The sequence below is a fragment of the Bradyrhizobium sp. ISRA436 genome (assembly GCF_029910015.1).
In the GTDB taxonomy this organism is placed as follows: domain Bacteria; phylum Pseudomonadota; class Alphaproteobacteria; order Rhizobiales; family Xanthobacteraceae; genus Bradyrhizobium.
This window is the reverse complement of the sequence record NZ_CP094519.1, coordinates 5861009-5918679: the sequence shown is the minus strand read 5'-3', so window position 1 is coordinate 5918679 and position 57671 is coordinate 5861009. Positions and strand designations below refer to the sequence as shown.

The 57671-nt window shown below is 59.6% G+C and carries 37 protein-coding genes and 20 pseudogenes (2 of these 57 running past the window's edge); 36 read left to right on the top strand and 21 right to left on the bottom strand.

The genetic code is table 11. From position 1 onward, the window contains the following. The 12 genes from MTX23_RS27600 to MTX23_RS27545 form a co-directional block, all read left to right on the top strand. Nucleotides 1-302, top strand: the end of a protein-coding gene (locus MTX23_RS27600) for an ABC transporter substrate-binding protein (RefSeq protein WP_280973299.1). 985 nt of this gene lie to the left of the window's left edge; the window shows 302 of its 1287 coding nt (coding positions 986-1287); the start codon falls outside the window, past its left edge; its stop codon occupies nt 300-302. Further along, entirely contained in the window at nt 302-1072 is a 771-nt protein-coding gene (locus MTX23_RS27595) for an ATP-binding cassette domain-containing protein (protein WP_280973298.1), read from the top strand. The genes MTX23_RS27600 and MTX23_RS27595 overlap by 1 nt, the downstream gene beginning before the upstream one ends. Before the next feature lies 1 nt (nt 1073). Beyond that, nucleotides 1074-1841, top strand: a complete 768-nt coding sequence (locus MTX23_RS27590; protein WP_280973297.1) for an ATP-binding cassette domain-containing protein — start codon at nt 1074-1076, stop codon at nt 1839-1841. Between the two features lie 2 nt (nt 1842-1843). Continuing rightward, nucleotides 1844-2725: a branched-chain amino acid ABC transporter permease gene (locus MTX23_RS27585; RefSeq protein ID WP_280973296.1), complete on the top strand. Its 882-nt coding sequence runs from the start codon at nt 1844-1846 to the stop codon at nt 2723-2725. 3 nt (nt 2726-2728) lie between these two features. After that, nucleotides 2729-4384, top strand: coding sequence for a branched-chain amino acid ABC transporter permease (locus MTX23_RS27580; protein ID WP_280973295.1), 1656 nt, complete (start codon nt 2729-2731; stop codon nt 4382-4384). A 46-nt stretch (nt 4385-4430) separates the two neighbouring features. Beyond that, nucleotides 4431-6767, top strand: coding sequence for a N,N-dimethylformamidase beta subunit family domain-containing protein (locus tag MTX23_RS27575; protein ID WP_280973293.1), 2337 nt, complete (start codon nt 4431-4433; stop codon nt 6765-6767). 36 nt (nt 6768-6803) lie between these two features. After that, nucleotides 6804-7163, top strand: a complete 360-nt coding sequence (locus tag MTX23_RS27570) for a hypothetical protein (RefSeq protein WP_280973292.1) — start codon at nt 6804-6806, stop codon at nt 7161-7163. A gap of 147 nt (nt 7164-7310) precedes the next feature. After that, nucleotides 7311-9632, top strand: a complete 2322-nt coding sequence (locus MTX23_RS27565; protein ID WP_280990746.1) for a N,N-dimethylformamidase beta subunit family domain-containing protein — start codon at nt 7311-7313, stop codon at nt 9630-9632. Between the two features lie 218 nt (nt 9633-9850). After that, the gene (locus MTX23_RS27560) at nt 9851-10327 is read left to right on the top strand and encodes an Lrp/AsnC family transcriptional regulator (RefSeq protein WP_280973290.1); all 477 of its coding nucleotides are present in this window, start codon (nt 9851-9853) and stop codon (nt 10325-10327) included. A gap of 797 nt (nt 10328-11124) precedes the next feature. Beyond that, nucleotides 11125-11793 (top strand): XRE family transcriptional regulator, encoded by a 669-nt coding sequence (locus MTX23_RS27555; protein ID WP_280973289.1) that lies wholly within the window; start codon nt 11125-11127, stop codon nt 11791-11793. 530 nt (nt 11794-12323) lie between these two features. Then, nucleotides 12324-12461, top strand: coding sequence for a hypothetical protein (locus tag MTX23_RS27550; RefSeq protein ID WP_280973288.1), 138 nt, complete (start codon nt 12324-12326; stop codon nt 12459-12461). A 497-nt stretch (nt 12462-12958) separates the two neighbouring features. Then, nucleotides 12959-13795, top strand: coding sequence for a Crp/Fnr family transcriptional regulator (locus tag MTX23_RS27545; RefSeq protein ID WP_280973287.1), 837 nt, complete (start codon nt 12959-12961; stop codon nt 13793-13795). A gap of 304 nt (nt 13796-14099) precedes the next feature. Here the strand turns inward: MTX23_RS27545 and MTX23_RS27540 are convergent, their stop codons facing one another. After that, nucleotides 14100-14414: a hypothetical protein gene (locus tag MTX23_RS27540; RefSeq protein WP_280973286.1), complete on the bottom strand. Its 315-nt coding sequence runs from the start codon at nt 14412-14414 to the stop codon at nt 14100-14102. A gap of 346 nt (nt 14415-14760) precedes the next feature. On the opposite strand from MTX23_RS27540, the gene MTX23_RS27535 reads away from it, so the two are divergent. Continuing rightward, the gene (locus MTX23_RS27535; RefSeq protein WP_280973285.1) at nt 14761-15081 is read left to right on the top strand and encodes a hypothetical protein; all 321 of its coding nucleotides are present in this window, start codon (nt 14761-14763) and stop codon (nt 15079-15081) included. Nucleotides 15082-15343: 262 nt separating this feature from the next. Here the strand turns inward: MTX23_RS27535 and MTX23_RS27530 are convergent, their stop codons facing one another. Continuing rightward, nucleotides 15344-16543 carry an IS256 family transposase gene (locus tag MTX23_RS27530; RefSeq protein ID WP_280973221.1) on the bottom strand — a complete coding sequence of 400 codons (1200 nt, stop codon included), beginning with the start codon at nt 16541-16543 and terminating at the stop codon, nt 15344-15346. Between the two features lie 793 nt (nt 16544-17336). Between MTX23_RS27530 and MTX23_RS27525 the strand changes: the two genes are divergently transcribed. From MTX23_RS27525 to MTX23_RS27510, 4 genes and pseudogenes are all read left to right on the top strand, one after another. Beyond that, nucleotides 17337-17495, top strand: a complete 159-nt coding sequence (locus MTX23_RS27525) for a hypothetical protein (RefSeq protein WP_280973284.1) — start codon at nt 17337-17339, stop codon at nt 17493-17495. 829 nt (nt 17496-18324) lie between these two features. Continuing rightward, nucleotides 18325-18868: pseudogene (locus MTX23_RS27520) on the top strand (transposase); the annotation flags it as partial. Between the two features lie 1212 nt (nt 18869-20080). Further along, nucleotides 20081-21403, top strand: a complete 1323-nt coding sequence (locus MTX23_RS27515) for a reverse transcriptase domain-containing protein (protein ID WP_280973283.1) — start codon at nt 20081-20083, stop codon at nt 21401-21403. Nucleotides 21404-21608: 205 nt separating this feature from the next. Then, nucleotides 21609-22303, top strand: a pseudogene (locus MTX23_RS27510) (transposase); the annotation flags it as partial. A 23-nt stretch (nt 22304-22326) separates the two neighbouring features. Here MTX23_RS27510 and MTX23_RS27505 read toward each other — a convergent pair. The 9 genes and pseudogenes from MTX23_RS27505 to MTX23_RS27465 all read right to left on the bottom strand — a co-directional run. After that, a pseudogene (locus tag MTX23_RS27505) lies at nt 22327-22533 on the bottom strand (transposase); the annotation flags it as partial. 337 nt (nt 22534-22870) lie between these two features. Beyond that, nucleotides 22871-23089 (bottom strand): annotated as a pseudogene (locus MTX23_RS27500) (helix-turn-helix domain-containing protein); the annotation flags it as partial. A gap of 361 nt (nt 23090-23450) precedes the next feature. Beyond that, complete coding sequence (locus MTX23_RS27495; protein WP_280973282.1) at nt 23451-23903, bottom strand: GNAT family N-acetyltransferase; 453 nt, start codon at nt 23901-23903, stop codon at nt 23451-23453. 362 nt (nt 23904-24265) lie between these two features. Further along, complete coding sequence (locus MTX23_RS27490; RefSeq protein WP_280973281.1) at nt 24266-25105, bottom strand: gamma-glutamyl-gamma-aminobutyrate hydrolase family protein; 840 nt, start codon at nt 25103-25105, stop codon at nt 24266-24268. 652 nt (nt 25106-25757) lie between these two features. After that, nucleotides 25758-26597 carry an IS5 family transposase gene (locus MTX23_RS27485; RefSeq protein WP_280973279.1) on the bottom strand — a complete coding sequence of 280 codons (840 nt, stop codon included), beginning with the start codon at nt 26595-26597 and terminating at the stop codon, nt 25758-25760. A 106-nt stretch (nt 26598-26703) separates the two neighbouring features. After that, nucleotides 26704-27843, bottom strand: coding sequence for a methyltransferase domain-containing protein (locus MTX23_RS27480; RefSeq protein WP_280973278.1), 1140 nt, complete (start codon nt 27841-27843; stop codon nt 26704-26706). Nucleotides 27844-28317: 474 nt separating this feature from the next. Further along, nucleotides 28318-28549 (bottom strand): annotated as a pseudogene (locus tag MTX23_RS27475) (hypothetical protein). 104 nt (nt 28550-28653) lie between these two features. Next, nucleotides 28654-28854: pseudogene (locus MTX23_RS27470) on the bottom strand (IS5/IS1182 family transposase); the annotation flags it as partial. Nucleotides 28855-29177: 323 nt separating this feature from the next. Next, nucleotides 29178-29321 (bottom strand): hypothetical protein, encoded by a 144-nt coding sequence (locus tag MTX23_RS27465; RefSeq protein WP_280973277.1) that lies wholly within the window; start codon nt 29319-29321, stop codon nt 29178-29180. Nucleotides 29322-29374: 53 nt separating this feature from the next. Here MTX23_RS27465 and MTX23_RS27460 point away from each other — a divergent pair, with 53 nt between their 5' ends. The 4 genes and pseudogenes from MTX23_RS27460 (at nt 29375) to MTX23_RS27445 (ending at nt 32356) form a co-directional block, all read left to right on the top strand. Next, nucleotides 29375-30550 carry a Xaa-Pro peptidase family protein gene (locus tag MTX23_RS27460; RefSeq protein ID WP_280973256.1) on the top strand — a complete coding sequence of 392 codons (1176 nt, stop codon included), beginning with the start codon at nt 29375-29377 and terminating at the stop codon, nt 30548-30550. A gap of 155 nt (nt 30551-30705) precedes the next feature. Continuing rightward, a pseudogene (locus MTX23_RS27455) lies at nt 30706-30991 on the top strand (transposase); the annotation flags it as partial. A gap of 327 nt (nt 30992-31318) precedes the next feature. Further along, nucleotides 31319-31903 carry a transposase gene (locus MTX23_RS27450; RefSeq protein ID WP_280973276.1) on the top strand — a complete coding sequence of 195 codons (585 nt, stop codon included), beginning with the start codon at nt 31319-31321 and terminating at the stop codon, nt 31901-31903. Nucleotides 31904-32101: 198 nt separating this feature from the next. Beyond that, nucleotides 32102-32356 (top strand): transposase, encoded by a 255-nt coding sequence (locus MTX23_RS27445; RefSeq protein WP_348637521.1) that lies wholly within the window; start codon nt 32102-32104, stop codon nt 32354-32356. 410 nt (nt 32357-32766) lie between these two features. Here MTX23_RS27445 and MTX23_RS27440 read toward each other — a convergent pair whose 3' ends face one another. Beyond that, a complete protein-coding gene (locus tag MTX23_RS27440) occupies nt 32767-33096 on the bottom strand; it encodes a transposase (protein ID WP_280978215.1) in 330 nt (109 codons plus the stop codon). A gap of 376 nt (nt 33097-33472) precedes the next feature. Here MTX23_RS27440 and MTX23_RS27435 point away from each other — a divergent pair. Then, a pseudogene (locus MTX23_RS27435) lies at nt 33473-33594 on the top strand (IS110 family transposase); the annotation flags it as partial. 270 nt (nt 33595-33864) lie between these two features. Here the strand turns inward: MTX23_RS27435 and MTX23_RS27430 are convergent. Then, nucleotides 33865-34155, bottom strand: a complete 291-nt coding sequence (locus MTX23_RS27430) for a winged helix-turn-helix transcriptional regulator (RefSeq protein WP_280973275.1) — start codon at nt 34153-34155, stop codon at nt 33865-33867. A gap of 181 nt (nt 34156-34336) precedes the next feature. On the opposite strand from MTX23_RS27430, the pseudogene MTX23_RS27425 reads away from it, so the two are divergent. After that, a pseudogene (locus tag MTX23_RS27425) lies at nt 34337-34936 on the top strand (transposase); the annotation flags it as partial. A 467-nt stretch (nt 34937-35403) separates the two neighbouring features. Here the strand turns inward: MTX23_RS27425 and MTX23_RS27420 are convergent. Further along, nucleotides 35404-36732: a M14 family metallopeptidase gene (locus MTX23_RS27420; protein ID WP_280973274.1), complete on the bottom strand. Its 1329-nt coding sequence runs from the start codon at nt 36730-36732 to the stop codon at nt 35404-35406. Nucleotides 36733-37847: 1115 nt separating this feature from the next. Here MTX23_RS27420 and MTX23_RS27415 point away from each other — a divergent pair. The 5 genes and pseudogenes from MTX23_RS27415 to istB all read left to right on the top strand — a co-directional run. Then, nucleotides 37848-39017, top strand: a complete 1170-nt coding sequence (locus tag MTX23_RS27415) for a Xaa-Pro peptidase family protein (RefSeq protein ID WP_280973273.1) — start codon at nt 37848-37850, stop codon at nt 39015-39017. Nucleotides 39018-40157: 1140 nt separating this feature from the next. Continuing rightward, nucleotides 40158-41657, top strand: a complete 1500-nt coding sequence (locus MTX23_RS27410) for a porin (protein WP_280973272.1) — start codon at nt 40158-40160, stop codon at nt 41655-41657. Nucleotides 41658-41818: 161 nt separating this feature from the next. Further along, nucleotides 41819-42202 (top strand): annotated as a pseudogene (locus tag MTX23_RS27405) (IS5 family transposase); the annotation flags it as partial. 203 nt (nt 42203-42405) lie between these two features. Continuing rightward, nucleotides 42406-43944, top strand: a complete 1539-nt coding sequence (istA, locus tag MTX23_RS27400; RefSeq protein WP_280978207.1) for an IS21 family transposase — start codon at nt 42406-42408, stop codon at nt 43942-43944. Between the two features lie 12 nt (nt 43945-43956). Beyond that, a pseudogene (gene istB, locus MTX23_RS27395) lies at nt 43957-44595 on the top strand (IS21-like element helper ATPase IstB); the annotation flags it as partial. A gap of 6 nt (nt 44596-44601) precedes the next feature. On the opposite strand, the gene MTX23_RS27390 reads toward istB, so the two are convergent. Continuing rightward, a complete protein-coding gene (locus MTX23_RS27390; protein WP_280973198.1) occupies nt 44602-46704 on the bottom strand; it encodes a recombinase family protein in 2103 nt (700 codons plus the stop codon). A 508-nt stretch (nt 46705-47212) separates the two neighbouring features. Between MTX23_RS27390 and MTX23_RS27385 the strand changes: the two are divergent. After that, nucleotides 47213-47332, top strand: a pseudogene (locus tag MTX23_RS27385) (ATP-binding protein); the annotation flags it as partial. Nucleotides 47333-47541: 209 nt separating this feature from the next. Next, nucleotides 47542-48309 (top strand): annotated as a pseudogene (locus MTX23_RS27380) (IS5 family transposase). A 7-nt stretch (nt 48310-48316) separates the two neighbouring features. Here the strand turns inward: MTX23_RS27380 and MTX23_RS27375 are convergent. Further along, a pseudogene (locus MTX23_RS27375) lies at nt 48317-48697 on the bottom strand (DDE-type integrase/transposase/recombinase); the annotation flags it as partial. Between the two features lie 502 nt (nt 48698-49199). Here MTX23_RS27375 and MTX23_RS27370 point away from each other — a divergent pair. After that, a complete protein-coding gene (locus MTX23_RS27370; protein WP_280973271.1) occupies nt 49200-49580 on the top strand; it encodes a hypothetical protein in 381 nt (126 codons plus the stop codon). Between the two features lie 51 nt (nt 49581-49631). Here MTX23_RS27370 and MTX23_RS27365 read toward each other — a convergent pair. Continuing rightward, a pseudogene (locus tag MTX23_RS27365) lies at nt 49632-49891 on the bottom strand (transposase domain-containing protein); the annotation flags it as partial. Between the two features lie 498 nt (nt 49892-50389). Between MTX23_RS27365 and MTX23_RS27360 the strand changes: the two are divergent. Then, entirely contained in the window at nt 50390-51526 is a 1137-nt protein-coding gene (locus MTX23_RS27360) for a reverse transcriptase domain-containing protein (protein ID WP_280973206.1), read from the top strand. Next, complete coding sequence (locus MTX23_RS27355) at nt 51418-51702, top strand: group II intron maturase-specific domain-containing protein (RefSeq protein ID WP_280978209.1); 285 nt, start codon at nt 51418-51420, stop codon at nt 51700-51702. Before MTX23_RS27360 ends, MTX23_RS27355 begins: the two co-directional genes overlap by 109 nt. 167 nt (nt 51703-51869) lie before the next feature. Here MTX23_RS27355 and MTX23_RS27350 read toward each other — a convergent pair. The 3 genes and pseudogenes from MTX23_RS27350 to MTX23_RS27340 form a co-directional block, all read right to left on the bottom strand. Further along, nucleotides 51870-52455 (bottom strand): annotated as a pseudogene (locus tag MTX23_RS27350) (IS66 family transposase); the annotation flags it as partial. 851 nt (nt 52456-53306) lie between these two features. Continuing rightward, nucleotides 53307-54065 carry a class I SAM-dependent methyltransferase gene (locus MTX23_RS27345; RefSeq protein ID WP_280973270.1) on the bottom strand — a complete coding sequence of 253 codons (759 nt, stop codon included), beginning with the start codon at nt 54063-54065 and terminating at the stop codon, nt 53307-53309. 808 nt (nt 54066-54873) lie between these two features. Next, nucleotides 54874-55971 carry an ISAs1 family transposase gene (locus tag MTX23_RS27340; RefSeq protein WP_280990745.1) on the bottom strand — a complete coding sequence of 366 codons (1098 nt, stop codon included), beginning with the start codon at nt 55969-55971 and terminating at the stop codon, nt 54874-54876. A gap of 86 nt (nt 55972-56057) precedes the next feature. On the opposite strand from MTX23_RS27340, the pseudogene MTX23_RS27335 reads away from it, so the two are divergent. Next, nucleotides 56058-56169, top strand: a pseudogene (locus MTX23_RS27335) (transposase); the annotation flags it as partial. A 28-nt stretch (nt 56170-56197) separates the two neighbouring features. Here the strand turns inward: MTX23_RS27335 and MTX23_RS27330 are convergent. Continuing rightward, nucleotides 56198-57387, bottom strand: a pseudogene (locus MTX23_RS27330) (IS3 family transposase). 67 nt (nt 57388-57454) lie between these two features. Between MTX23_RS27330 and MTX23_RS27325 the strand changes: the two are divergent. Both MTX23_RS27325 and MTX23_RS27320 read left to right on the top strand, forming a co-directional pair. After that, nucleotides 57455-57619 (top strand): annotated as a pseudogene (locus MTX23_RS27325) (IS5/IS1182 family transposase); the annotation flags it as partial. Nucleotides 57620-57635: 16 nt separating this feature from the next. Beyond that, a pseudogene (locus MTX23_RS27320) lies at nt 57636-57671 on the top strand (hypothetical protein); it runs 263 nt beyond the window's last position.

Here is a 57671-nt window from a genome sequence, read left to right as displayed (position 1 = left end):
ACGACCAGACCTACTACCTGAAAAGGGCTTGGGAGGCGGTCGGCGATCCCCGCAAATTCAAGGAGGTCTGTGACTGGATCCGGGCCAACCCTCAGCGCGGGGTCAGTGGCTTCATGAACATGAACAATGCGTATCAGGAGAGTTTTCACTTCCCGAACAATGGCGGTGACACGCTTCAAGTGTCTGACATCGATAAGGGCGTGTCTCAGCTCTACTTCCAGGTTCAGGGCGTGGAGCACAAGCTGATCTTCCCGAACGAAGTTGCCGAATCCAAGCTTCAAAAGGCTCCCTGGTGGTCCTGATGTTGAAGAACACGTACGAGAGCCGATCTTGGGGCAACAAACCCTTTCAGCCGCTGTTCTCGTGCAGCGGCATCCATCTCGACCTCGGCGGACGGGAAATCCTTCGCAACATCAATGTTCACGTCGGGGTCGGGGAGGTACTCGGCGTCATTGGTCCCAATGGCGCCGGTAAGACGAGCCTGTTCGAAGTGTTATCCGGGCGAATGGCACCTAAGGCGGGTCAAGTGACCTTCAAGGGTCAGGATGTCACCTCGCTGCCATTGCACCGAAGAGCCAGGCTCGGGATCGGCCGGACCTACCAGACGCCGGTTATTCCGGAAGAGTTGACGGTCGGCGAAACCTTCAAGGCCGCGCGACAAGCCTTTCAGCCCTATCTGACGAAGTTCGATGCGGAATATGGCGCTGAGCTCGTCAATTTGAAAGTGGACGAGGATGTCCCGACAGCTCAGCTCGAAACACTCAACCGCAGAAAGCTTCTGCTCGCCTGCCTTCTGATGCGCCGGCCCTCGTTGTTGCTGATGGACGAGCCCGCAGCCGGTCTGATCAATTCTGAGGTGGAGGAAATCGATTTCCTCCTCCGGCTGCTGTCAAAGGAAATGAACATCGCGATCATCATCGTTGAGCACCGAATTGAGCTTTTGGGAACGATTGCGGATCGCGTCATGGTGATGGATGCAGGAGAGGTAATCTCCGAAGGCTCGATGGCGAAGGTGCTCACCGATCCCAAGGTCCACGCAGCCTACTTTGAAAACGTAGACGAGGCAGCCTGACATGAACGTCATGCAGCAGGACTTGGGCCGAACGGCACATACGCAGGTGCAGCGACGCGAGGTGCTCAACGTCTGCGGCCTATCGGCCGGATACGGCCCCATGAGGGTCATTCACGACCTTGATCTGATTGTCAGTTCCGGAGAACGCATCGGCATCGTGGGCCTGAACGGCCACGGAAAATCGACCCTGTTCTACGCCATTGCCGGACTGACGGGATGGCAACGGGGTTCCATCAAGCTCAATGGAATCGAAGTCGGCCGCACGCGCAGCCAAGGCCCTGGACGATACACGCACCAGATTGTGCGCGCAGGTCTCGCTCTCATCCCGCAAGGCGATGAGATCTTTCATGGTCTGACTGTCGAAGAGCATCTTGATTCCGGGGCCTTCACCTTGCGCTCCTGGCGCGAGCGGAAGGAACGCAAGGAGCGCATCCTGCAGATTTTTCCACCTCTGAAGAAGCTGATGGCTGTTCCCGTTGGTCGACTGTCGGGTGGTGAGCGACGAATGGTGTCGATCGGCCGCGGCTTGATGGGGGAGGCGTCGCTCTTTCTGGTCGACGAACCATCCCTCGGGCTCGCGCCAAAAATCGGCAAGAACGTCATCGACGCGCTCATGGCGCTCGATCTCGGCGGGTCCGCGATGGTGATCGCGGAGCAGAATGTCTCCCTGCTTGAGGGGCGTGTTGATCGGATCATCGGGATGCATGTGGGCAAACTCAAGGGCGAGGCATCTGCCGCGCTGATGCTGCACGACCACGGAAGGGCGTGACGATGGATGTCTGGTTTGTTGTCAGCAATACGATTCTATTAGCGTGCATTTACGGCACGCTTGCCATCGGCGTATCCATCACATGGTCAAGCCTGGGGCTGCTCAATCTTGCCTATGGGTTCATCTTCGCATTTGCAGGCTATGGTGCCTGGCTATTTGCCCAGCATGTCTCGACCTGGGGACCGGCCGTTCTTGCAAGCGGTGTTCTGGCCGGGGCTTTAGGCGGACTGCTTGTCTGCGCGCTCGCCTTCATTCCCATCCATGACAAGCCGAACTTTACCATCCGCGGGTTGATTGCGACGCTTGCGATCAACCTGATCGGAACACAGTCGCTGCTGTGGTGGTTCGGACCGCGCTCCAAGAGCTTGCCCGAGATCTTTGGAACCTGGAAGCTCTCTCTTTCCGGAATGACCTTGACGGCCGATAAAGTGGGCAACGTCATCACGTCGGTCGTGATGCTTCTGCTCGTGCTCAGGTGGATGCGGTCAAGCCGCCGCGGACTCGAGATCCGCGCAATGATGATGAATCCTCATGCCGCCTCCATCGTCGGCATCGGCGTGCGGCGAACATCATTCTACGTGATGGCGATCACGGGAGCCCTGGCAGGGTTGGCAGCAGTCCTTCTGTCGCAGACCTATTACATTTCTCCCTTTGGCGGTCTTACGCCGATGATCAAGGCCGTGAGCATTGCGCTGTGCGGCGGGCTTGGAAGCGTCCAAGGCGCAGTCATTGCCGCGGTCGTGCTCGGACTGAATGAAGCGCTCACAACAGTTTCGATCGGCGGCCGCTACGTCCTGATCACGCAGTTCTTGATGATCATCCTGATCCTGCTGGTACGCCCGAGAGGGATCGCGGGAATTCTCGACCGGGCCAGGGAGGCTTAAAGCATGACTGAGGGCAGCCAAGCTCAAAGAACGTGGCGAAACCCGTTGTTCGCCTGGGATAGCGGGCAGGAAGTAGAACAGCTTCCGACCGCGTCCTACGTCAGTCACCAGGAGATCTGGGAGACAACGCGCTCCTCAAGGACCAAGCTCTTTCAGGTCGGACGGCTGCGGTACTACCACAAATGGGCAGGCCACGGCCAACGCACCTGGCGCCGCCGCCGCTACTGGCCGACGCGCCGCCGCATGCTGCGTATTCGGGGAGAGTACAACGACAAAAGCCTTCGACGCGAAAAGACCATTGTCGACAAGCGTCCGATCTGGTGGGTGATGGGACTGATCGCGTTGGCCTTGGTCCCCTTGGTCGCCCCCGAGAGCCTGGAAAACACGCTGCTCACGGCTGGCGTGACCTTCGGAATCTATGCCGCTATCAATCTGTGTTGGATGCTGGTTATCGGCACCGCGAGCATCTTCTCGCTGGCCACCTATGCCATCGTCGGTACGGCCGCATTCATTACGGCATATGCGTCGACCACCCTTGGCCTGCCCTGGTGGCTGTTGCCGCCGCTTGGAGCGATCGTCGGGTTCATCTTCGGGGGCATCATTGCGCTGCCGGCAACGAGGCTCGATGGCTTCTACTACGCCTTGTTGACGCTCGGGCTCAATGAACTCTGCCGCGTGTATTTCGTGACGTCCAGAGAGTTCGGCTCGGCCACCGGCGGGCTCTATGGTGCCGCAACATACATCCCCCAGGACTGGTCTTCGACCGGACAGCTGCAGCTCGCCTACTATGCTTGTTTTGCGCTGATGTTGCTTGCGCTGCTGCTCTATCGTTTCATCAATGGGCGACGGCTCGGGCGCATATTGCGAATAGCGCCGGAAAAACGTGAGGCGTTTGCCGAAGCTACCGGCGTCAATTTCCGTCAGGCGCGCGTGCGCGTGTTCCTGATCTCCTCCGTCGGGCTGGGATTTATCGGCGGCTTCTATTCGGCAAATTACGGCGGCGTGGCGTTCTCCATCTTCAGTTTTGACACGGTGTTGCTGGGCCTCGCCATGCTCGTGATCGGGGGAATCGGACGGTCCGAAGGCGCTGTGGTCGGGACATTGATTGTCGTGTTCTTCGACAAAGTCCTGATTACGCTCGGACCGATACGCCTGATCATCATCGGGCTGATCATGCTGTTCGTTGTGCTCTATCTTCGCAACGGCCTGTTCGGCATCAAGCAGCAGTTCCGGACCTGGAGAAACAAGAAGAAGAGCGAGCGTCGCTCCGCCCGCGCCGAGAAGGGTGGCGAAATGCTGCCCGAGGAAGCGACCGAAGCCGATAATCCGGATGACGTCTATCGCCGCCGCTACGACAAAATGCAGCGCGAGTTCTTAAAAGAGCTGGTGACCCCTGAGGTGATTGAGGAGCATCGGCGCGCGCCGCAGGGCCAGCACAGCGAGTCATTGGAGCGGCTTCTGATCTACTTCAGGAATCAGCCGCAACCGGACAAATACGCGATCACCGCGCTTCAGTCGATCAACGGCTACCGAATTGTCGCGCTCTCAGGTCACCGGGGCGTCGCCCCTCGCGTGGTCGAGGACAAGATCTACAGGTCGCCTGTGGAAGCCTATCACGGGGTGTTTCTGCGCCGGGTGCAGGATCTTCTCGAGTCCTAAAGCCGCAAATTGAGACGCGGCACTGCTGAAAGTGGGGAGTCACGAGATGGCACAAGTTAAGCTCTTTGGCTATTCGGACAAGATTTCGGTCAAGCCGGGAGATGTCATCCAGTTCCATGTCAATGCCGACGGGACAGAGGTCGCCGAGGCGCAACTGGTGCGCCTGATCCATGGTGATGAGCATCCGGCAGGGCCAGGATTCGTCGAACAGGAGATCGACTGTTCCGTTAACGGAGCTTGGCGCGTCGAAAAACAATACACGCAAGTCGGCTCCTTCCTCGAGGTCGGGGACATCGAGCGCCGGCTGGCGCTCGAGGGTAGCTTCACTGTGTTTGCATTTGTCCACCCGTTGTGGCCGCAGGTGGGCACCCGGCAGTGCCTGGTGGGGCGCTGGGACAACGACAAGAATTGCGGGTTTGGCCTTGGCATCAAGCAAAATGGGCTCTTGGAGTTCTGGGTCGGGCAGGGCGACGAGGTCGATTACCTGGAAGCCGAAGTGCCGCTTAAGGCCAACATGTGGTACTTTGTGGCCGCGAGCCTGGATGCGAAAACCGGTCGCGCGACGCTGTACCAGGAAGGCGTGGTCAACCGGTACAACAGCGTGCTCGGCAAGGTCGCGCCGCTCGACCTCAATTCGCACGTCTCTGAAGTCTTTCGGTTTCGCCCGAAGCATTTGGCCGACACGCCGTTCTTGATGGCAGGATCGCGGGACTGGCACGAAAAGCGTGGGCACTTCGTCTCGCAGCTTTATTGCGGCAAGATCGATCGACCTGGATTGTTCGATCGCGTGCTGGGGCGCGATGAGCTCGACCTGATCAGGAGCGGGGACAGGCCGCCGGCCAAAGGCATGGTGGCGTATTGGGACACGACCCACGGATACACCGATCAAGGAATCGGCGATACGGTAACTGACGTCGGTCCGTTCAAGCTGCATGCGAAAGGCTACAATCGGCCTGTTCGTGCGCAGACAGGGTGGAATTGGAGCGGGCGCAATGATTGTTTCCGCTTGGCGCCAGATGAATACGGAGGGGTCGAATTCCACTCCGATGCCCTCATCGACTGCAATTGGAAGGTAACAAAAGCTCTGAAGCTGCCCGATGATCTGCGCAGCGGCGCGTACGCCATGCGTTTGCGCGCAGGGCCCGGCACGGGCCTCGGTGAGGAATATATCCCATTCTTCGTTCGCCCGAAGGTGCCGACCGGCCGCATCGCCTTCCTCGTGCCAACGGCAAGTTACCTAGCGTACGCCAACGAGCATCTCAGCTTCGATGCTCCCATCGTTCAGGGCATGACGGGGATGACGCCCATTCTGACGGACATCGACGTTGAAATGTACAAGAACCCTGAATTCGGGCACGGCTGTTACGATTCCTGGGCCGATGGTCAGGGTGTCTGTTACAGCTCCTATCGTCGTCCGGTCGTCAATATGCGGCCGAAATACCGCATCTCGAGCATGGATATCACCTGGCAATACCCTGCCGACCTGTCGGTGATCGCTTGGCTCGAACACCACAATTACGACTACGACGTCTTGACCGATGAGGACCTCGATCTCGAGGGGGTTGCTGCGCTCAAGCCATATCGCTGCGTGATCAGCGGCACGCATCCGGAATACTATTCCGAGCGGATGATGGACGCGACGGAAGACTACATCGAGGGAGGCGGTCGCTACATCTACCTCGGCGCCAACGGATACTATTGCAATGTGGCCATTCGACAGGATGAGCCTTGGGTGCTCGAATGCCGCAAGTTCGGCGACACCTGGAAGGCATGGGAGGCGCGGCCTGGCGAGCACTACATGGCCACCACGGGGCAAAAGGGTGGCCCCTGGAAATGTCTGGGCAGGCCGCCTCAGAAGATCATGGGCGTTGGCTTTGTCTCCGAGGGGTTTGGCAGGAGCGAGCCTTTTTACCGCATGCCGGACAGCTATGATCCGCAGCTCGCCTGGATTACCGAGGGAATCGACGGAGAGATCATCGGCGACTTTGGCCTCGCCTATGATGGGGCTGCCGGCGTGGAGCTCGACCGTTACGATCTGACACTCGGAACGCCGCCGAACGCGAAGGTGATTGCATCATCTGGCGGTCACACCGACAACTATATTACGCATGTGCAGGTCCAACTGCACCAGCATCCGGGCATCACGGGCAGTTACGATTACCGCGTGCGTGCGGACATGACCTATTTCGCCACGCCGAATGACGGCGCCGTATTCTCTTGCAGCTCGATTGCTTTCGGCCAGGCGCTGCCGGCAAACGGTTTCGATAACAATGTCTCTCGGCTGCTGGCAAACGTCGTGAATGCGTTCGCCAAACCTGGGCCGCTACCGGATGCCGCGCGCCCGGAAACGACGCCGCCGGAAGCAGAGCCTGTTGCTTCCTAGGCCTCGCCGGAAACATCCAAAAAAGGGGTCACAAACGTGCCGAACGCAGTGCAAGTCGAGGACAGGGACGAACTCTTCAAGGAGATGTTCGAGGCAAAGCAGCGCGAGTTCCTGCGAACGCTCGTCACCGCCGAGGTGATGGAGGAGCACCGGCTCGCTCCTTGCGGCCAACACAGCGAGCCGCTGGATCGATTGCTGCTCTATTTCAATCGCCGGCCCCTGGCCGAGCGGTATGCCATCCTGACCGTCGAGCCGTTCAGGGCCTATCGGGTGGTGGCTCTTTCTGGACAACGCGGTGCGCCTCCGAAGGCGGTGGATCAGAAGACGTACGCCTCTCACACGGACGCACAGCACGCGATCTTTCTGCGTAACGTGCAAGCCTTGCTCGAGTCCTGATCCAACTGTGTCGCTTCGACTTTGCGTCACTTAGACGTTCCCTCACTTGGACTTTCCGTCACTTGGACTTTCCGTCACTTGGACTTTGTGTCGCTTTGACGATCCTGTTCCCCCGAACTGAAGCCGGAAAAATTCTGGAGTTCATAAATGACAACAGCTAAGCTCTTCGGCTATTCGGACAAGCTTTCAGCCAAGCCTGGCGATCTCCTTCAGTTTTATGTGAATGCGGAAGGCACCGATCGTGCCGAAGCGAAATTGGTGCGGCTGATCCATGGCGATCAGCATCCTTCTGGACCAGGGTTCATGGAGGAAGAGATCAACTGTGAAGCAAACGGCACTTGGCGAGTCGAAAAGCAGTACACCCAGCTCGGCTCGTTCCTGGAGGTAACCGACCCCGCGCGCCACTTGGCGCTGGAAGGCAGTCTGACCGCCTTTGCCTTTATCTGCCCGACGCGGCCGCAAGCCGGATGGCGACAATCCCTGATCGGTCGCTGGGATGACAAGGAGGGATGTGGATTTTCCCTCGGCATCTCGGAGAACGGTCGGCTCGAGTTCATGGTGGGACAAGGTGCAAAGATCGATCGTCTCGAAGCCAGTGTCCCTCTGCAGGCGAACACGTGGTATTTCGTGGCGGCCGCCTTCGATGGAGCGACAGGTCAGGCGCGCCTGTTCCAGGACGGCGTGCTCAATCGCTACAACAGCCTGCTCAGCAGAGTGGCGCTTGTCGAACACCGCGCTCATACGTCTCGCAGCCTTCAGGCGCGGCAGAAGAATCTTTCCGGCACGCCATTTCTGATCGGCGGCGCGTGGGATTGGCAGGACGGCTGCGGTCAGTTCGTATCGCAGCTCTATTGCGGCAAGATTGACCGACCCGGACTGTTTGATGGCGCGCTTTCGCCCGAGGAACTGGGTCAGATCAGATCCGGCCACAAGCCGTCCTCGCAAGGTATGGTGGCCTATTGGGATACAGCTACCGGTTATAGCGAGACAGGTATCGGCGACACCGTCACTGACATAGGTCCTTTTCGGCTGCACGCCGAGGGACGCAATCGGCCGGTGCGGGGGCAGACCGGCTGGAATTGGAGCGGCCGCAACGATTGCTTCCGCCTTGCGCCACAGGAATATGGCGGCATCGAATTCCACGCCGACGCCCTGACCGACTGCAATTGGAATGTGACCAAGGCGGTCAGGCTGCCTGAGACTTTGCGAAGCGGCGCTTATGCGATCCGCCTGCGCGCAGGTGAAGGAACCGGCTTGGGCGAAGAATATATCCCGTTCTTCGTCCGTCCGAAGGCGCCGAAAAGCCGGATCGCGTTCCTGTTTCCAACCGCAAGCTATATCGCCTACGCCAATGAGCGTCAGAGCTTCGAGGCACCAATCACCCAACCCGTCACCGGCATGCCGGCCGTGTTGTCCGAGGTCGACGTCGAACTCGCGGAGCGCTCCGACCTAAGCCTGTCCGCCTGCGATCACCATGCCGACGGGCAGGGCGTTTGCTATAGCTCCTATCATCGCCCGATCATCAACCTGCGCCCGAAATACCGCTCATCCAGCACAAACCTTGCCTGGCAATTCCCGGCCGACCTGTCGGTCATCGCCTGGCTCGAGCACCAGAACTACGAGTACGACGTTCTGACCGACGAAGACCTGGAACGTGAAGGGGTCGCGGCGCTCGAACCGTACACCTGTGTCATCAGCGGCACGCATCCGGAGTACTATTCCGAACGGATGCTGGACGCGACTGAGGATTACATCGCAAACGGTGGCCGCTACATTTATCTCGGCGGCAATGGCTTTCACTGGAGCGTGGCGTTCCGCGACAATGAGCCATGGGTGATGGAATGCCGCAAATTCGGTCCGGCCTGGAAAACCTGGGATGCGCGCCCCGGCGAATACTATATGGCCACCAATGGTCAAAAAGGAGGGGCGTGGCGGGCACAAGGCAGGCCGGCGCAAAAGGTCGTGGGCGTTGGCTTCATCTCGGAAGGGTACGGAAAGAGCCAGTTTTATCGCAGAATGCCGGACAGCTATCACCGGACAGTCTCCTGGCTCACCAAGGGAATCGATGGCGAGATCATCGGAGATTTTGGTCTCGCCTATGGCGGCGCTGCTGGCGTGGGGCTAGACCGCTGCGATCCGGCGCTCGGAACGCCACCGCATACAAAGCTGATCGCCTCTTCAGGTGGCCACACTGATAATTACCTGGTCAACCCCGAGGTCATTCACTATGCCTTCGAGGGCCTGTCAGGATCATACGATTATCGGGTCCGCGCCGACATGGCCTATTTCACGGCGCCGCACCATGGTGCGGTCTTCTCCGCCGGATCCGTCGCCTTTGGACAAGCGCTGCCGGTCGACAATTTCGACAATAACGTGTCTCGGCTGCTGGCAAATGTCGTGGACGCATTCGTGAGGCCGGGAGCGCTGCCCGGATCGTGGTGGATCAGCGAGGAGAAGCAATGGCGATGAAGCAATCTCGCCAAGTGTTGCTGGGGGCTCGCAACCTCGTCGTCGGCGGCCGGACAAATGGCCCCGGCAACAAATGCTCGTAACGCCGGAGTCCTAGCTGTGAAGCTGTAACATTCGAGCACGATAGTAGAGAGGAGGTTTTCGAGATCACAGGCCCACTTGGCAGACCCACTCCGTGCGCCTGGACCAGGCGATCGCACTCCGTTGACGGCAGCGCCATGGAACTCGACATACTCGATGCTCGTCTTCTTGATCTCGTGCAACACAACAATCGTCTGAGCAGTGAAGCGCTCGGCGAAAGGGTCGGTTTGTCTGCATCCGGAGTTCAGCGTCGACTGAAGCGCCTGCGATCGAAACGCGTGATAGAAGCGGACGTTTCAATCATTTCTCCGAAAGCCATCGGACGGAACGTAACCATGTTGGCCCTCGTTTCGTTCGAGCGCTCTCGGGCCGACATCCTTGATCGCTTCAAACGCTCAATCTGCAAGATGACTGAGGTGATGAGCGGATTCTACGTGACCGGTCAGGCCGAAATCGTCCTGCTGGTGACGGCTCATAGTATGGAAGAGTACGAGCAATTTACCCGGCGCCTCGTAAATGAAACGCCAGACATCAAGCGTATAGACACGATGGTCGTTTTGGACCGATTCAAGGCCGGCTTCACTTTACCAATGGCGTCTATCGCGTGCAGGTGATCGAACTTGACGTCACTGGATTGGATGGTGCCTCCTTCAGTGCACGCGACTGGTATCATCTGAGCCAGCGACTATCGTCCGCATCGACTAACCCGAATTTGTATCGTACGCCGTCATGCTCACGTTCTTGCTCTGGCCATGGGGTCGGCCGTGGACCGCGAACGGGCCGCAAAGGAGTGCGGGCTTAATTCTGACGATCTTGAGGCGGCGATGGCTGGCGGGCACGCGTGCGCCAGGACAGATTCTGCGCGAGAATACGTAAAGACACTGGGCATGATGAGGCGTATCGATCCTATCGCGGAAGAATCCATGAGGGATTGCGAGCGAGTTCGTATGCCCACCGCTCCTCTTGCGTCGATGACGCAAGGGCGGTTTCCTGCGCAGTGCAACTTTTTGAATTTAGACGAATGAGCAGTCCGTACAAAGCCTTCACGCCGCTGGCCAACGCGTCGGGACAGCTCGCAATTTCTGCTCCAGTGTACTGAAAAGGCATGCTTGCCAATCGGCATTCCGTTTCTTGCGAAGGAAGCACGAGATGAGATTCTCTTGTGACTGGCGGGTCAGCTCGAGCAGATGAACCCTTCGCGTGATCCTTACGTGTCGCCAGTCGCGAGCAGCCGACTGCATGCGGGACTCGCAACGAGGTCGTCCCGATGGAGACGTCGGGGCCGCTACCCCAAGTCGAGCGGATTGGCGAGGAGAAGCATTGGCAAAAAGGCGACGGCGTGCTGTCGGTAGGTGCAAAAATGCTCAAGACGTCATATCCTGACAGGTGAATTCCTACAGGAGACGTCGAATTGAGCAAGGTCAAGCGGGCCGACCACAAGCGCCGGGGCAATGTCAAGAAGGGGCGGGCTCCGGAGCAGGCTCCAGCTCCCGCCGAAACTGCGGTTGCGAAGCCGCCGATCGACGAGAGGACGGGCGCTGCCATTCGCCGTGCCAGGGTCGAGCGAGGACTTACGCTCAGCGATGTTGCGTCAGCCGCAAGCATTTCGGTCCCGATGCTCAGTCGCTTTGAAACTGGACAGTCCACCGCCAGCCTTGTGCTGCTTGAGCGTATCTGTGCGGTGCTGGGCACTGACCTTCCGACCTTGTTTAGCGAGATCGAGCAAGCGAGAGGCGAGGCTCAACTGATCAAGGCCTCTGACCAAATGGAGGTGGTGCGCTCAGGGACCAAGCACGGGCACACCTATCGCTTGCTCTCATATCACAAGGGTCCGCGGAAGCTCTTCGAACCTTTCCTCATCAACATGGATAAGGAGAGCGAGAGCTATCCGCGGTTTCAGCATCCCGGCACTGAATTCATCTACATGCTGAGCGGCCGCATGGAGTATCGCTTTGGCGACAGAACGTTTCTCGTTGAGCCGGGGGATGCCTTCACATTCTCGGGCGGCGTTCTTCACGGTCCGGAAAAGCTGCTGGATGACCGCATTCAGTTCATCACGATCATCATATATGCGGAATAATCGTTGGTGATCAGATCAAATTCGGCAAACCGACGTTTGTTCAATCGTGGAAGTGGACCCTACTGAGAACATCTGATTCGTCGTAGGGAGCCTCCTTCTTCGCGGGCTGCCAGTTGGCGGGGTTTTCTGCTCGAGACCAGCCTTCTCAAAACCCACCGCCGGTGCCGATCACGATCGGGCCACGCATGGCGTGACCACAGGCATACATGACGCCGTCGACCTGCGCACGATATGATGGATCCGCGCGCCTTGGTTGATCGGCCGTGCATTGACCGCCACGCAACGCGATCGCCGACGTTACGAATGATTTGTCTCCCGTTTCCGAAAGTCGCCATATCCTCACTTATTTATAGGATTGAGAGGGGAGCAGCTTTGAGAGGTCGACGAGATTGCGATCGAGGTCGCACTCGCCATCTATCATCGATCGCGTTTGGTCGACACCTCGCTCGAGCTCTGTGCCAAGATCACAGTTTCCGCGCGCTGCAAGACCGCATCGACCCGCTTGGTGTCCGGCATGTCAGCATCAAGGTGTGCAGCGGCGGCATTGTCGGGATGGGCGGGCGCGTCGAGAACGGCTGGACATGCTGGTGCTGCTTGCCAATCTCGAAAAGTACCCGGAAAGCACCCTGATCGACCTGTGGAACGAGGACAAGGCGGCCGGTCATTGACACCGCGTAATGTCCCCAGCCGATCGCGTCTGCATGGGGTGGCCGCAACGGCCCTGTAATTTGGCGGCCAGCTGTACCGCCGGGGCACAGTCCTTTTGCGAATTTCGCTGACACTTAACATAGGGGAGGATGCGGTGTGTGCGATGATAGATTTTACTCATTGAGGAGACGAGGGGCTGGTCTCGCTGAGCGGGCGGATCGTGGTGACTAGGCACAGATATCTCGGCCGCACCAGCGACCTAGCGCCCAGCAACGCGGTCACGCGGGCGCGGGCTGTGCCGCATCACGCAGGGTGTCATGGTTTAGTTCGAAGAGAATTTCCGGGCAATTGAAAGCGTCGCCGGACGAATGGGTTGCAATCCATCGAAAAGGGGTTCTTGAAAGCGGGATTCGAGCGTCGGCACGAGGTTGATTGCAGTTAATCAAAATCAAATCATCATTACAGTTGTGGGGGTCGGGCCCGCAGAAATTTCAGATGCTAGGGGACGGACCGCACTATGACCGACCACGTGCCTGCTGTACTGGAAGCGCTTGACAGTTCCGGAAATGTAGCTCTCAAGCCAGTGCCCGGCGCACATCAAATGCTTCGCCGGCCTGCTACGGTGTGTCCTGATAGGCAGTCTTTCGTCAAAAACGCGATTCTTGCGAAAATTTCTCTGCAAGATCTCGCGGCGATAGGGCAGCTCCTTGAGCCGATCGTCCTGAGAGAACGTATGATTCTGCAAGAACCGAAAAGGCCTATCGAACACGTCTATTTCATCGAATCGGGCCTCGTCTCGCTAAGGATTGTCGCGGCGGGAAGCATGCTTGAAACGGCGGTAATAGGATATCGGGGTGTCGTCGGCACTTCGTTCTTATGGGGAGGGTATCCCTCCACCCATCAATCTGTGGTGCTATTTCCCGGAAGCGCGCATAGGATCCGGGTCGAGGATTTGCATCGGGTGATGAAGGAGCGGCCGGGGATCCGAGAGCGTCTCTTTGAGTACCTTCAGGCGCTGACATTTCAGTGCGTCCAGACAGGATTGTGCGGAGTTCGGCACGATCGCGAGCAGCGGCTCGCGAGCTGGCTGTGTCTAGCGAGTGACGCTGTTGACGCACGCGTGCTGCCAGTTACCCATGACTATCTTTCCTCTGTTTTGGGATTGCGCCGCGCCGGGGTTACGGAGACGCTACTTCGATTCGAAGAACAAGGCGTGATTCGCAAGATGCGCGGCGTCTTGCAGATCGACGAGCGAGAATCCCTCGAGCAAAAGGCATGCTGTTGTTACAAGCTAGTCTCAAGCGCTTATGCCTCGTCTCAGTCCGCATTCTCAACATCCGAGCCGATGAGCTAGCAAAATCCCCAAGGTGCTCTGCGTCAATGATTTCAGTGTAGGGTTCCGCCACGGTTGCGGGCTCAATGTGAGCTCAAAGCAGTTTGGAAGATCTTTGTAATGGGAGCGCTACTTGGCCTCATGTGAGGAGCGATCTTGCGTCTAAGCGGCGAAACCGCGACGTTCTTGGACAATCTAGCTGCTGAGATCTCCTGTGGCTCGATAGAGCAGCAGACTAAAACGCAATATGGAGTGAGCTTGGAGATGCTGCCAGTGTACTAGCGTGCGACCCCACACGAGGTCTTGTTCTGTTTCAACCGCGGCCTCATCGTCCAGCGTTTTCAGCGGACTCACGTACAACGTCGCGCGGCGCTTCGGCATTCCCATTGCCCCCGACCCAGAATCGAGGCTCGTCCTGAAACTTCGAAAGTCCAACTTGGCCGTCCAACCTGAGCGAATTGCGAGGGCTGTCCGCCGCCACGGTGGCCGAAGCGACGCCGGAGCCGTTGAGGCGCCCGTGGGGAGATGGCGCTGCCTCGTCCGAGCGATAGCGGATGTGACGGCCGACGACGATGGACTCGGGCAGTCGACGGCGACCGGCCTCGCCGTCGTTCGTGAAGAGAACTTTGAACTCGAACACCCTTTCGGTTGTTCGTTGGCGCCAAACGCATCGCATGCGCGCCCTTCGTGACGGCGTTGGGGCGGACTTGATAGCCGCGATATCGAACCCGCCGCGCAGCTTCAACCCCGCGGAACGTGCGCTTGCGCGCGCGTGACGCGTTGGGCCGAATTCGCGACGTTTCGGTGCAGGTGGAACCGAGGCGTTGCAGGGATCGGGACTGAGTCGGCGCCTCATCGCGAGCCGCGCTCGCTCCGGCACCGAAGCACTCCGATCTCCCCAATTCCAGCTCCGCCCGGCAGCCTGACTATCAATAACGATTGGCGAAAGTGTTGTTTCAGCTCGATCAAGCGGTCATCGCGTGTTAATGCTGGACAGCGACGTCCAAATCAACGCGTTTTTTGGAAAACTGACATGTCCGGTGCTAGCCGGCACAAACGCTCTTGCCGTTGAAACCCACGGGCTCCGCACTGAATTCGCGTCAGGTGCCGCAGCTATTCGGAACCGGCCGGTCGCGGTGCAAACACCGATCACCGGCAAGAACCTCGCGCAGGCCAGGGAAGTCAACGCCCGCGACGCAGCGCGAGAAATCGATAAGGCTCACGTAGCTTTTGCGGACGGCGACTGGTGCCCGCGCCAAACTGCGACTTGGGGATACGTGCCGAAATCGCCTTTGATCCTGACCTGACCGGTAAATCGATGCTGATTCCGTGTAAGCACACCAATCGTGTTCCTTCGCAGTGCATCTCGCACGAACAATCACGCCGCGCGCCCGTTGGCCGGTCCTGAAGTGGCTATCCAATACGTTGATCCATCCCTTTGGATGCCCGGCAAGAAGGGCCTTTCAGTCGCACGAAATCTGGTAGGGCCAGTTAAACTGAGGGATCGTGTCCCTGAGCGTGGTGTAACTGGCGGTGGGACACCGCGTTCGCCGGCAAGAGCCGGACTGGTCAGCTGGCGATAGCCGGGAGACTGACGGTTGGATCATCGCTCAACGGCGCGATGGTTTCCAGCGTCATGTAACGGGCGCGCTGGACGGCCCATTCATCATTCTGTTCGAGCAGGATCGCGCCGATGAGGCGGACGATGGCGTCCTCATTGGGGAAGATGCCGACGACCTCGGTCCGGCGCTTGATCTCGCCGTTGAGGCGCTCGATCGGGTTGGTCGAGTGCAGCTTGGTGCGGTGCTGCGGCGGGAACGTCATGTAGGCCAGCACATCGGTCTCGGCCTCGTCGAGGAAGCCGGCGAGCTTGGGTAGCTTGGGGCGGAGCTGATCGGCGACCTTTCGCCATTGCGCTCGTGCGGCTTCGGCATCGTCCTGGGCAAACGCAGTGGCGATGAAGGCGGAGACGACACGCCGTCCGCTTTTGCCGGCATGGGCCAGCGCGTTGCGCATGAAGTGCACGCGGCAACGCTGCCAACTGGCGTTGAGCACCTTGGCGACGGTCGCCTTGATGCCCTCGTGGGCGTCGGAGACGACCAGCTTGACGCCGCGCAGGCCGCGGCGGGCGAGCTTGCGCAGGAACGCCGTCCAGAATGTCTCGGCCTCCGAGGGACCAATGTCCATACCGAGAACTTCGCGCCGGCCATCGCTGTTGACGCCGACCGCGACGATCACCGCGACCGACACGATGCGCCCCTGCTGGCGCACCTTCACGTAGGTGGCGTCGATCCACAGATACGGCCAATCGCCCTCGATCGGGCGAGCGAGGAACGCCTTCACCTTGTCGTCGATCTCCGCGCACAGCCGCGAGACCTGGCTCTTGGAGATGCCGCTCATGCCCATCGCCTGCACCAGGTCGTCGACCGAGCGGGTGGAGACGCCCTGCACATAGGCTTCCTGCACCACGGCGGTGAGCGCCTTCTCGGCCATCCGGCGCGGCTCCAGAAAGCCGGGGAAGTAGGAACCCTTGCGCAGCTTGGGGATACGCAGCTCGACCGTGCCGGCGCGGGTCTCCCAGGTCCGGTCGCGGTAGCCGTTGCGCTGCGCCAGGCGCTCGGAGCTCTTCTCGCCATAGGCGGCCCCAGTCTGGCCTTCCACTTCCAGCTCCATCAGGCGCTGGGCGGCAAAGCCGATCATCTCGCGCAGCAGATCGGCATCAGGGGTCTTCTCCACGAGCGTGCGGAGGTTCATCATCTCATCGGTCATCGGTGGTTCCTCGAATCAGGTTGGTATCAGCAACCCGACCCTACCGGCGAACTGCCGGTGACCACCGCAAAGCCGCCCGCCCGCTACGGCGCCATGGGAGGGCGCGCGTGCGGACGGCTTTGCTCTACCGAGCTACACCACCAATGGGGACACGACCAAACTGAGGTACTGAGGTGATCGTCGAGGTTGGAGAGGCGTCTGCCTCGTAACGTAAGTAGTCTCCTTCTTTTGTGCGGTCGCTCGGATTTGAGCCGGACTTTTCCGAAGTCGCTTTAGATTTTGAATGCTCGCGGAATGAGCTCGTCAAATGATCTAAACGTCGACATTGATACAGCGCGCCCGCAACAATTTGTTTTGGCTGCTATGAGTCGCATTGTAGCCGAAGACACGCGGCGCGCTTCAATGCAGGATCACGTGGCTTCCCAAGTGAGCACGACCGCCCTTGAGACCCGCAATTGACTTACTCAGTAATTCCGGCCTGCTCAATCCTCACCTCTTCCAGAGCAGTTGATCCGCTGGAAATCTACCTGACAAAAGCCGTGGTGCTTTGCGTCGCTGTGAAGAGCCAAATTCAGACCCTCGAACGAACCCAGCCCATGCTTCCTAGCGTGAGGTGGCGAAATGCGTGTCCACGGCACGACCGGCGAGGCGCCGATCGCTCGCTTTGCGCGTGACGAGGCACACCAGTTGAAGCCGCTCGGCGGACAGCCGTCGTTCGGATCATTGCGCGAACTGGCCCGCTCGGCGGCAACGATCGTGCCGTCGAGATCGACACGAGCAGCTATGTGGCTGCGTGGCGGTGACGGTTGTGGCCGGCGAGGTGCGCATCCGCCATGGCATGCGCGAGGGCTGGCCGCGGATCGGGCATCATCGGGTGCAGATGAATCCCGCACGGCTGATGGCACTGGTGGACAGGATGGACTGGGTTCGCCAGGAGACCGGCAAGAAGTAGATGGTGCAAGTCCATTACGATGAAGGAGTAGGTGCAGCGAGGCTAGCTGCCATTCTAGCGGGTGAGAGTCCCGCCAACAGAGGAGTCCAGTCGCTGTGTTATATCCTGCAGCGGGAAGGGCGACCAACCCGCTGGAAGCCCGGATGTAAAAGCCCCGCTGGCTGGGCAACCGGTCAGATGCGTGCAGGGGGCGAGCAAACTGACAGACCGTAGCAGATGTGTGAACCAGTAAGCCACGAAAGTCATCGCCCGCGTGAAACGGATTGCTGGAGTTTTGGGAGTGCCGAGCCGCTCTACTCTCGGCGAAGGCCGTGTCGACATCGCTGCGCTGGAATTGACGGTGATCGAGCTCCCCGGGGTCGTAGAGGACGGTGTGCCCGGACAATGGATAGCGAAAGCCCGGAACCACTCGCGGGCCGCCCAGGCGCTCCCGCACGGCGAAGGCATCGCGTATAAGCCGCCATGCGCGCGCGACCAGCCATTTCGTTGTGATACGTCATGACAAGCGTCTGCACTATCCACCCCTTCCGTCTTCTTGGTGGCAACGTCCGATGTCGCCGTGGCCGCGCTCGTCACCGAACATCCCGCCAATCGTTCGGCCGCGCATCCTAGCGCAGCAAACCGCTCGCTCCATCGCGCCGTCGGCCCGATCAATGCGGCTGCTCACATCCGATAAATATCCCGCCCACGCGCGGCGACCACAGGCGGGCCTTCTCCGCAGGCGCACCGGCTGCACTATCACCATAACGCCCACAACTCCGCAGCTTCGTTCAATCCGGCTTCTATGAGGTCGCACGCCTGGCGCACGAGACCGGCGCGCTGCGAACGCGCGATCGAGGTCGCTTGCATCGGCAAGGGCAAAGCCTCGGCGCCTTATGAGTTCGGCATCAAGGCCTCAATCGTCACCACCAACGGCCGCGGCCCGGGCGGCCAGTTCGTGCTGCACGCCAAGGCGCTGCCGGGCAACCCCTATGACGGCCACACGCTCGGCGAGGTCATCGACGCCACCGAGACGCTCACCGGCTGCCCGATCGAGCGCGCCTATGTCGACAAGGGCTATCGTGGCCACAACGCCACAGCCCCGCGACGCGTCTCCATCTCCGGCCAGAAGCGTGGCGTCTTCGGAATCATCAAACGCGAGCTCAGGCGCCGCTCTGCAATCGAGTCTGTGATTGGTCAACATGAAGAGCGACGGACATCTCCGCCGCTGCTATCTCAAGGGGTGCGAGGGCGATGCCGCCAACGTCATTCTCTCCGCCGTCGGCCACAATCTCCGCCTCGTCCTCGCCTGGCTGAGGCTCCTGTTGCGCCTAATCTGGAACGTCTTGTCGCAACTCCTCACCGCCCCGACCGGGCTCAAATGGGCTTCTTAACGGACGACTAAGTAAGCCGTTTTCGTCGATCTCGAGCCGGGAATGAGCGTCGGCAAGGTGGTTTCGTCGGCAAAAACCGCTCGGCCTTCTTAACCTCGCTGAGGATGTAGTTGGCCACGATCTCGAGCTCGAAGCCAAGCTTGGCCTCGCGCACCCCTGTCAACGCTTCGCTCGTGGCCTCACGGCCACGCACGCATGACTCGGGAGCGATGTGGTTTGGTCGGGTAGGATCGAGGCGCGGACCGGGCTTCGAATGATGCCGACGTTTCCTCGATCCCCCCTATCATTCCATACGGCGGGTTTTCCCCGATACGGCTGGAAGGCTGGCTTTTCAGATGGCGCCTTCCTGACTTCCACGCCAGCTTAAGTCTGCTCCCGACATTCGCGGCGCGTTGGCCAGTTTGCATCCACCCTTCGTGCACCTCGTGATCCAACGGTTATCCCGTACTGAGCCGGGACGTGGATTCGATCGTGCACGGCCATGAAGTGGGATCACCACAACCCCAGGGGTCCTCGCTCTTGCCCGAGTTATGCTGTCTCGAAACCGTCATGTTCTCGATCATGCCTCGGCGGAGAGCGCTCATCTGGGCCATCGAAAAACTTCCTGTCTGAAGGGTTGCGCTCTGAAAACTCTCGGTCCTCTCAGACAGGAGGCGGCCGTTACTACCTCTCCTCAAATGCCGCGCCAGGCTTCGTTGTGTGCCGGGCATGCTCAAATAGCTCGGAAGTGAAAGTCTTCCACCCAGCCTGATGGAGGTGAAGGGTTATTGAAACGCAAGGGCTGCCGTCTCGCGAGGCGGGTTCTGAAGGAAGTGTGGATCAAAGGTGCGAGCCGATGAACAAAAACCGGATATGAGGCGCAAGCGTCGGGTGAGCAGGCGACACATCGCGAAGTCCAGATCCATCAAGGATGCGAAGCGTAGATCCGGCGGTTGTGCACCGAAGGCCATTGAGCTTACCCCGGGAGATCTGCCCGGTGCCGCTTTCGGGCGACTGAGACGACCGCGAGGTCGTCTGACCGCCGCGCAGAAGTCAGCTGAGGGCGTATTAGGTCAGGCTGTCGGCAAAGCTATTGAGGCGCTCCAAGGCCGAAAGGTGGAGAAACAGATGGGCGGAGCCGGAAACGATGGCTGAAGGCCGACGATTGAGAGAGGCAAGTAGGACTGGTATCTCGTGAATTGAAAGCGGCAGAACAACCAGCAAGAGCTGGCCTTGGAACCGAAGGACCGGGATGAAGCCCCGGCGCGCAGTGACGAGGAGACCGAACCATTCATGGCGAAATCAGCCACCGAAAACTCGGCTTTCACGGAACAACTAATGGAGGAGGTGTGCGACCGAGAGAACCTCGAACGAGCGTGCAAGCGTGTTAAAAGGAACAAAGAAAGCCCTGGCGTTGATGGGATGACCATCGACGACGCGAAGGCGTTCCTGCGTCAGCACTGGCCAAACATTCAGTCTCGACTGCTCGACGGAAACTATCGGCCGCAGCCGGTTAAGCGGGTCGAAATCCCGAAGCCGGGACGGCGGAGTCAGGAAACTCGGCGTCCCCTGTGTCGTCGACCGCCTGATTCAACAAGCCGTGCTGCAAGTTCTTCAAGAGCGATGGGATCCGACATTTTCGGAGCACAGTTTCGGATTTCGGCCGGGGTGGTCTGTCCACCAGGCTGTAGCCCAGGCACAGCGTTACGCTACAACGTAGTGGCTGATCTCGATTTGGAAGGATTTTTCGACCGAGTTAACCACGACATCCTGATGTCACGCGTCGCCGCACGGATACCCGATAAACGCATGCTCAAGCTTATCCGGGCATTCCTGAATGCCGGTGTATTGGAAGATGGTTTGGTCCGACCGGTGGACGAAGAGACCCCGCAAGGCGATCCGCTCTCGCCCTTCCTCAGCAATATCGTGCTCGACGATCTCGACAAGGAATTGGCTCGACGTGGTCACCGTTACGCGGATGACTGCAACATCTATGTTCGCAGTCACCACGCCGGCGAGAGGGTGAGGGCCTCGATAAGCCAGTTCATGACCGACAAGCTCCGCAAGAAAGTCAACGAGGCCAAAAGCGCGGCGGCGCGACCCGAGCAACGTAAATTTCTTGGAGTCAGCATTGCGAATGACGGGAGCGAGCGACGCATTGCGCCGAAAGCTCTCGACAAGTTCAAAGATCGAATCCGAGAAATCACATGCTGGACGCGAGGGATCAGTTTGCAGCAGATGATCGCCGACCTCAAGCCATACCTCATCGGATGGCGCGGGTACTTCGGCTTCTGTCAGACCCCGCGCGTGCTAACGAACTTGGAAGCCTGGATCCGCCGGAGAATGCGTTTGTATCTCGGGCGGCAATGGCGGAACGGGCATAACCGATTCACGGAGCTTCGCGGCCTCGGCATCGCGAAGGTCGCCGCATCGGTCGCTGCCGATTCACCGACGGGACTCTGGCGCATGTCCGGACACCCGGCGGTTCAACACGCCCTACAAATCATGTGTTCGACTCTCTTGATCTCCCGAATCTTCATGCCTGTGCCGGCTTAACTCGATCGAACCGCCGTGGTACGGACCCGTATGCCCCGGTGGTGTGGGAGGGTGGCGTCGCGAGACGTCCCCCTATCCCGATCAATCTTTAATACGAAATCGCAAGCTTTCGCGGCTTCAACTCTCGAAAGCTTGCAATCTACCCTGGCGGCGTCAAAAACCGATTCCTGCTCAACGCCTTGGGGACTTCTTCACGGACGACCACTTATGGGCCTATGCCCGAGATGACCGAACCTTTCGCTGCAGCCGTCCCCCGATGGTGGTTTATCGCTTAGAAGACATCCGCTCCGGCGAATGTGCTGTCCGGCATCTCAGTGGCCATCGCGGCATCCTGGATGTGGATGGCGACGCCGCCTATGACAAGCTCGCGCGATCCGATCGCGGCAATGATGGCATCACATTGGAGTGGCAACGGCGACGGTCCCGAGCGGATGGCAAAGCTCTGGCAGGTCGAGAAAACTGTGCGCGGCCAAAAGCCCCGACGCACGCGTTGTTGCGCCAGAAAACCTCGGCGGGGGTGTCGCAGATCTATTCGATCTCTGGCAGAAGACCTTTGCGGCGGAATCATCTCCGGCAAATCAAAACTGTCCGAAGCAATCCGTTATGCCGTCTCCCGCGCTGCCATCTTCGAATGCTTCCCGACTGACGATCGCCATAGAGCTCGACTCCAACATCGTCGAACGCGCCATCAGGCCACAAACAATTACGAGAAAGACCAACCTCTTCGCCAGTAGCGACGGCGGCGGACAAACCTGGGCGACCATCGCAACACTGCTGCAGATGGCGAAGATGAACAACGTCGATCCGTTCGCCTGGCTCGCCGTAACGCTTCAGCGTATCGCCAACGGCTGGCCGAGCAGCGAAATCGACACGCTTATGCCATGGAACCACGCGGCCTGATGGCCTCCGCTTGCCGCTTAAATGAGATGAAGCTGCATGGCCTCGCTGTTGCAGAGGGGCAGAACCAGTGCCGCGCCGGTTCCGAGCTCCGGGCACACGGCACCGAACAGGTAGGTCGATTGCGTGCGCTGGTCGTGAGCCGCCCGCGGCCGCGCTCCCTTTCTAGCCCAGCGATAGGTGAGCTTGTTCTTCTGCCCCACCCGCATCTCATCCTGAAACCACACCTCTACCGGGGTGTCCGGCAGCAAGGCTGCTGCGGATTTCCTCCACGCGAGCGTGGAAGTTTTTTAGATGCCTCGATCGCCTCGGGATCCTGCTTGTACGCTCTCGGCCGGGCGCTGACGTGTGAGAAGCCGAGGTCCTTGAGGGCTCGATAGACCGTATCGTCTGACACCGAGATGCCGAACTCCTCATGCAGCCGCATGATCAGGTCACAGGCCCGTCAGCGCACCACGCCCGCACCACGCCATGGATGGGCGGGGTCGGCCCTTCGTCCACGATCCGCGCCAGAAACGCCCGGTGCTCCGTGTTGAGCTTCGCCGGCGCGCCTGGCGCGGGAACATTGATCAGACCATCGGGCCCTTGCTTGTTGAATCGGATCACCCAGTCACGAAGCGTCTGCCGGTCCATCCCGCCAACCTTGGCGGCCTCCGCCCGCGATGCGCCATCGAGCACCGCAGCGATCGCCAGAAGGCGCCGGACCTGATCGCTGTCCTTCGACCGCCGCGCGAGCCGGCGAAGCTCAACCGCTGAAAAATCCGTTCGAACCGCAATCGGCTGGCCCATGGCAACTCCCTCCAGTTGCCATGTTGAATCATCGATCCTCTGATTTGGGAATGCCCGTCGTGAGTCAGCACCTCAGCGGGTTGGTATTATATCCTGTTCGGCAAAGCCGGCAGTGAGTTCCGCCTTCGGACGCGCCACAGGTGCGATCTACGGCACTGCCGATAGTGGTGCCGTGGAGTTCACTTGGGCTGGCAACGACGAAATGGAGGAAGCTTCCGGCAATGGGTGGGCCGAGCTTCAAGAGGATGGGACTCTTGAAGGCCAGATTTGCTTCGATGGCGGCGATGAGGCGGACTTCATCGCCAAGCCGTGGCATACTTCTGCGAGAGCCTGCTAAGTTGCACGGGGCTGATAGAATTGATCAAGAAGAGGCCTTTGAAGACGAAGACCTATGAAAGTACTCTAAACTCTTGGTCATAAAAACCCGGAATGTTCCAGGGGGTTCGCTAGGTATTCGGCCGAAGACCTTCCACCCATTTCGAGCGTAGAAGTCTGGAAAGTTGATAGTGTAGAGGAAGGCCGATCGGCAGCCACGCCGTCGACCTTCGTTTTCAAATTCTTTCAAAATCGTTGTTCCAAGGCCCCTTCCGCGAAATTTCCTGGGCAAAAAGAACGAGTCTAGGAACAACAACCCCACGGATGAAACTCCCATCGCGCCGCCTAGAACACGCTGGGTTTCAGGATCCTTTAAGATCACAGCAATGGGATGAGTATCGCCGATGCCGGTGATAACGTCAATGAAATCGTCGCTACCCTCCTCGATTGCTTTTACGATGGAGGAAGCGATTACATCAGTTACGACGATGTCCGGCATTTTCTCTTCCCTTTGCGTGCAGACTATAGTAGCGCAGAAATCGACATCAGATGAGTTTCCGAATCGGAGATAAACGCAACCAGATTACACTCGAATTGCTCAGTAGCGCACACGAACCGATACAAGCGGTCAGTTAGCAATATTGCAGCGTGTACGTGTCTTATTTGTCCGGCGCCTATTTGTTGCTCGCAGTGACAGCATCACTTTGGAGGCAAAGCGGACATCTGCTTCGTGCATCACGTGGCCGCGTTTTACGGCCCCCACGACTTGGGCATCACTTTCAGCGAAGCCAAATATGATGGATCCATGGTTGAAAGTTTGCTCAGGTGCATAGTCCAGCAAAGTAGACCCATCATTAGAAATCAACGAGCGGTTAGCAGTGCGCGGATCCTAGTTGCCGCGTGGGCACGAACCGCATCTCCGAAGGCACGGAAAATGCGGGCGGAGGGCTCGTCGGATTTCACCCAATACTCGGGATGCCATTGGACGCCGACGGCAAAACTTCTTGTATTGCGTACCGACACCGCCTCCACAGTTCCATCGTCGGCGACTGCTTCGACGTCGAGCTGTGCCGCCAACCGGTCGACTGCCTGACGATGGAGGGAATTTACGTTGATCTTGCCCGCGCCAAGCACTCCGAACAGGCAGCTTTCAGGCTTGATGGTCACTGACTGGCGTATCGCAAACGCCTCATCTCGGCTACCGCTCGGTGGCGCCCGATGGTCGAGCGTGCCCGGTCGCTCGTGGATCTCTGTCGCTAGCGTGCCGCCCAATGCGACGTTCATTTCCTGGAGGCCGCGACAGATGGCGAGCAGCGGAATCCCCTTGTCGATGGCCTTGCGGATCAAAGGCAACGTTGTTGAATCCCGTGCTGGATCATACGGGCCATCTGCTTCGCTTGCATCGCCGCCATAGAGAGAGGGATGGACGTTCGACCCCGAGCCCGTAATCATCACGCCATCCACAGCGGCGCAGACTTGGTCGAGGTCAAGCCTGTCACCAAAGGAAGGGACCAGCAAAGGAAATACGCCAGCCCCGACAATCGCCGCTTCAAGGTACTGTTGGGGAGCCGCGTGCCATAGATAGTTGCGCAATTCGCGAACATCCGCCGAGACAGCAACTAGTGGCTGACCTCGTCGCGAACCGCGGATGTCTTGCACGATTGAAAATGCGGTGCCCTTTGCGTCCCCGCCCTGTCCCATACGGCGAGCCTCTTCCCTCTCTGCGAAAGCGGTTTCTAAACTTCATCGCCCTTCGTTGCCGGCTGCCACCATTGCGAAGTGGTCCGCAACATCGTTCTCGTACTGTTGGCTTCCCATAGATCTCTCTCTCTCTCTCTCTCTCTCTCGTTCCTTGTTTTCCTCTTCATGCCGTAGTTGGCGTCAAACTCGTCGCTTCGAGTGAAGCGCTGGCCAGCGCAGCCGGCTGCCTCGCGAATTCCTGTGGTCGGAACGCGCGCATGACAAGTGACGACCCGTCCTTCGGCCACTGGTGTCGCGTGGTGTCAGAAGTCGCGAAGACCGGATTGAACGTGGCGAGAGGATTCTCCATAGTCATGCGGACTGTCTGAGCAGCAGTCGGTGCGGTCTGCACGCGCAGGATCGTCGCCATCGAGAATGCCGCTCCGGCGGCCAGCCCTACTTTGATGAGGTCGCATCTAGATGTCATGGTTCTTCCTCTTACATGTAGCTTGCGAAGTGACTACAAATTCGTTGTTCCGATCGAGTCCGCAGGGATGACGGCGCGATCGAATTGAGCCTGAGCTCCTGCAGAACAGGTCGGAAGGATCCTTTCCTTCTCGAATTGTACGAAGAGATCCTCGATCAGAATGCCTCTGAGAGTCTGACTCAAAATTCATGACTTGACGTTGGCCAATCTAGCGATGCGGCGCACCAGTTGTCGAGTTGACGCGATAAGGAGCCATGCTTCAGCCGAGGCTACGGAGGCCTCCCAATCTTTGGCGAGACGTCGGCAGCGGTTGAGCCATGCCAATGTGCGTTCGATGACCCAGCGTCGGGCAACAATAACGAAGCCTTTTGCGTCATCTGGGCGTTTGACAATTTCAATCGTGGGCCCGTCGATTTTCCGGAGCGCGTTTTCAAGCTTTTCGCCGGCGTAGCCGCCGTCAGCAAACAAGTGTGTAATAGTCGGATAGCTCGCACACGCCAAAGTGATGACGGCCAGCGCGCCGTCCCTATCCTGAACATTGGCCGGGTGCACGATGGCGCTCAGCAAATTTCCTTGTGTATCGGTGACGATGTGGCGCTTGCGACCTTTGATCTTCTTGCCCGCATCAAAGCCGCGTGGCCCTCCGCTCTCGGCCGTCTTGACCGATTGATTGTCGATGATCGCCGCCGTTGGTTGCGGCTCCCGCCCAGCAAGCCTACGCGCGATTTCAACCAGGGCTTCATTGATCAAATCCAACACCCCACTGTCGCACAGGCCGTAAAAATAGTACTGGACCGTCGTGAAGGGAGGAAAATCCTTCGGCAAAAGCGCCCCTTGGCATCCCATCGTCGCAATGTACTGGATCGCATCCCATACCGATCGCATGCAGGTCTTGCGTGGTCGCCCGACCTTGCTCGGCTCTGGTATCAACAGCTCGATCAAGGCCCATTCAGCATCCGTGCAATCGCTTGCATAACGGAGCGATCGTCTGTCATGCTGACAGCGGGTGATTTCGGTCCAGGTCATCTGCTTCTCCGATGGCTTCGAACACTTTCGAAGAATCACAACCTGCTGAAATCACCCAACTTTAATTTCCGGTCGGCTTCTGAGACTGCTCATCACTACTCCTCCACTAGCTGTCATAGGTCGATTTAGTACCCAAAGCGACCAGCGCGCGACGCGAAATTTGTGCCACATATCGGCGTTCTTCCTGTCGGATAGATATGGGTCCAAGCGTTTCCGCTATGTGTCGCTCAAGGCAACGCGCGATATCGCATGCCGAGCCTGCGATCTTGATCAGGTCATACATGTCGTACATGTGCGTGATTGCATTGCGCTTGGCTTCCCCTGGTGAGCTTCCGTGCAGAGTGAACGGATCGCTGATTTCAAATACCCTGACGTCGCGAAACCCTGCGCATGTAAGGAGATCGAACATTTCGTGGCGCGAGAAATGCGCATGCGGGTGCCCCGTCCGCGAGTAAGGATGCACAACGCTGTCAAACCAGTTGGCGCATCTTCCACCGATCTCAAAATCATGCAATACAAGGCAGCGTCCCGCTCTCAGCGTACGGTGCGCTTCGCGAACTGCCAGACGTCTTGCGTCGCTATCGAGATGATGGCTACCATAAGCAATAAGAACGCCGTCTAGTACATTGTCACGGAACAAGCTTCGCGTTGCTGACTGGCGCACGCATGGCAGCGCTTGGGCGTGGCAGGCGTCGATCATGAATTTCGAGATGTCGGCTGTATAAATCGTCGGAGTGTGATGTCCAAGCGTTTTACAAAACCGTGCAAAGGTCCCATCGCCGCCAAGCACATCCAGGATCCTGAAATCCTGACCAGGAGATTCGAGGGAAGGTGAGAAGCACTTCAGAAGTGTGCCCATGCCCACTTTTCGGTTGTCCGTACTCTTCTGTGCGGAATTGTAGGCAATGCCGCGGCCGCCTACTTTCTCATCCTCGAACTCCCACGAGCTCATATTCATTTTCGCAAAATGCCGCTCAGCGTCGGAACATCTCTCGCGACTAAGAAGACTATATAACTCGGGATGATCATGACGCAGGTAGTCGAGATATTCCTCAAAGCTGTATCCATTCATGTATAGCTCGGTTCGCATCTCTGAATTCTCCGTAAGCCCATAAGCATGTTTGTCTTGCTCTCGCCAGTCAGCGTTTGAAATATGTAAAGTGCCATCACCACGTGTGAGCGACGCGACTTCCAAGGCGTGTCCACGAAGCCTCCTTCCCCCTTCCGATTCTTCATAATGCTTCATCGGATCGTACCCAAACTGAGCAATCGGCATCGCCGACAGAAGCGCTGGGGAAGGCGCACTCCGCTGGCGCACCGCGCCATCTGTACATTAGCGCCGACCTTTCTCACTGAGTTGGATTAGCCAATAGAATAATAGGATGGAGACCAAGACGCTGAGCCGCGTGGACGTACGGCCGGCCTCTCCAAACAGAACGATGGCATTTCTCGACATTGACTGATGATTCCGACGTTCCGCGCAGTGCTGCGGCCTGAGGTCGAAGCGGCATCCGCAACGGACCAGCTTATGGTCGAACAAAGGTATCGACGAGTACCTTGCGACGATACTACTATCTTGGATAGGTGTACGGGCGAGCTGTCGGCTAACACTATAGCGCAGCCGCCAGAATTCCGGTTCGCCCGTCAGGAGAAAGACAATAAAACTGGGAGACCAGGTGGGGCGTCCTTATGCGGCCTTCGCCTAGGCTGTTGGAAGAACTCAGCCGCGTTCGCAAACGAACGCCGAATCGTCGCCATTGTAGATGTGTAAGTGGGCCGACGAGCCTGCCCGCAGCGCCGATCGTAGCCCATCCGCGAGCACAGGCAGGATCATTGTCGTTTGTGCCCCTCCCATGAGAACTCTGCGCAGGCCGCTCGCGCGCCGTAGCAGACGTCGAGGAGCCCTTCAGGGCACCGAAGGCAATTTCACCGTCACGCCGAGGCCGACCCAGCGCTCCATCCCGGCGAAGCCCTTATAGCGACAGCGGTCGAGGCCATGTCGGCGTTTGACGACGCGCCTCAAAAGCCGCCCCGTTCGGATCGAACAAAATACCTACAGTAACATTGTCCGCAGCATCGCCGGCGCGATCGACGGCCACCAGTCCGGAGAATAGAGCAAGCTAAACTTGCGCACCAGCGCTGACAGCGCTTCGTTCACGGTCGTCCGGATCGCGCGCAGCGGATGATCACGGCGCACCCGCGCCTTCAGGTCAACGTAGCTGAACAGCTCGCCTGTTCGATTGTCGCCGCCGCGCACCGCCATCTCCGAATCTCGCTGGAGCCAATGAATCACGGGCCAGTCCGCGGCGAGCGCCTTTTTCAACAGCCTGCTCTGGATGAGCATGATTTTCCTGGCTGCGCCCAGACGCTGGATTTAAGGGGCGCCCAAAGCGGGAGGCAGGGTAGAGAACGACGGTTGAGCAAGCTCTCATGCGCGGGTTGGCTAGCGCATGACCGTGGCTTCGTCTTTGGGGCTGCCTCGGCCTAAACTCTGTTAGACGGTACGTCCCTCCCAGAAAGGGTGAGTTGAGTCCGCCATCTGAATGCAGAACTGTACCGGTTCATCGAATCGGAAAGCCATCACTCCGGACTGTTCAAGAAATGCAAGCCGCGATCGCCGATATGCCCGGCTTCGGAATGGGCGATGCAATAATCGCCATTGCCTTCGAGCAGGACGGCTGGAGTGGGAGAGGCTAGGCTCCAGCGATTTTCGTCGTCGGCCATCTTGGGCAACCAAAACCACGTAATCTGTGACCATCAGCAAAAGGACCAAGACAATGACCATCATCAAAGGGCCGCAAGCTTTCCCGAGAAGCGAATATTTGCGCAGGCTCGCGGCGGTAAAGTCGGCAATGGCGCGACTCGAAATCGAGACTCTCTTCGTAGTCTACCCGGCGAATCTCACTTACCTGACGGGCTACATCGGGGGCGGGTGGCCGACTACGGTCCCGCACGGACTTGTTGTTTCAGTTCACAGGGAGGAGCCGATCTTCATCCTACGCAAGATGGATGTGCCCGGAGCCCTTCATCAGGCATTCCTTCAGCACGGCAACGTAATTGGCTATCCGGAAGACTTGGTCGCCAAACCTGGTGCGGATGGCTACGACGCTGTGATCGACTTTGTCAATGAACTCGGCGCTGCAAATCGCGGCTTGGGGCTCGAACAGAATGTTCTTCCGACGCAGACAATAGAAAAGTTTAAGGCGCGCCTGCCGAATGCGAAGGTCATCGACTGCTCTAGTCTAGTGGCCTGGGTTCGGATAATTAAGTCAGAGCTCGAAATTTCTGTCATGCGGGAAGCCGCCGCGATCACCGATGCGGCAATTGCGCGGGCAGCGGAGGTGATCCGCCCGGGTGTGCGAGAAGCTGATGCGGCCGCCGAGATAATTGGAACGTTGATCCGCGGTGTCAACGGCAAGGGGGGGTCGGGCATTCAAAACTTTTTCTTGTGCGCCTCGCCGCGGGCCTCGACTCCGCATTTTGCATGGACCGACGACGTTTTTGGCCCCGGCTCCCAGATCAATCTCGAACTTGGCGGCAAACGTCATGGCTATTGTGCCGCAATCATGCGCACCTTCTCGATCGGCAAGCCATCGGATCGTTTGCGTCGTATACATGAGGCGGAGGTGGCCGGCCTCGAAGCCGCGCTTGGCAAAGTCCGGCCCGGCGCAACCTGCAGCGACGTCGCTAATGCGTTCTATCGCACCATCGAGAAGCAGGGCTTTAGTAAGGAGTCGCGCTGTGGCTATTCCCTCGGTATTAATTGGGTTGAGCAGACCGCGAGTCTCAGAGATGGCGATACGACAGAGCTGAAGCCGAATATGACTTTCCACCTGATGCTGGGCAACTGGGTCGATGAGGATTTCGGCTACGTACTCGGGGAATCATTCCGTGTGACTGAGGGCGGCTTCGAAGTGCTTACAAGTACACCCCGTAAGCTCTTCGAACTCTAGCTGAGCCTTGCCGAGAATGTACGTACGGCAGAAGCCCTCCAGCCGAGCTCGGCGAGTCATCCGTGCACCCGTTTCGAAAGCGCCAAGTTTGGTGTGTGAACCTCCTCCGAATTGATGGACACCTGTAGTAGGCTCGAAGAGCCAGGAGGTGTCGGATGGAAGAGTGTCAACGTCGGTCGTTTACGGACGACTACAAGCGGCAAGTGGTTGACCTGGTAGCGTCAAGCGCGCGCTCGATCGGATCTGTGGCCAAGGAGCTTGGCCTGCGCGATTCCGTGCTGCGGCGGTGGGTGGAGCAGCGAGGGGCTCGGCTGGAGCCGACGGCGGCGACGCGGCGCCCCACAACGCAGGCGACGCTGCGGTCGGCGGACCACGCGGCAGAGATCGCGCGTTTGCAGCGAGAGAACGAGCGGCTGTCGCATGGAGCGCGACATTCTAAAAAACCGTCCAGCACGGTGGCGCGCCTGTGCGGCGTAGAAGCGGCCGTTCGATTATTGGTGGCACAATCCCCGTTAAAAAACATGGTCCATGGGTGCATGCGAACTTGAGAATGGTGACGTCGCCCTGGCGACGATCCCGATTAGGAAGATCGCAATTGGCATAGCCTAGACCCTCCTGCTCATCATTGAAATGGAGGATTGCCATGCCCAAGAAGAGGACGGCCGGCGACCGTCCGGAACTGAAGCCGGTCAACGTCGGGGCCGCCGCCATCGACATCGGATCAACGATGCACATGGCTGCGGTGAACCCGCTTGCACGGACGTGCCTGTGCGCTCTTTCGGCACATTCACGCGAGACCAGCATGAGCTGGCGGACTGGTTCAAAACGGGCGGCGTGACGAGTGTCGCGATGGAATCCACCGGGGTCTATTGGATCCCGGTCTACGAGATCCTGGAGCAGCGCGGGTTTGAGGTGATTCTGGTCAATGCGCGGTACGCCAAGAACGTGCCCGGGCGCAAGACCGATGTCAGCGATGCCGCATGGTTGCGCCAGCTTCACTCCCATGGCCTGTTACGCGGCAGCTTCCGACCTGATGCCGAGATCGCAACCCTGCGCGCGTATCTGCGCCAACGGGAGCGGCTGGTGGAATATGCCGCCGTCCATATCCAGCATATGCAGAAGGCCCTGATGGAGATGAATCTGCAGCTCCATCATGTGGTCTCGGATATCACCGGCGCAACCGGCATGCGGATTATCCGAGCGATCGTTGCAGGCGAGCGGAATCCTGACGTCTTGGCAACCTATCGCGACGTGCGATGCCATTCATCCCTCGATACGATCCGTGCGGCCCTGGTGGGCAACGGACCGGCACGAACATGTCTTCGCGCTGACCCAATCGCTGTAACTCTATGACGTCTTACCAGGCGAAGATGCTGGACTGCGACCCCAAGCTCGAGGTCATGCTCGCGGCACTCAACAATAAAAGCGCAAAGCCGGTCGGAAAGCTGTCCAAGCCACGCATCAGGATCAAGCAGGTCAACGCGCCCCACCTTCGATGTCAGGACCGCGCTGTACGGCGCGCTCGGCGTCGATCTGACCGAGATCCATAGCTTGGGTCCATCACTGGCATTGAAGCTTGTCGGTGAGTGTGGCACCGATCTGCGGGCATGGCCGAGCGCCAAGCGCTTCACCTCCTGGCTGTGCCTTGCACCAGGCAAGGTGTTGTCCTCGCGCACACACGGAGATCGTCCAGTCGCGCAGCCGCACCGTTGCGGTTGGCAGCAACAACCGTCGGGCGGAGCCATACGGCGCTCGGTGCATTCTATCGCCGACTGTCCTCACGTGCGGGTAAGTCAAAGGCGGTGACCGCGACCGCCCGCAAGACCGCAGTTGAGCCTCCATTGGACAAATGGTTCGCTACCCCGACGTCGAATTATGCTGCGTGAACAATGCCCACAGTGTTCACGCTCCCGCAATTATCGCTCCTTGCACAACATGAATCTGGCCACAACATAACACGAATAGCTGAAACTGTCGGAGTGGGAGCCGCAATACTTCTGCCATCTGTGGACGCCCCCGTGAGCGCAAGAGGAATCTTTCGTAAGGCACTGCGCGTAGTCGGGTGCTGACATCTGTCCGGCCTCTGATGCGACCGGTCATGCGTCGCGGGCTCGTATGGGAGTTCGCGGATCGGGGCCAAATCACAGAAGCGTGCTCGAACTCGGGCACTGTGGGAGGAGCTGGCTTTCCCGATCCCGTGTCATCGACTGTTGCGCCTACCTTCCCTTGACCTTCCTATACCCTCGACGACCTCTGGCCGGTCGACTATGTCGACGCGACCAGGTCTTGGTAGACCCCGCCTTTCGCCAAACGGCTTGCCGGAGAGCATCCGCGCCAGCCACGATCCTTGGGGAGTGCCCGCGGCGGCGAGCGTGCCGCACGACGGCGCAAGCGATGATGATGAGCAAGCGCCGCAAGGTTCGCTCACCCATCGTCGACGTTGCGCCAGGTTTTTGCTTTCCGCGGGTCGAGTTCTGTTTCGGCGTGAGCCCGAGCCAGGCAGCGAAGTCGCGGCCCTTTTTAAAGGTCGTGGCCGCAGAGGCCAGGCGATGAATGCAGTCGCTGTTATCGAACCCACGCCGGGAATGGTTGCCAGCCGCCGCGCGGCTTTGTCTTCCCGGGCACGGCGTGCGATCTCGACGTCAAGATGTTTGATCCTGTGATGCAGCGAGCGCAGCACATCAATCAGCACCTCGAGCGCTACTCGGGCGGCTTCTGGCAAATCGCTTCTCGGATCCGCCGCCAGCTCCATGAGCTTGACCATGCGAGAGGGCCCCCGAGGAACCGTGTTCAGCGAGGTGGGCACGCAGAGCGTTGATCACCTGGGTGCGCGCTGTCGCACCAGATGGTCGCGCGCCCGAAATACAACCGCGGCAGCCTGCCGCTCCTGCTCTTGACGGCAACAAAGCGGAGATCGGCAAGCTCGGTCACACAGTTCGCCTCATTCCGCCAGCTTATGTGAAGCGCCTTTTGTGAAACGGCAGAAGAACGACGCCGCTGATGCCGAGGCGATCTGTGAGGCCGCCCAACGGCCGACGATGCGCGCGCGACCAATGATGCGCGCTGGCACAGGCTTCCATGGCGACCAGGCACGCAGGCTGCTTGGCGAAGAACTCCAGCACCTTGTGACGCCGCAGGCGTTTGCTGAAAACAATGGCGCTTGCAGCATCCGCCCCATGCGCCTGAAATACGTTCTTCGCCAAATCCAGTCCGATCGTGCTCACTTCCATGGCGGACGCGCTCCTTCTCTGCGGTGGCTGTTCAACACCCCACGATCTTGGCACATCGATGCCGTCGAGGGGGCGTCCACGCCATCACAACAACATCAGCGTGACGTTCCTCCGCCGCAGCTCGCGATGCACGAGCGCCCAATCCGGCTGCGGAAGCTCGTCGCTGGGCAAATCGGACGGTGGCGGAAACAGGAGGTTCTCGAGCCGGACATCGTCATCGAGCTCCGGCGGCAACGGCCAGGTCAGGCCGGCCCGGCGCGTTCGGTTGAGGTACTTGTTGACCGTGCCCTGGGCCAGGCCGAGGTTGCGGGCAATCGCGCGTTGCGACGTGCCGACGCTGTGGTGCAGGCGCAAAACTTCGCGAATGTGGCGCATGGACAGTCTCTCTGTCGGCATCTCGATCCTCCGCGGTTGGGCAAAAGACCAAGCCACCTGGGTTGCAGACTGTCAGTGGTGCGCCTCGCTGTCTCCGATCACGATCCGCTGGAAACGGTGACCACAATGCTCTGGAATGAGTGATCACGATGGCCTGGAATTGCTGATCACCATCGTCTGGAACGCGCAGTATGGCACTGGCGAGGTCGAAACCCTGCTGCGCAAGGCAGGCAAAGGCTATGTCCTGGGTGTTGCGTCCAATCGTGTGTTCCGCTCCTGGGGCAAACAGCAGGCTGTCGCCGGCACCGCCGCCGCGATCGCGCAGAGCCTTCCCAAAAAGGCTTGGCGCCGCCTGTCGTCCGGCGGAGGGACCAAAGGTCCGCGCTGGCACGACTGGGCCTATCTCGAGCCGCTCGATCTCGATGCCAGTGAATACAACGACGACCTTGTCGGGAATGGACGCAAGGTCTTCTGATCCGCCGCAACATCGCCGACGGCAGCTTGGCCTTTTTCTCCACATGGTGCCCAAAGGGCACGTCCATGCAGAAGCTGGTATCGGTGGAAGGCCATCGCTGGGCCATCGAGGACGGCTTCGAAACCGACAAGAACGAGCTCGGCCTTGATCACAACGAAACCCGCTCCTGGCATGGCTGGCATCGCCATGTCTCACTCGTCATGCTTGCCTTCGCCATGATCGCCGTCATCCATCCGTCATCGGGCCAACACCGGGCCGTTGCTCAAAAAAACGCGGCAGCGGCCGCGACCGATGCATCGGTCCTAATCCGCTGGTCGATCCAGGAAATCCGGCGCATCGCCATGAAGCTCGCCCATCGGCGCATCCCGCACGCCCGCGTCCTCGCATGGCGTTCTAGCGCAGGGCTCATCAGGCAACCGCGCGCAAAGCCCATCTCAGGAAAAAATTACAACTGTAATGCTAGGCCGAAAGGTGGGGGCAAAACGGTCTTACGATTGAGGCGCGCGATGGCACCAATATCGGCTGTGCTCATGTGCCGCGAGATCGTCGAAGTCGGGGTGCCGCGTAGCAGCAGCGCGTTGGCAATCGCCGGCTTGAGATGGCTTCAAGGACTACGATGTCGATGGAATGGCCGACAGCATGGCCCCCCTAGGCGCACCCGTGTAGAGCACGAGGTTGGGGGCCCGATCGGGGGCGTTGAAAACGAACTCACACGTGGGAACCCTGACCCATGTCGATGCATTCGCCCTCAAGCCACTCAACGTTATTGGCCTTCAATAGGTCAGAGCTTCGATCATCTGCCGCTGAACTTGGCGACTCCGGTATAGTACCATCTCCTTCCAATCAGCTGCATCTGGATAGAAGTGTTGCCTCAAACGTCGTCGGATCGCACGACCAATGTCTGTTTCGATCTCCGTTTGGCGATAGGCATAAAGCCAGTGGTCAGCACGCAACGCGGCTCTGGCCGTTTCGGAAGGATAGGTTCCGAACTCTAAGCATACGTAGACGTGCCGATCACCGAGAAGCCGCTGCCAGTAGTCATCCTGCGTGCCATGAAGCGCAACAGCCGAAGATGTGCCAAGGTCCGGTGATGTGACCGAAGGGCCAAAAATGTCACGTGCACGCTGATACCCTGACATACCGGAGGCCTGCTCGCATTGCAGCTCACCATAGCCATAAGGTCCGAGGCCTGTATGAAAGTCAACGATCAAGACAAACCGACGCGCCTCAATGTCGTAGTCCAATACGATTCGTTCGAGCGTTTGGCGTGCTACGGTAGGGCTGAAGCCTCCGAAGAACATCCCGGTGGGGTGTCGATACTGCCCGCTGGTCCGAGCCTTTCGGAGAGCAGTTTCGCCGCGCGCTTTACGAAACGTCTCTATTGCCGCCTCAGCGGAAATGAAAAGTGGGCCTTCCAGCTCACGTGGCACGAGATGATCAGCGAGTAGATCGTAGGTTTCGTTATAGGGCAAGGGGGCCGCGAAATCTACAAAGTTTCGATTGAGGTCGCAGCCCTCTTGCGTGACGCGCCGATCCCATGCGAACCCATAGGGGTTGAGAGCATGGATCAGCAACATTGCTTCATCGGATTTGAGCATCTCGTAACCACGCCCAACAAGCCAGTCGAGCTGTGCCGCGGATCCGCAATACCCCTCCACGCCATGCGTGCCAGATACCATAATCCCCATTTTTGGGGCGCGTCGGTCGCCAAACCAGGCAACGTCGGTCGAAAGTTCTTCTCCACGAGGCCCACGCGCTGGCGATGGATAGACAGCGGCCTCGCCAACTTTGCTCTCGTCAACGCAGGCTCGAAATCTTTGACGAGCTTCGAAATAGTCCGATGAGAATCGGCTAGTTGTTTCATCGACAATTGCATTGTTCATCGGCATTCCAATGAAGCCTTCGAAATTTAGCTGCGAGTTACGTTGGGTCACGGGCCAGACACCTCCGATGAAGGCTCGATCGTCAAAATCCAGCACAACCATTTTACGCCGAGCTCTCGCGGTCCTCCAAAACTGAATCCGCGCCGCTATCGGCAGCATGGCGTCGAGCGGCCAGCTCGCTTTCGACGTTGAGCAAATTACAGTATAGAGCGGCTTCAAGCTTAATTACTTCAATCTAGTGCCGTTGTGGCAGAAATTCTGCGCTGGAAGGTCTGCTTGTTCGCAAGCGCTTAAGATTTCATCTGATCCACACGTCTTTTCAGGCACGACATTGCCGTCCCGCTCCGTCTCCATGTTCTGGGATTGTGACGGGCCTCACGAGTTGTCTCCAGCGTGGCCCAGGCCGTGCGCGGACAAGCTTGCAGGATCGCGCAGATCCCAATCCGGGAAGGCATTCGCTGATTTCTCTGAAGAGACGAGCGAACGCCGTTGTCGGCGGCCAACGCCATCCAAAATCGGTGCGTCTCTAGGCGTCGGAACTGAGCACTCCCCCAGCGACAGCCGCCATGCTGGCCACGCCATCCGAAATGAGAGCCGCCGCATCGTGCGCTGCCGGCGAAGACGAGCCAACTGTTAGTGTCTGCAAGTCGCATAGGCGGCCGGAAATCGCGCTGTTCGATCCACTCCTCGCCAGTGGTCAACGCTTCACCTTGCCCGCATCGTCTCAGAGTTCGACTTGATCGAATGCAGACGCCGCGCCGTCCCAATAATGGCAGAATTTCTGCGTGAATGGGATTTATGTTGAGGAAATTCGACTCTAAGTCGGGTTTATGGATTGCTCATGGCACGGAGAAAGAAGTCTCACGATCATCTAGCGGAGTCCTCAACTTCGAACAGGGGCTATCGCACGGCGAGCCGAGGCCGGGCCTATAAGGCCTTTTTGTCCGTGCGAGGGCATCGCAAATCGAGTCAGGATGCTGCTACGTGTCGCCGGGCCGCTCCCGCCGGCTCATGGAATCCGTCTCTGGGGTGATGCCGTCAAGGCCGGGGAGGAGTTCTCGGTGGAACTTGGTCTTCCCGTAATGCATCTATGGCGCCGACAGCTTCACGAAACGTGGCGACTGGGCGACGTCTACCACGCGCCGTCGAGTCGGGAGCAAGCGTTGCGGAACGTTCAGAGTTCGATCCGCGATCGGGAAAAGAGGGAGCTTCCGGCCAGAGTTGCAAATCACCAAGGCTGATCTAGCCAACGTTGCCGGGGCCGCGTAACGCGTGAATCTGAGCGACGCGCCGGCGGACTTTCGATACAAAATAAAATCCAATGGAGCTAGACGATGACAATCAGCAAAGGACCGCAAGCCTTCCCGCGAACCGAATACATGCGAAGGCTAGCCGCTGTGAAGTCAGAAATGGCGCAGCGTAACATCGAGGCGCTTGTCGTAAACAACTCGTCGAACATCACGTATCTCACGGGTTACACCGCCCGGTCCGGCTATGTCCCGCAAGGCCTTGTGGTTTCGATTCACAACGAAGAGCCAACGTTTATCCTGCGCCAGATGGATGCGCCAGCCGCTATTCATCAGTCATTCCTGGAGCGCGACAACGTGATCGGTTATTCAGAGGACCTCGTCGGTAACTCTGAGATGGATGGCTTCGATGCGGTGATCGATTTCCTCCATGAAGATGGTCTTGCAAACCGCGACTTGGGGCTCGAACTGGGTTATCTTTCGGCGCAGACTACAGAGAAGTTCAAAGCACGGATGCCGAAAGCAAGGATCGCGGATTGCACCAAAGCTGTGGCCGTGATTCGGTTCGTCAAATCGGATCTCGAGATATCCCTCATGCGGGAGGCCGCCGCCATCGCTGATGCGGGAATCATTCGGGCGGCAGAAGTCATACGTCCTGGTATTCGCGAAGCTGATGTGATGGCCGAGGTCGCGGCGACGCTGGCTCGCGGCGCGAATGGCAAACCCGGAACGGACTTTGCCTCGATGTTCTTCTGTTCCTCACCACGCACGGGTACGTGCCACATTCGGTGGAGCGAGGACATCATTCGCGATGGTTCGCAGATCAACCTTGAACTTGGTGGCGTCCGCTATGGCTACGTTGCCGCGCTCATGCGCACCTTCTCGGTTGGCCCGGCCTCCAACCGTCTGCGTCGCCTACACGAAGCTGAACTTTCCGGTCTGGAAGTCGCGTTGAATACCGTCCGACCGGGGGCCACCTGTAGCGACGTCGCGAACGCCTTCTACCGCACGATTGAAAACCTGGGCTTCAAGAAGGAGTCGCGCTGTGGCTACCCCATTGGCATTGATTGGACGGAACCGACCGCAAGTCTCAAGTGTGGTGACATGACAGAACTGAGGCCGAACATGACCTTCCATCTGATGCTAGGCAATTGGATCGACGAGGATTTTGGCTATGTTATCAGCGAGACATTCCGCGTTACCGACTCTGGCGCTGAAGTCTTGACTCTTGCGCCACGGAAGCTTTTCGAGCTTTAGCGGGACTGTCGAGGAGTTCCGGCGAGCAGAGCAACCTGCAAGCTCGCGGATTGCATCTTAGTAGCCCGTAATGGCGTTCTGAACCTTCAAAGCACCACCGAAACAGTGTGAGCCGAACCCGGGCTTGCGATCGCTTGTCGAGTCGCTCTTGTACCGCACAGCAACTCCGCACCACAGATGCTAGTGCCCAGTGCGGATCCCAATATTCCAATTGTGGGATTGGTAGCACTGAAACCATAGGTTGCGATCCACTGCTGGCCGGCGCCAACAGATAAAGTGCGGATCCTGTGGATCCCATGTTGGCATGAATCTGATGCCGCCCAGTCGCCCCAACGCTGAACGACTTGTCGGGAGAAATAGTGAAGCCCGCGGCCAAGCGGAAAGCTGTCGCGTATCTCATGAATGCCCACGGGATGAGCAAACTGCCAAAGCCGTCGACCGTTGCCGTGATGTGCTCGGTCCTGTAGATTCAGAGTACGCGCGAGATGTGGCGTCCCGGAAAGGAATATTGCGACTACGAATGCTATCGGCGCTGTCATAGACATCGTCTTCACGTAGCGTTTCCTGCTCCACCTGGGATGCCCGAGAGCGAAGTGTCCATCACCATCGCTAGACGTTCGCGCGTCTAATCATCGAGCGCGTCACGCTCTATCGCCTTACTTCACCAGGTTGATCGCCGCTGGCTGTATCGACATTTTGGTCTTCAGATTGCGGACCCAACTACAAAACTGCAGGCACGAGAGCGCGCGGGAACGGCAACTGATGAGACTGCGGACCTGATTCTCGATGGGTCGACGAATGGCTGCGACGGGATCTCGCGACAAGTATCGCGCGGATGCTCTGATAGCATAGAAGGAAGCCTGACGTTCGATGGTTCGCTGGTACGAATCGTGCCGATATGACGCCATCGGAACACACCTCTCGAGCGCAAGCGCAGGCTTGTCCTTTTCGTACAAACGTTGTGCGCCGATTGTGAACGAAATCTGTCAACGTGACCTTGCGAGTAACGGAATGGTCCGCACCGCGGCGTCCATCCCAGAGACCGCATGAGAAGGGTACAGGGGGGGGGGAGGGCGAAGGTGACTCTCTCTACTAAAGACTGAGCGACCACTTTTGAGGTGAATTAAGGAGGGGACTACTATGAAGGTGGCGAAGAGCCTTTTGCTCGGTTCGGCCGCGGGGCTAATCGCCCTGGGCGGAGCACGGGCTGCCGATCTTCCAATAAAGGCCAAGGCTGTAGAATATGTGAGGATATGCTCCCTGTATGGGGCCCGATTCTACTACGTCCCGGGCACCGACACTTGCATCAAGCTGGGTGGCTATTTGCGCGGCTGGCTAGAGGTGAACAACACTGGTACGAGTACCAACCCCGACTTTGGTGCGGCTGGCGCAGCGAACCGTTTCAGCAATTCCTATACATGGCGTTCTCGTCAACACCTGAGCCTTGATACGCGCACCGCAACCGAATACGGCATGGTTCGTACCTACTTTGAGGGAGTGTTTCAATGGACATCGGGCAAGTATAGCGGACTAGGAAATGGCTCGACCGCTTACGCCGGCGACACTGCCGCTGGGGGTACATTCGGTCTCTGGTACGCTTTCATCCAGTTCGCTGGCTTCACGATCGGTAAGGCGGGCTCGCAGTTCTCTACGCCCTGGGGCGAGTATCCCGCGAATTTCGCTGAACTCCCGGGCAGCGGGAGCTGGGACCCAGTGAACCAGTTCACCTATACTGCTGACTTCGGTCAAGGCATCACGGCATCTTTCTCGGTCCAGGATCAAGTCGTACATGACACATCCAACATCTGGAACGTGAGCGCAGCGACGGCTGCAGGTTTCGCGACCGGTGCATACGGTGGCAACGACATCGCAGGTACGATAGCTCCTGACCTGATCGCGATGGCTCGCGTTGACCAAGCATGGGGTCTTTTCCAGGCGTCGGTCGCCGCGCATGACAACCATGCTGCCTACTATGGCGCGACCGAGCTCAGCGGTCATCCGGACGACAAATGGGGCTGGGCTTCTCAGCTGGCACTATCAATCAAAAATATCCCGACCGGTCCTGGTGACTCGATAAACATGTCGGGCGTGTATGCGAATGGTGCAAGCCGTTATACCTTCAACGATTATATGGCGACTACCTACGCGAGGTACGGTGGTGCGAACTTGGCAGGTACTTACCAGAGCGTCGGACTCGCTGGTCTTTCTGATTCCTTGTTCGTTGCAGGCGCTGGCCAGCAGCTGACCACGACGTTCGGCTTCAACGGCGGCTTCAACCACAACTGGGATCCGCACTGGGTTAGCAGCATCTTCGGTGGGATTGGCGCTGTACGCTATAACAACACAGCCAAAGGCTACATCTGTAATGCGCTCGTCTCGGGCCTAGCGCTTTCGAGCGGGACTGTCGGCTGTAACCCGGATTTTAATTATGCGGTTGTCGGTACGAGAACCAACTGGACCCCGGTTATGAATCTAACCTTCACGGCCGAACTCGCTTACAGCATGCTGGATCAAAAGTACGCGAGCGGAAGCACGGTGGTGCTGCCATTGCAATCGGGTATCGGGAAGCCGACTGCTGTGTATGAGCTGAAGGACCAAAGCAGCCTAGTAGTTCGGCTCATGGCTCAACGCAACTTCTGAGTCTTTGTCAAATTGCAGAGGCAGAAAGGTGACTTTGTACGGAAGTTTGCCCTCCAAGAAGGCCTCCGGCATGTCCGCCGGAGGCCTTCTTGGGTGAGAACTCATTAATTTTTCTGCTCCGACAATACGATACTGATTCTCTTAGGAGAAGGATTGGGATCGTGAGCAGGAATTTGTTTTGGCTGAGCGACGAGCAGTGGCAGTGTATCGAACCTCACTTGCCACAGATGTGCGCGGTGTCGAGCGGGAGGACGATCGCCGCGTTATCAGCGGCATTATACACGTGCTGAAAAGCGGCTGCCGCTGGTCCGACTGCCCCGAAGTCTACGGGCCGCCAACAACGATTTGCAACCGCTTCGCTCGGTGTGCGCGGCGCGGCATATGGGAAAGCCTGTTCCGGGCGCTCGCCGGCAACGGTCGATCGATAGACACGCAGATGATCGACTCCACGCATGTCAAAGCGCATCGCTCGGCAGCGGGCGGAAAGGGGGGAGCAGAAGCAGGCTATTGGCCGCTCGCGCGAGGAGAGGCGCAACACGAAGATATGCTGATTCCGCTCGATGTCGCCCACCATTCCGGAATGATCTCGCCCACCGTTCCGATTTGATGTCGCCCACCATTCCGAGATGATCTCGCCCACCATTCCGGGATGATGTCGCCCGGGGTGACGAGGCCTCTTCTGGCTCCGATACGGTCCCGCCTTTCGGCTTTGCGAAGGGGGACCTGGATGCCGACGGAGAGGTTTGCGATGCGCCATGTGCGCGATGTGATCAGATTGAAGTCGGCCGGGATGCCGACCCGCGAGATTGCGCGGCGGGTGGGGACAGCCCCTTCGACGGTGCGGTTGACGATCCACCGGTTCGAGGCGGCGGGGCTGACCTGGCCATTGCCCGACGACATCACCGACGCTGCGCTGGAAGCCCGGCTGTTCGCCAGCGCGGGAGCCGGTCCCGGCACCCGGCGGGGCCATCGCCGGCAGGCCGAGCCGGACTGGGCGGCGGTACACCGCGAACTCCGGCGCAAGCATGTGACGCTGTCGATCCTGTGGGACGAGTACATCGCGGGCGAACCCGACGGGTATCGTTATTCGCGGTTCTGCGAGCTCTACCGCGCCTGGGAAGGCCGCCTGTCGGTGACGATGCGCCAGTCGCATACGGCCGGCGACAAGCTGTTCGTCGACTATGCCGGCGACGGCGTGCCGGTGGTAATCGACCGGTTCACCGGCGAGCGACGCGCCGCGCAGATCTTCGTCGCGGTGCTCGGCGCATCGAGCTTCACCTACGCGCAGGCGACCTGGACGCAGGGGCTCACCGACTGGATCAGCGGCCACGTCGGCGCCTTCGAGGCGATCGGCGGCGTGCCGGCGCTCTTGGTGCCGGACAACACCAAGGTCGCGGTGATCAAAGCCTGCCTCTACGATCCGCAGATCAACCGCAGCTACGCCGACATGGCGGCGCATTACGGCACCGCCATTCTGCCGGCCAGGCCACGGCGGCCACGCGACAAGGCGAAGGTCGAGCAGGCGGTCCTCATGGTCGAGCGCTGGCTGCTTGGACGGCTGCGCCACCGGACCTTCCACAGCCTCGCCGAGGTCAACGCGGCGATCGCCGAGTTAATGACCCGGCTCAACGAGGAGCGACCGATCCGGCGGCTCGGCGTGACCCGCCGCAAGCTATTGGAGGAGATCGACCGGCCGGCACTCAAGGCCTTGCCGGAAAGCCCTTACGTGTTTGCCGAGTGGCGGATCTGCCGGGTCAGCATCGACTATCACGTCGAGGTCGAGGCGCATTACTACAGCGTCCCGCATCGCTTCGTCCGCGCCGAAGTTGAGGTACGCGTCACCGCCCGCACCGTCGAGATTTTCCACAAGGGTGAGCGGATCGCCGCGCATCAGCGCATGAGCGGCAACCACAAGCACACGACCGTGCCGGAGCACATGGCCTCCAGTCATCGGCGCTACGCCGGCTGGACCATCGAGCGCATCCGCAAGGAGGCCGCCATCATCGGACCGGCCACCGCGGCGCTGTGCGATCTGATCCTCGATGAGCGTTCGCATCCGGAACAGGGCTTCCGCGCTTGCCTCGGCATCATCCGGCTCGCCCGATCCTACGGGCAACAGCGGCTCGATGCCGCCGCCATGCGGGCGATCGATATCGGCGCGCGCACTTACGGTTCGGTCAAATCGATCCTCGCCAACAACCTTGATCGGCGTCCTTCACCCAAGCGCTCCGCGGACGACGCGCCGATCCTTCATCCCAACATCCGCGGGCCGCGCTACTACAACTAGGGAGATCACGCCTTGCTCACCCATCCGACCCTCGATCAGCTTCACGCGCTCGGCCTTCATGGCATGGCCAAGGCCTTTGCCGACATCGAAGCCGGCGGCGATGCCGCAAGCCTCGGCCATGCCGAATGGCTCGCGCTGCTGCTCGAACGCGAAGCCTCGCTGCGACGCGACAAGCGGCTATCGAAGCGGCTGCAATACGCCAAGCTGCGCCAGCAGGCTTGCGTCGAGGACATCGACTATCGCACCCCGCGCGGCCTCGACCGCAGCCTCCTGACGATGCTGGTCGAAGGCCAATGGATCGACGACCACGCCAACCTGCTGATCTGCGGGCCCTCCGGCGTCGGCAAGAGCTGGCTCGCCTCGGCGCTCGGCAACAAGGCCTGCCGCGACAATCGCTCCGTGCTCTACCAGCGTGTCCCGCGGCTGTTCACCGATCTCGCTTTGGCGCGCGGCGACGGCCGCCACCCGCGGCTCCTGCGGGCGCTCGGCCGCATCGATCTGCTCATCCTCGACGACTGGGGCCTCGAGCCGCTCGACGCCGCAGCCCGCCACGACCTCCTCGAGATCCTCGAGGACCGCTACGGCCGCCGCTCCACCACCGTCACCAGCCAGCTCCCCGTCGATCAATGGCACGCGCTGATCGGCGAGCCGATGACTTCATGATGCCTCCTTCTTCGAACGATTGGTGCGTCGTATCCGATTGCGAAGCTGTCGGATTTGGTCGTCTGAGAGCTCGATCTGCCACGGCTGGCCTTTGGCCAACTGATGACCTGCCAGCAATCCTCGCGCGAGATAATCGAACACTGTCTGCGGGGTCACTCCAAGCTCAGCCGCGGCGCCCTGAATTGAGAAACTCCCATCGGGCCAGCGCATCGGATTCTTGTCCACGCCGTTAATTTTAACGGTGGGAATGCCCCAGCGGGTACGCAACAGCCAGACATTCTCGCCTTTGAAGGCGCAGCCTCGGGCCGCGACGAAGCCTTCCTGATTGAGTATTGCCGCGATCTCGGCATCCATTTTGTGTTCAGCATTCAACTCGATGATCCGTTTCCGCAACCGATCAATGTCGATGTAATCGCGGTAGGTCTGAACGCGCCGTTGCACGTGATGCTCGCTGGTTGCACCGGTCTGCCAGACGATCTTGAGCCACACCTGACCTCGGGTCCGCTTCTGATCAAGAACGACTTCGCGGATCACAAATCGCAGAATGCGCTTGCGATCGGCTACCGAAGTGGTGGCCGCGTTCCAAATCCGCGGCAGGTTCTCGCCGAGTGCTTGTAGCCCTGCGCGTTCCGCCGGGCCAATCAGAAGCGGCTCGTGCCCGCGCCAACGCGCATGCTCCTGCTCGATCGCCTCGACGACACGCAGCCTCTCTTCCCAAGCCCGCTCAAGTGAGCGTGCCACAAGGCGGTTCTCGGGCTCTACGGCGTCATACTGGCGTCGAGCGCGCTCGGCCTCGTAGCGGGCGCGCTCCACGCGAAGCGCCCACTGGCGCTCGAGCTGACGGCTCTCCTGCTCCAGTTGGCCCGCGGCTGCGAGCGCGATCTCAATCTGATCCGGCACCAGGGCATCGAGGACCATCCGCTCAACCAGCGCGTCAACGGCCAAGGCCCGGACTTCCTGGCACATTGCACTGCCTTGCTGGTCCCGATCCGAGCGGCAGCAATAGACCGGATAGTCGGCATTCGGGCCCGTGTAGCGCATGCTCATGCGCCGTCCACAACGACCGCAGACCGCGATTCCTTGTAGCAGGGCTGCCCCCTTGCGCGGTACGCCAGAGTGTCCTCCCTCATAGCGGCAGACGTTATCTGCCAATCGCCCCTGGTTGGCCATGAACTCCTCCCAGCTGATATATCCTGGGTGAGCGGCGTGGAGGCAAACCGCCCAATCCGCGATCGCTACCTTGACCGTTCCCGTCAGCGATCCCGGCCGGCATCGGCTCGGATCCTTTTGCCGGCGGCCATAAACATACGCCCCAGCATAGGCCGGATTCTGAAGGATATTAAGGACGCGTGCACTATCTGGCGCACGCCAGACGATCTCGTGTGGAGATGGTCCAAGCAGCGGCCGAACCGGCAAGGACAATCCATTCCTGTCCAAGTAACGCATTACACCGCGCGCGCTTTGCAGTTCCCGGAATTTGGCAAACACCAGATGAAGACGGGCCCGCACCTCCTCATCGGGATTGAGAACAATTGTGCCCGCGCGGTCGTAGGCGAGCCCCGCCGGCAGCGGCAGCCGCAGTTCGCCCCGCTCCGCCTTCTGGCGTTCCCCTTGGTGAAGGCGCATCCGAAGCTGATGCAGCTCCGCCTCGCTCATGATGCCGGACAAGCCCAACAGCAGGCGGTCATGGTAGGCCCGCGGATCGTAAAGCCGCTCGCCATCCGCAATGAGCACGCCGAACACCGAACACAGTTCGAGAAGCTGATGCCAGTCCCGGTTATTGCGGGCCAAGCGAGAAGCGTCGAGGCTCACCACAAGACCGGCGTTGCCAAGGCCGATCTCGGCAATGAGCTTCTGGAAACCATGCCGATCCACAGCGCCAGCACCGGATTTGCCCAGATCCTCGTCAATGACCTGGACGCGCTCCGGGGGCCAGCCCAGACCGACGGCGCGATCGACAAGGCGATACTGCAGCTCCGTGCTCTCCTGGTGCTGGCGCACCTGGTTCACGGACGACTGCCGCACGTAGACATAGGCCAACTTGGCTCGGTGCGCAGTCGTGAGCCGCTCGTCAACGGCGTTCAAGCTGATCAGCACGACCCAGTCCCCTTCCGGGCGTGCCGGGAACCGCTTGCATTCGCCGCAGCAGCGTGGCGAGGACTTGAGCGATCTGGGTTTGTGTCGCGGCCGACAGATTTGGCCAGAGGCGTGGAATGTCGGCCGTGCGGCGGTCTGGTGGATTTGCCAATGTCGGTAGGGGTCGATACGCAACGCGACCTGGAAGCGGTCGGTGGGTCATCGCGAATCACCTTCTCGTCGAGAAGGCTCAGACTCGCGCTCAAATGTTGCATCAATGGGATCAGCGTACGTGCACTGATGCGCGGCAGATCGGCGGCGTTCGGGTGGGAAGTGATCGTCTCGGCAAGGTCCGTCGAGGCGATCCGAACCCCCCGCCGCCGTCCGTCCGGCAGCGCGACAACGACGTAGGCGGGACCGCGCCCCGACCGCTCCTTCAGCACCTCAAGCCGCTGCCCAAAAAGGAAATGATGCGGGTCAGTGATCGTGATGTGAGACACGACCCGTTCAAGAATAGGGGTACTCTGTCGTGTTCGGTGATCCCACCTACGCCGATGCCGTCCTCGACCGCCTGGTCCACAACGCCCACCGGATCGATCTCAACGGCGAGAGCCTGCGGCGAACCCGCAAACCCGATCGAAAGGCCTGAGCCAGTGGCGCTGTGGACATGCCGCTGCGCTTGGACAACGCAAAGAGCGTTGCCCACATGCCCACAGCAGACCAACAGCAGACGAAGAAGGGCCTCAAGCCGCGATTCAAGTTGACCCCGCGGCTTCACCGATGCCAGAAACCAAACAGCCAGAACGCCTCGCGCCCCGGGCGACATCAAATCGGAATGGTGGGCGAGATCATCTCGGAATCCTGGGCGAGATCAAATCGGTACACCCGGGCGAGATCATCGGAATCCGCAGGGAGGACGATCGCCGCGTTATCAGCGGCATTATACACGTGCTGAAAAGCGGCTGCCGCTGGTCCGACTGCCCCGAAGTCTACGGGCCGCCAACAACGATTTGCAACCGCTTCGCTCGGTGTGCGCGGCGCGGCATATGGGAAAGCCTGTTCCGGGCGCTCGCCGGCAACGGTCGATCGATAGACACGCAGATGATCGACTCCACGCATGTCAAAGCGCATCGCTCGGCAGCGGGCGGAAAGGGGGGAGCAGAAGCAGGCTATTGGCCGCTCGCGCGAGGAGAGGCGCAACACGAAGATACACGCACTCGCAGATGCTAAGGGACGCCTGATCGCGATTCTGTTGACCGGAGGTGAAGGCACGACTGCCCGGTCGCAGAACGCCTGATCTGCAGGGTCAAGCCGCCGAAACGGATGCTCGGCGACAAGGCCTACGACAGCGCCGAGCTGCGCGAGGAGTTGGATGCGCGTGGAACCAAACCTGTCATTCCAAACCGCAGCAATCGCAAACAACCGTACAGCTTCTCAAAGCGCCTCTTCAAACTGCGCTGGCGCATCGAGAGTGCATTCAACCGGCTGAAGGACTTCAGGCGCATCGCGACCCGTTACGATAAGCTGGCGCGAAACTATCTCGCCTCTCTGCCCCGCCGCAGCTCTTGTATGGTGGATTTAAGATTTAATGAGTCTGGACCCCAGTCTAAAAGCTCTGAGCTCTGATCCAAATGGTGGTTAGCTCGCTGCCAGTGTCGCTGACCACCATTTTCGGCATGCCGCGCTCGATCATCAACCGATCCAGTTCCCGCGCCACGCGCTGCCGGAGAGCGAGGTATTGACGACCCGCGCCAGGCACTCGCGGGTGCAGTCATCGACCACGGTGAGACGCGGAAGCGGCGGCCGCAGGTGTGCTGATCCGACACGAAGTCGAGCAACCAAAGGCCGTTCGGCGCCATCGGCACCGTCATCGGCGCCGTGGTCCCGATGGCACGCTTGCGGCCGCCACGGCGGCGCACTGCAAGCTTTCCCGGTAAAGCCGGAACAGCTTCTTGTGGTTGACCCTATAGGCCTCCCGCTTGAGCAGGACATGCACGCGCCGATACACGCCAAAGCTCAAGAAACGCGCGGCGCTGCTGCGGAAACTCAAGGGTATGTTCCGCCGCCGACAATCGTAACCAGTCGGTCAACTGATCAAGCTGATCAACCCGGTGCTACGCGGATGGGTGAATTACTTCACGGGTTGGAAACTCCGGTGAGTGCTTTAGCTTTGTTCAAGACTGGGTGGAGAAGAAAGTTCGGCGCCATATGATGCAGCTCGGAAACGAAAGGGCTTCGGCTGGATGCGGCGGAGTAGGCAATGGCTGTACCAAAACTTGAAGCTGTTGAACGGGTTCTGCACGTTTGCTGAAAGTCGCGCGGCGTCCACATCGGCCCCGAGCCCTGCGCAGGCATCCGCGAGGACGCCGGCGAAGTGTCGGGAGCATGCAGGCCAGCCATTGAGCCGCGAAAGAATGTTTTTCCGGGTGTCGACGCTGTCAACTGAGCGGAAGGCAACACGGGCGGATGCGCAAACGCGAGCATTCGTCCGGCCCGGCGTGGTCGTAGACCCTGGCATGTATGGACCCGTCGCCACGAGTCTTCCCATACTCGACGGCTATGTCGCCGTGATCGTGGCCGCGCTGGCGTCAATGAGTGCGCCCGACCGGATCTGTCCGCTACTCGCCATCGACGCCGACGCATTCCACCACGGCGGCACGCCAGAATTCGCTGCGATTTCGGCCGTCGCGCTGCGCCACAATGACATCAGTAACGGTCTTTCCACCGCACCACATCGGTTCGCGCCGATCCATCGCCGCAAGCCGAATGGCGACGTTGATGCGCGGGCGTGGTGCCAGCGATTCTATGCCGCCATGCGGCTGAGACTATCCGCCGGCCTGGGCCTCGCTGCTCGACATCCGCAACATAAACCACGGCTTGCTCCTGCCCATCGGTAAGCGGCCCTCTGGCCGCACGGCGCTGAGTGCTTGATTTCCCTCCGGAAGGCGTCAGGCGGCGAGTTTAGCGGCCGAATGTTCGACGGCCCAAGCCCATGGCATGAGTTCGTCGATGCGAGCGGCGGGCCAGAGATTGACGAGCTTCGTCAGCACGCCGGTGAGATAGGCATGCGGATCGACGCCTGTTAACTTGCAGGTTTCGATGAGCGAAGCGATGCAAGCCCAGTTTTCCGCGCCCTGATCGTGACCGGCGAAGAGTGAGTTCTTGCATTGAGCGAGATCGGACGGATGCCGCGCTCGACCGTATTGGAATGTGTGCCTTGGCGCACTGTTCTCCCTGGTGGAAGTCCAGGCCGGCAAACTCTCGCTCCAGCCGGAAGTACTCGGAGCGGGTCAGGAGGCGACGAATGGCCTGAAGCACTCTGAGAAAAGGCTCCTTTTGGGGGGCCATCGGTCCGCGCGGGCCGCAACTTGCGAGTGAACACTAAGCAGGCTCCGAAAGCGTCATCGTGGGAGCCGACCCGCCACTCTAACGGGGAAGGCCGGCGTCCTGGGGGAAGCGAGCGAGAAAAGCACCCCAGGATCCCACCGGGGTAGTGGTGGCAGCACGCGCGGGACATGGACAGTGGGCAACAAGGGAAGTCTGCCGTCGATGAAGGATGACGAATCCGGACAACGACGAACCCGTGAGGGCCAGCGTCGGTGGCGGCAGATGGCGGATGGGTCCGTAATACCTATGACAACGCCGGAAGAGGGAAGGGGCCCTGACTTGTCTCAAGCGAGAACGAAGGAGAGCACGGCGATTGACGATGAGTCTAGCAACACCGGATATACGCGTTCAGAAGCTGCAGAGCTCGCTACAGGCGAAAGCTAAGACCGAACCGACATACCGCTTCTACTCTTTGTGGGACAAAATCTGCCGACCGGATGTCATGGAAGAAGCTTACCAAAGGTGCCGCGAAAACGACGGCTCTCCTGGGGTGGACGGCATAACGTTCGAACAGATCGAAGTAGAGGGACAGCAGCAATGGTTGGAAAGTGTCAGACAGGAGCTGAAGGACGGCACTTACCGTCCCAAGCCCCTTCTGAGAGTATGGATACCAAAGAGCAATGGCGGACGCCGACCACTCGGAATCCCTTGCATTCATGACAGAATCGTTATGATGGCAACGGTCTTAGTGATCGGTCCCATCTTCGACGCGGACCTGCTGGACAACCAGTACGGATTCCGTCCGAAGCTAAACGCCAAGATGGCCGTGCGCCGCGTGTTCTGGCACATCAAGGACCGGGGACGGAGCGAGGTATTTACGCGACTACTTCACGTCGATTCCACACGGGCCGCTGATGCGATGCCTGACACGGCGGATCTCCGACGGACGACTTCTCTCGACCATCAAAAGCTGGTTGACGGCTCCGGTGGCCGAACGGAGCGGAAGGCGGACGATACGGACGGCAGACGCGCGCGAAAATTTAAGAAAGGGACCCCGCAAGGGTCTCCTCTGAGTCCGTTGCTGGCGAACATTTACTTCCGACGCTTTCTGCTGGTCTGGCGCGACCACGGGCACCAGGAACAACTCGATGCCCACGTCTTCAACTATGCCGACGATCTCGTGATCTGCTGCCGTCCCGGACAAGCCGAGATGGCGATGAAGCGAATGACGGTACTGGTGAATAGGCTCGGGTTGGAGGTGAACGAGACCAAGACCGCATCGCACGGTTGCCGAAGGAGCGATTCACGTTCCTCGGCTACACAATCGGGCGGTTCTACCGAAAGGGCGGACAAGCCTTCATCGGCACGCGTCCGTCCAAGAAAGCGGTCTCGAGATTGCTCCGACGAATCCACGAACGCACGACGCCACAGTGGTACCCGGACACACCGGAGAACAGCGTCATCAGCCGCCTTCTTCGCGGCTGGTGCGGCTACTTCGACCAAGGAGCTGTCATGAAGACTTATGACTTCATCAGGCAATACGTCGATTGGCGTCTGCGGCACTGGTTAATGCGACGAGCCGGAGGACGTGGCAGGGGCTTCGAGCAGTATCCGCAGGATTACCTGCACGATACGCTCAAACTCTTCCGCATCCCGAGCCGTCGTACTGACCGATCGAGCGCGAAGGTCTGATGAGACAAGTGAAAGCCGGGTGCGGGAAATCTGCATGCCCGGTTTGACGAGCGACGACCGGAAACGGAATTATGGTGCGAACTGCGACACCGGCGAAGGCGAAAGCCGCCAGAAACAGTCAAGCCTCGCGACCTACGGTCACCGCGCCAGTCGTCGACTCTACCGACCTCGACGCGGCCATTATCAAGGAAGCGGGTCAGCTCATCCCAGTGGTTGAGGCCGTAACGGATTTCGTCGGCGATCTTCGCCTTGGCGGAGACGCGCGCAAGCTGCTGCTCGAACCAAGTTCTGAGCGGTGCCACCAGCGGCTTGCTCTTGTCCTGGCGCACCCGCCGCCGGCGTGGGCGATCATTCCCCGGATCGTCTTCTCGATCGCATAGAGCGCAGCGATACGTTCCAGCGCTTCGCTCGCGATCGGCGCATCGCCGCCCTTGGCGATGTCGAAGAACCGGCGGCGCAGGTGCGTCCAACAGAAGGCAAGCGTGATGGCCTCGCCCCGGGGGGCGGCAATCTTCTTGTAGGCGGCATAGCCATCGCATTGCACGATGCCGCATTAGCCTTCGAGCAGCTTGAGCCCGTGGACCGCGCCGCGACCGGGCGCGTAGGCAAAAGCGATCGCCGGCGGGTCGGTCCCGCCCCAGGGGCGGTCGTCACGGGCAACCGCCAGAAGTAGCCCTGCCTGATGCGGCCGCGGCCGGGATCGAGCACGGGTGCAATCGTCTCATCGACCGCCACCTTGGCGGAGGCCAGGATTTTGAGACGATCCGCCCGCTTCGAGCTGCTCGCGCACGAGCGCGGCCAGACTGTCGGCGCCGCGTCGGAAGTCCACGGGTTTGGTCGCCACCAGCACCCGTATGCCGGCCGGCACCGTAATCATGTCACGGCCATCACGGCACGCAGCACCGCCTGCAGGCTCGCGACATCAATGCCGGCCGTAACGCGAACCGGGGCCGCGCCGATCACGATCTCGATCATGCCGGAGCCACTTGGTACGGCTGGCGCAATCGGCGCCTCTTTCATCGACAGGCGTTCGACGACAACCGGCGCAAAAGCCGGAGCTTTCTTCTGCGTCTCACTTAGCGCATGCCGGCGGGCTTGCCGCCGCCAACCGAACAATTGCTGCAGTGTCAGCCCGTGCCCGTGTGCAACCGCGTTGACTCTCTCGCCATCAAGGTAGCTCTCGGCGACAATCTGCGCCTTCTGCTCCGCCGTCCAGGCGCTCCGTCGTCCCGTCCGGCGAACACCTCCAACCGGCGCACCGGCTCGGGCTTAGATTTGTGCAAAAGCTCAGTGTCCGACAGGTGCCGAACCCGCTCGACTCAGCGGTCGGACAATCGCCGATTAACCCGCGGCGCTGAAGGTGAGATCTAAGCGCCGCTTACGCCCATCCTGCTGCATTGCGTCGACAATCCAGGCATCCAGTGCTTGGACCGCCAAGGCCAGGCTGCGAGACCGAGGAATTCCTGCGCAACGCCCATACCGACATTCCGGACGTCGTCAAGGCCATACGCTAGCACTGGATGCCGACTCGCTACGCTCGCGCGCTGATCACTGCAGGCGTAGGAGTTCATATCGGGTTAGGGTCAATGTCTAGGCCCTTGGCGTTATTTGCGCGCGACGACCACGAGGCGCCGGCTATCGGATGTAAACGCCGCGCCTTCCTGCCCATAAGCTTCAACACTATCGAATCCCGCGCTTCGCAACATGCGTACATATTCCGAAAACCCATAAAGTCTGAAAGAAAGATGCGTTCGTCTAACGCATCCATTACGGACGACTATCCTTTCGAGGTTCCGACGATCGGTTAACACGTCGTTGTTCAGTATATCGACTCTTAGATCGTCGTTACGTTGCACAACGAAATAGATAGGTGTCTCGCGGCGTAAAGCGAAGCGATTGCTGTGATCGATCAGCAGACGTCCGTCCGTTCGAAGTGAAGAAGCGGCTTCACTAAGAACTCTCTCATTATCCGCATCATCGAAATACCCAAAGGTCGTGTACCACATAAAAGCCGCGTCAAATCGATCTCGCCAGCAAAGGGAGCGCATGTCGCCAAGAACATACTCAACATCTACCCCGCGTTCAGCAGCATCGGCTTCGGCTTTCTTTAGCAAGATCGGCGAGATATCAAGTCCGGTCACCCGCGCTCCTTTTTCCGCCAACCGGTTGGTAATCCTCCCATAACCGCATCCAAGTTCAAGAACTGAGCTACCTTGTCTGAGAGAAAGAAGCTCCCAAATTGCTCCTACTTGCCGGTCACTTGTCTCCGGCGGATTCACCACATCGCCAAAATAAAAGTAATCTTCGCTGAAGCATGATTCGAGCTCCGATACGGAAAGGGAATTCGTCATCTTGTCGGTCATCTGCTTTTCCTTCTCTTTTTTGTGACTGTTGCTGGCCACTGGCAACCTTGTTCTTTCGGGGGGCGTACTTCTGAGGCGCGCCTCTTATCGCATTGCATGATTTGGGCCAGGCGAGTGATGCGGATTGTCTCGGTTTTTCCACCGCAATATCAATTGCGCAACATGTTGGCGGATTTGAAACACGTTTCATGTTTCTTTTCGAACAGAAAGAAATCGCGTGCTGCGCACTTCTGTTGGTTCCGGTCGCAATCTGAACGGTCCGGAGTCGTCGAGCGGAGGCTGATCGGAATCGGGAGGCGGGTCTACAAGGACCTCTCCTGCCCGGGCTTGGGAGGTGGCACAATGCGACCAGGTGCTGCGGCGTGTGAGTTCAACCGTCGTCGGCTGACCGTGAAACAGCGTCTTCGAAGAGCGCCGCGAACGGAGTGCTGGCGGTGATTGCAAGCGCAGCCAAGGCTGTAGCAGTGAGGAGTCCGGAACTTCGGATTGAACCTCGTATATGCTGGTCTACGGCAAGAAACGCCAAGTGCACTGTCGCGTGCGCCGGAGTTTGACTAGTTGATAGGCTTCGCGCTACCGAGAAGCGCGCCCGTCAGTAGTAGCGTGTAGGGTTTCGACTGCAGCAAAAGAAACGCGAACTATCCATCGCTAACTGGCTGGACTGAAGCTCGTCTCGGAAGACATCCCGTCTCTCAGCAAGCGCATCAGCATTCGGCGGATGAGGCGGCCTAGCAGCGTTGAGTGCCCGGCGCATGCGAGTTTAGCTTGCTCTATTCTCCGGTCGGTTGGCCGCCGATCCCGCCCAGGGCTATCGCATGTGGCCGAGGAGTTCGAAGAGGAAGGCATCGTTCCAACCGGCGCGCTTGAGCTTGCCACGCAGAGAGATCGCGGTGTCGGGGTGGGCTCGGGCGACGTTGAGGGCCAGGCGTCTGAGCACGGCCAGATTGGCCGGTCCGTTGTCTTTGCGGTTTCGGGCGCGGTCTTCGTCGAGGGTGACGTCGAGCGGCCAATGCAGGCCGTTTTCGATGGACCAGTGGGTCCGGACGATACGCAAAACGTCCTTGCGGCTGTAGGGGCGGCTCATCAGGAAGTAGCGCTCGACCGTGTCGTCCTTGCCCCGCTTGCTGGTGATGCGGGCGACAGCTTTGAGGCCTGGGAAGTTGTGCTTCCTGGCCATGCCTGGAACCGCCGCGACGAGCGCGACGCGCTTCTCGTTGCGTCCATGTTCCGCATCGGTGGTGGTGAGCGATGTCTTGCCCTTACGTTTGGCGGCACGGATCGCGGCTTTGGCATCCTCCAGCAGAGCGGACTGGTTCTCCTTCACCGCCAGCACATAGTCGCCGCCCCGCTCCACAATCGCTTCGACCATCCCGCGGTGGCAATGCAGGGCGTCGGCCGTGACCACGCAGCCCTTGAGTTGCGGAAGCTCCAGCAACTGCAGGGCGCCGTCCACTTCGTTGTTGTTCGGCGCCAGGACATTGGCGAGCGCCATGCGCGTCTGCGCCGCCCAGGCGGTCACCATCACCGGCGGCATATGGCTCTTGCCGCGCTCGTAACCGCGTCGCAATGCCTTGCCGTCGAGCGCAATCACTCCGCGCGGCCGTTTGATCTTCGCACCTTGAGCAAAGGCCTTCATAAATTGCCGGAACGCAGCCTCAAACGCCTTTGGATCGAGCATCCGGAACACCCGACTGAACGTGTCGTGGCTCGGCAGGCCGTTCTTCAGCTCCAGCACATCTTGCCAAAGATAGGCCTTCATCCGGGCAAACAGCGCCATGTCCGTGCAACTGGTCGCCCCGCACAGCGTCGCCATCAGCGAGATAAACAATATCTCCGTCAGGTCATGCAGTGCGTTGTCGGCCCGGGGGTCTGGCAACTCGGAAAAGCATTCCGCAAATCGCTGCATCGGCCGCTCCTTCCAGATCAGGAGCCACCTTCAGAATCGCTTTCTGCCGATTTGGCAACTACTTGCAGAATTCCACATGCGATTCCCCTGCGATCCCGCCGGAGATGCTGCGGGCAATGTTGGCTGCAGGTACTTTATTCGACCCGCTCAGGGCGGCTTCTGATGGAGTGGCTGGAATGCGCCCTGCTGTTTCGCTGGTAATCGGAATCGACGTTGCCCCCAAGTTTTATCCAGTCCTGAGTTCGCCCTGGCTGTTGGATTTGCCCGGTCGGGCGGTGGGAGCGACGGGAGCTGGCGCGGAGCCTTCGGCATAGCGCAGCGCCAGATCCCGGCGCGGATGACAGGTGATGGCGAACTCGGACGGGGTCTTCCATCCGAGCTGCGAGTGCGGTCGTGTGTTATTGTAATCGGCCCGCCAACATCCGAGTGCGACGCGGGCCTGGGCCAGCGACGTGAACAGCGTCTCGTTCAACAATTCGTCGCGCAGCCGGCCGTTGAAGCTCTCGATGAAGGCGTTCTGCATTGGCTTGCCCGGCGCGATGTAATGCCATGCGACGCGGCTCTAATCGGCCCAGGTCAGGATGGCGTTGCTGGTCAGCTCGCTGCCGTTGTCGCTGACCACCATTGTCGGCTTGCCGCGCTCGATCACCAGCCGGTCCAGTTCCCGCGCCACCCGGGTGCCCGAGAGCGAGGTGTCGGCGACCAGCGCCAGGCACTCGCGGGTGCAGTCATCGACCACGGTCAGGATGCGGAAGCGGCGGCCGTCGGTGAGCTGATCCGAGACGAAGTCGAGCGACCAGCGGTCGTTCGGGGCCAGCGGCACCGTCATCGGCGCCCGGGTCCCGATCGCCCGCTTGCGGCCGCCACGGCGGCGCACCGCGAGCTTCTCTTCCCGGTAGAGCCGGAACAGCTTCTTGTGGTTGATTGCATAGCCCTCCCGCTTGAGCAGAACATGCAGGCGCCGGTAGCCGAAACGGCGGCGCTCTTGGGCGATCGCTCGCATGCGTTGGCGAAGGCCGGCATCGTCCGTCCGGATCGTCCGGTATCTCATGGTCATGCGGCAACAGCCGATGGCTTTACACGCCCGCCGTTCGCTCATCCCGAATGCTTTCCGCAGATGGGCGACAGCTTTCCGCTTGGCTGCGGGCGTCACCATTTCTTTCCCAGCAAGTCCTTCAGCGCGACATTGTCGAGCATGGCATCCGCCAGCAGCCGCTTCAGCCGCGTGTTCTCATCCTCCAGTGCCTTCAGCCGCTTGGCCTCCGAGACCTCCATCCCGCCGAACTTGGCTTTCCATTTGTAGATGCTGGCGTCGCTGACGCCGTGCTTGCGGCACAGATCGGCGACCGAAACGCCGGCCTCGTGCTCCTTCAAAATCCCGATGATCTGCTCTTCCGAAAAGCGGCTGCGCTTCATGCTCTGGTCCTTGTTCGTAGGCCAGAGCGAACTTCAACCTGGATTAAATCCGTGGGGCAAGGTCACCGGCTGTGCCGTCAGCTAGCGCATCCGCAAGTGCACCGAGGGGGCATTCGGCTGGATCAAAATGGTCGGTAGGTAAGAGAAGACCAGCTTCCGTGGCCATGATCGTGTCAAGTGGGCCTTTGCCTTCGGTACTGCCACCTACAATCTGGTGCGACTGCCCAGCTGATCGCGAAGGCAGGCTGATGGCCAAGATGCGCGGCTTCGCCGGCCGCTGGTGC

Bases quoted from the DNA above. Each gene is read 5' to 3' on its own strand.
- MTX23_RS27595 (WP_280973298.1), top strand. From the start codon at position 302: ATGTTGAAGAACACGTACGAGAGCCGATCTTGGGGCAACAAACCCTTT.
- MTX23_RS27590 (WP_280973297.1), top strand. From the start codon at position 1,074: ATGAACGTCATGCAGCAGGACTTGGGCCGAACGGCACATACGCAGGTG.
- MTX23_RS27585 (WP_280973296.1), top strand. From the start codon at position 1,844: ATGGATGTCTGGTTTGTTGTCAGCAATACGATTCTATTAGCGTGCATT.
- MTX23_RS27580 (WP_280973295.1), top strand. From the start codon at position 2,729: ATGACTGAGGGCAGCCAAGCTCAAAGAACGTGGCGAAACCCGTTGTTC.
- MTX23_RS27575 (WP_280973293.1), top strand. From the start codon at position 4,431: ATGGCACAAGTTAAGCTCTTTGGCTATTCGGACAAGATTTCGGTCAAG.
- MTX23_RS27565 (WP_280990746.1), top strand. From the start codon at position 7,311: ATGACAACAGCTAAGCTCTTCGGCTATTCGGACAAGCTTTCAGCCAAG.
- MTX23_RS27560 (WP_280973290.1), top strand. From the start codon at position 9,851: ATGGAACTCGACATACTCGATGCTCGTCTTCTTGATCTCGTGCAACAC.
- MTX23_RS27545 (WP_280973287.1), top strand. From the start codon at position 12,959: ATGACCGACCACGTGCCTGCTGTACTGGAAGCGCTTGACAGTTCCGGA.
- MTX23_RS27535 (WP_280973285.1), top strand. From the start codon at position 14,761: ATGCTGGACAGCGACGTCCAAATCAACGCGTTTTTTGGAAAACTGACA.
- MTX23_RS27530 (WP_280973221.1), bottom strand. From the start codon at position 16,543: ATGACCGATGAGATGATGAACCTCCGCACGCTCGTGGAGAAGACCCCT.
- MTX23_RS27495 (WP_280973282.1), bottom strand. From the start codon at position 23,903: ATGCCGGACATCGTCGTAACTGATGTAATCGCTTCCTCCATCGTAAAA.
- MTX23_RS27490 (WP_280973281.1), bottom strand. From the start codon at position 25,105: ATGGGACAGGGCGGGGACGCAAAGGGCACCGCATTTTCAATCGTGCAA.
- MTX23_RS27485 (WP_280973279.1), bottom strand. From the start codon at position 26,597: ATGACCTGGACCGAAATCACCCGCTGTCAGCATGACAGACGATCGCTC.
- MTX23_RS27480 (WP_280973278.1), bottom strand. From the start codon at position 27,843: ATGAAGCATTATGAAGAATCGGAAGGGGGAAGGAGGCTTCGTGGACAC.
- MTX23_RS27465 (WP_280973277.1), bottom strand. From the start codon at position 29,321: ATGGCCGACGACGAAAATCGCTGGAGCCTAGCCTCTCCCACTCCAGCC.
- MTX23_RS27460 (WP_280973256.1), top strand. From the start codon at position 29,375: ATGACCATCATCAAAGGGCCGCAAGCTTTCCCGAGAAGCGAATATTTG.
- MTX23_RS27430 (WP_280973275.1), bottom strand. From the start codon at position 34,155: ATGCGCCACATTCGCGAAGTTTTGCGCCTGCACCACAGCGTCGGCACG.
- MTX23_RS27415 (WP_280973273.1), top strand. From the start codon at position 37,848: ATGACAATCAGCAAAGGACCGCAAGCCTTCCCGCGAACCGAATACATG.
- MTX23_RS27410 (WP_280973272.1), top strand. From the start codon at position 40,158: ATGAAGGTGGCGAAGAGCCTTTTGCTCGGTTCGGCCGCGGGGCTAATC.
- istA (WP_280978207.1), top strand. From the start codon at position 42,406: ATGCGCCATGTGCGCGATGTGATCAGATTGAAGTCGGCCGGGATGCCG.
- MTX23_RS27370 (WP_280973271.1), top strand. From the start codon at position 49,200: ATGTATGGACCCGTCGCCACGAGTCTTCCCATACTCGACGGCTATGTC.
- MTX23_RS27360 (WP_280973206.1), top strand. From the start codon at position 50,390: ATGAGTCTAGCAACACCGGATATACGCGTTCAGAAGCTGCAGAGCTCG.
- MTX23_RS27345 (WP_280973270.1), bottom strand. From the start codon at position 54,065: ATGACCGACAAGATGACGAATTCCCTTTCCGTATCGGAGCTCGAATCA.
- MTX23_RS27340 (WP_280990745.1), bottom strand. From the start codon at position 55,971: ATGCAGCGATTTGCGGAATGCTTTTCCGAGTTGCCAGACCCCCGGGCC.